The sequence below is a fragment of the Paenibacillus sp. BGI2013 genome (assembly GCF_002843485.1).
GTDB classification, from domain to species: Bacteria; Bacillota; Bacilli; order Paenibacillales; family Paenibacillaceae; genus Paenibacillus; species Paenibacillus amylolyticus.
On record NZ_PJFA01000001.1, the window covers coordinates 461,372 to 519,042 of the forward strand.

At 46.3% G+C, this 57,671-nt stretch carries 49 protein-coding genes, 1 tRNA gene and 1 riboswitch (2 of these 51 running past the window's edge); of the genes, 38 read left to right on the forward strand and 12 right to left on the reverse strand.

Annotated features, from left to right (window positions below; translation table 11 throughout):
- On the forward strand, nucleotides 1-293 hold the 3' portion of the coding sequence (locus CXK86_RS02080; protein ID WP_101313403.1) for a DUF309 domain-containing protein. Its footprint begins 190 nt before the window's first position; the window shows 293 of its 483 coding nt (coding positions 191-483); its start codon lies off the left edge, out of view; the stop codon is at nucleotides 291-293.
- A gap of 217 nt (nucleotides 294-510) precedes the next feature.
- On the opposite strand, the gene CXK86_RS02085 is transcribed toward CXK86_RS02080, so the two are convergent.
- Nucleotides 511-1,059, reverse strand: a complete 549-nt coding sequence (locus tag CXK86_RS02085) for a thioredoxin family protein (protein WP_047842389.1) — start codon at nucleotides 1,057-1,059, stop codon at nucleotides 511-513.
- A 221-nt stretch (nucleotides 1,060-1,280) separates the two neighbouring features.
- Between CXK86_RS02085 and CXK86_RS02090 the strand changes: the two genes are divergently transcribed.
- The 6 genes from CXK86_RS02090 to CXK86_RS02120 all read left to right on the forward strand — a co-directional run bounded on the left by CXK86_RS02090 (nucleotide 1,281) and on the right by CXK86_RS02120 (nucleotide 8,062).
- Nucleotides 1,281-2,978 carry an RsmB/NOP family class I SAM-dependent RNA methyltransferase gene (locus CXK86_RS02090; protein WP_101313404.1) on the forward strand — a complete coding sequence of 566 codons (1,698 nt, stop codon included), beginning with the start codon at nucleotides 1,281-1,283 and terminating at the stop codon, nucleotides 2,976-2,978.
- On the forward strand, nucleotides 2,975-3,721 hold the full coding sequence (locus CXK86_RS02095) for a pseudouridine synthase (RefSeq protein ID WP_101313405.1): 747 nt from the start codon (nucleotides 2,975-2,977) through the stop codon (nucleotides 3,719-3,721). Before CXK86_RS02090 ends, CXK86_RS02095 begins: the two co-directional genes overlap by 4 nt.
- Before the next feature lie 420 nt (nucleotides 3,722-4,141).
- Entirely contained in the window at nucleotides 4,142-4,945 is an 804-nt protein-coding gene (locus tag CXK86_RS02105; protein ID WP_101313407.1) for a Cof-type HAD-IIB family hydrolase, read from the forward strand.
- 97 nt (nucleotides 4,946-5,042) lie between these two features.
- Nucleotides 5,043-6,083, forward strand: coding sequence for a hypothetical protein (locus tag CXK86_RS02110; protein WP_101313408.1), 1,041 nt, complete (start codon nucleotides 5,043-5,045; stop codon nucleotides 6,081-6,083).
- Between the two features lie 106 nt (nucleotides 6,084-6,189).
- On the forward strand, nucleotides 6,190-6,738 hold the full coding sequence (locus CXK86_RS02115; protein ID WP_101313409.1) for a GNAT family N-acetyltransferase: 549 nt from the start codon (nucleotides 6,190-6,192) through the stop codon (nucleotides 6,736-6,738).
- Between the two features lie 193 nt (nucleotides 6,739-6,931).
- Nucleotides 6,932-8,062 (forward strand): glycosyltransferase family 4 protein, encoded by a 1,131-nt coding sequence (locus CXK86_RS02120; RefSeq protein WP_036609621.1) that lies wholly within the window; start codon nucleotides 6,932-6,934, stop codon nucleotides 8,060-8,062.
- 135 nt (nucleotides 8,063-8,197) lie between these two features.
- On the opposite strand, the gene CXK86_RS02125 is transcribed toward CXK86_RS02120, so the two are convergent.
- The gene (locus CXK86_RS02125; protein ID WP_036609619.1) at nucleotides 8,198-9,253 is read right to left on the reverse strand and encodes a YkvI family membrane protein; all 1,056 of its coding nucleotides are present in this window, start codon (nucleotides 9,251-9,253) and stop codon (nucleotides 8,198-8,200) included.
- 204 nt (nucleotides 9,254-9,457) lie between these two features.
- Between CXK86_RS02125 and CXK86_RS02130 the strand changes: the two genes are divergently transcribed.
- The 4 genes from CXK86_RS02130 (at nucleotide 9,458) to CXK86_RS02145 (ending at nucleotide 11,275) form a co-directional block, all read left to right on the forward strand.
- On the forward strand, nucleotides 9,458-10,039 hold the full coding sequence (locus tag CXK86_RS02130) for a xanthine phosphoribosyltransferase (RefSeq protein WP_036609617.1): 582 nt from the start codon (nucleotides 9,458-9,460) through the stop codon (nucleotides 10,037-10,039).
- Nucleotides 10,040-10,136: 97 nt separating this feature from the next.
- Nucleotides 10,137-10,466 carry a hypothetical protein gene (locus CXK86_RS02135; RefSeq protein ID WP_036609615.1) on the forward strand — a complete coding sequence of 110 codons (330 nt, stop codon included), beginning with the start codon at nucleotides 10,137-10,139 and terminating at the stop codon, nucleotides 10,464-10,466.
- A 119-nt stretch (nucleotides 10,467-10,585) separates the two neighbouring features.
- On the forward strand, nucleotides 10,586-10,804 hold the full coding sequence (locus CXK86_RS02140) for a hypothetical protein (protein ID WP_036609613.1): 219 nt from the start codon (nucleotides 10,586-10,588) through the stop codon (nucleotides 10,802-10,804).
- A 141-nt stretch (nucleotides 10,805-10,945) separates the two neighbouring features.
- Complete coding sequence (locus CXK86_RS02145) at nucleotides 10,946-11,275, forward strand: carboxymuconolactone decarboxylase family protein (protein WP_017689352.1); 330 nt, start codon at nucleotides 10,946-10,948, stop codon at nucleotides 11,273-11,275.
- A gap of 73 nt (nucleotides 11,276-11,348) precedes the next feature.
- On the opposite strand, the gene CXK86_RS02150 is transcribed toward CXK86_RS02145, so the two are convergent.
- Nucleotides 11,349-11,813 (reverse strand): C40 family peptidase, encoded by a 465-nt coding sequence (locus CXK86_RS02150; RefSeq protein WP_036609611.1) that lies wholly within the window; start codon nucleotides 11,811-11,813, stop codon nucleotides 11,349-11,351.
- 5 nt (nucleotides 11,814-11,818) lie between these two features.
- Nucleotides 11,819-11,950: riboswitch (cyclic di-AMP (ydaO/yuaA leader) on the reverse strand.
- Between the two features lie 418 nt (nucleotides 11,951-12,368).
- Between CXK86_RS02150 and pelA the strand changes: the two genes are divergently transcribed.
- Nucleotides 12,369-13,331: a pectate lyase gene (pelA, locus tag CXK86_RS02155; RefSeq protein WP_036670167.1), complete on the forward strand. Its 963-nt coding sequence runs from the start codon at nucleotides 12,369-12,371 to the stop codon at nucleotides 13,329-13,331.
- A 176-nt stretch (nucleotides 13,332-13,507) separates the two neighbouring features.
- A tRNA-Leu gene (locus tag CXK86_RS02160) sits at nucleotides 13,508-13,591 on the forward strand.
- Between the two features lie 145 nt (nucleotides 13,592-13,736).
- Here CXK86_RS02160 and xynC read toward each other — a convergent pair.
- Complete coding sequence (xynC, locus tag CXK86_RS02165; RefSeq protein ID WP_373888049.1) at nucleotides 13,737-15,431, reverse strand: glucuronoarabinoxylan endo-1,4-beta-xylanase XynC; 1,695 nt, start codon at nucleotides 15,429-15,431, stop codon at nucleotides 13,737-13,739.
- Nucleotides 15,432-15,882: 451 nt separating this feature from the next.
- On the opposite strand from xynC, the gene CXK86_RS02170 reads away from it, so the two are divergent.
- Nucleotides 15,883-16,677, forward strand: coding sequence for a divergent polysaccharide deacetylase family protein (locus CXK86_RS02170; RefSeq protein ID WP_373888052.1), 795 nt, complete (start codon nucleotides 15,883-15,885; stop codon nucleotides 16,675-16,677).
- On the opposite strand, the gene CXK86_RS02175 is transcribed toward CXK86_RS02170, so the two are convergent.
- Nucleotides 16,652-17,395: an N-acetylmuramoyl-L-alanine amidase family protein gene (locus CXK86_RS02175; RefSeq protein WP_101313411.1), complete on the reverse strand. Its 744-nt coding sequence runs from the start codon at nucleotides 17,393-17,395 to the stop codon at nucleotides 16,652-16,654. The genes CXK86_RS02170 and CXK86_RS02175 overlap by 26 nt on opposite strands.
- Before the next feature lie 194 nt (nucleotides 17,396-17,589).
- On the opposite strand from CXK86_RS02175, the gene CXK86_RS02180 reads away from it, so the two are divergent.
- Nucleotides 17,590-17,808 carry a YqzE family protein gene (locus CXK86_RS02180; RefSeq protein WP_036609606.1) on the forward strand — a complete coding sequence of 73 codons (219 nt, stop codon included), beginning with the start codon at nucleotides 17,590-17,592 and terminating at the stop codon, nucleotides 17,806-17,808.
- An 82-nt stretch (nucleotides 17,809-17,890) separates the two neighbouring features.
- Here the strand turns inward: CXK86_RS02180 and CXK86_RS02185 are convergent, their stop codons facing one another.
- The 3 genes from CXK86_RS02185 to CXK86_RS02195 all read right to left on the reverse strand — a co-directional run bounded on the left by CXK86_RS02185 (nucleotide 17,891) and on the right by CXK86_RS02195 (nucleotide 22,052).
- Nucleotides 17,891-18,874, reverse strand: a complete 984-nt coding sequence (locus tag CXK86_RS02185) for a hypothetical protein (RefSeq protein WP_180361713.1) — start codon at nucleotides 18,872-18,874, stop codon at nucleotides 17,891-17,893.
- A 211-nt stretch (nucleotides 18,875-19,085) separates the two neighbouring features.
- Nucleotides 19,086-20,285 carry a YqhG family protein gene (locus CXK86_RS02190; RefSeq protein WP_257467753.1) on the reverse strand — a complete coding sequence of 400 codons (1,200 nt, stop codon included), beginning with the start codon at nucleotides 20,283-20,285 and terminating at the stop codon, nucleotides 19,086-19,088.
- Nucleotides 20,286-20,288: 3 nt separating this feature from the next.
- The gene (locus CXK86_RS02195; protein ID WP_101313413.1) at nucleotides 20,289-22,052 is read right to left on the reverse strand and encodes a DEAD/DEAH box helicase; all 1,764 of its coding nucleotides are present in this window, start codon (nucleotides 22,050-22,052) and stop codon (nucleotides 20,289-20,291) included.
- 501 nt (nucleotides 22,053-22,553) lie between these two features.
- Between CXK86_RS02195 and CXK86_RS02200 the strand changes: the two genes are divergently transcribed.
- Nucleotides 22,554-25,193 carry an adenosylcobalamin-dependent ribonucleoside-diphosphate reductase gene (locus CXK86_RS02200; protein ID WP_076249884.1) on the forward strand — a complete coding sequence of 880 codons (2,640 nt, stop codon included), beginning with the start codon at nucleotides 22,554-22,556 and terminating at the stop codon, nucleotides 25,191-25,193.
- A gap of 82 nt (nucleotides 25,194-25,275) precedes the next feature.
- Here the strand turns inward: CXK86_RS02200 and catA are convergent, their stop codons facing one another.
- The gene (gene catA, locus CXK86_RS02205) at nucleotides 25,276-25,923 is read right to left on the reverse strand and encodes a type A chloramphenicol O-acetyltransferase (RefSeq protein ID WP_076249883.1); all 648 of its coding nucleotides are present in this window, start codon (nucleotides 25,921-25,923) and stop codon (nucleotides 25,276-25,278) included.
- Nucleotides 25,924-26,156: 233 nt separating this feature from the next.
- Between catA and CXK86_RS02215 the strand changes: the two genes are divergently transcribed.
- The 9 genes from CXK86_RS02215 to CXK86_RS02255 all read left to right on the forward strand — a co-directional run bounded on the left by CXK86_RS02215 (nucleotide 26,157) and on the right by CXK86_RS02255 (nucleotide 39,336).
- The gene (locus CXK86_RS02215; RefSeq protein WP_076249882.1) at nucleotides 26,157-26,717 is read left to right on the forward strand and encodes a flavin reductase family protein; all 561 of its coding nucleotides are present in this window, start codon (nucleotides 26,157-26,159) and stop codon (nucleotides 26,715-26,717) included.
- A gap of 574 nt (nucleotides 26,718-27,291) precedes the next feature.
- Nucleotides 27,292-29,385 carry an acyltransferase family protein gene (locus CXK86_RS02220; RefSeq protein WP_076249881.1) on the forward strand — a complete coding sequence of 698 codons (2,094 nt, stop codon included), beginning with the start codon at nucleotides 27,292-27,294 and terminating at the stop codon, nucleotides 29,383-29,385.
- Nucleotides 29,386-29,643: 258 nt separating this feature from the next.
- On the forward strand, nucleotides 29,644-30,957 hold the full coding sequence (locus CXK86_RS02225) for an extracellular solute-binding protein (protein ID WP_036609593.1): 1,314 nt from the start codon (nucleotides 29,644-29,646) through the stop codon (nucleotides 30,955-30,957).
- 101 nt (nucleotides 30,958-31,058) lie between these two features.
- The gene (locus CXK86_RS02230; protein WP_047842406.1) at nucleotides 31,059-31,940 is read left to right on the forward strand and encodes a carbohydrate ABC transporter permease; all 882 of its coding nucleotides are present in this window, start codon (nucleotides 31,059-31,061) and stop codon (nucleotides 31,938-31,940) included.
- A 36-nt stretch (nucleotides 31,941-31,976) separates the two neighbouring features.
- Nucleotides 31,977-32,831 (forward strand): carbohydrate ABC transporter permease, encoded by an 855-nt coding sequence (locus tag CXK86_RS02235; protein WP_165790059.1) that lies wholly within the window; start codon nucleotides 31,977-31,979, stop codon nucleotides 32,829-32,831.
- A 30-nt stretch (nucleotides 32,832-32,861) separates the two neighbouring features.
- Entirely contained in the window at nucleotides 32,862-34,643 is a 1,782-nt protein-coding gene (locus tag CXK86_RS02240; RefSeq protein ID WP_101313414.1) for a cache domain-containing sensor histidine kinase, read from the forward strand.
- Complete coding sequence (locus CXK86_RS02245; RefSeq protein WP_101313415.1) at nucleotides 34,640-36,226, forward strand: helix-turn-helix domain-containing protein; 1,587 nt, start codon at nucleotides 34,640-34,642, stop codon at nucleotides 36,224-36,226. Before CXK86_RS02240 ends, CXK86_RS02245 begins: the two co-directional genes overlap by 4 nt.
- An 87-nt stretch (nucleotides 36,227-36,313) precedes the next feature.
- Nucleotides 36,314-38,890, forward strand: a complete 2,577-nt coding sequence (locus CXK86_RS02250) for a beta-mannosidase (RefSeq protein WP_101313416.1) — start codon at nucleotides 36,314-36,316, stop codon at nucleotides 38,888-38,890.
- Between the two features lie 215 nt (nucleotides 38,891-39,105).
- Nucleotides 39,106-39,336, forward strand: coding sequence for a hypothetical protein (locus CXK86_RS02255; RefSeq protein ID WP_076208990.1), 231 nt, complete (start codon nucleotides 39,106-39,108; stop codon nucleotides 39,334-39,336).
- A gap of 117 nt (nucleotides 39,337-39,453) precedes the next feature.
- On the opposite strand, the gene CXK86_RS02260 is transcribed toward CXK86_RS02255, so the two are convergent.
- Nucleotides 39,454-40,569, reverse strand: coding sequence for an FAD-dependent monooxygenase (locus tag CXK86_RS02260; protein ID WP_101313417.1), 1,116 nt, complete (start codon nucleotides 40,567-40,569; stop codon nucleotides 39,454-39,456).
- 271 nt (nucleotides 40,570-40,840) lie between these two features.
- On the opposite strand from CXK86_RS02260, the gene CXK86_RS02265 reads away from it, so the two are divergent.
- Nucleotides 40,841-41,323 carry a MarR family winged helix-turn-helix transcriptional regulator gene (locus tag CXK86_RS02265; RefSeq protein ID WP_036609579.1) on the forward strand — a complete coding sequence of 161 codons (483 nt, stop codon included), beginning with the start codon at nucleotides 40,841-40,843 and terminating at the stop codon, nucleotides 41,321-41,323.
- 97 nt (nucleotides 41,324-41,420) lie between these two features.
- Here the strand turns inward: CXK86_RS02265 and CXK86_RS02270 are convergent, their stop codons facing one another.
- A complete protein-coding gene (locus CXK86_RS02270) occupies nucleotides 41,421-41,720 on the reverse strand; it encodes a hypothetical protein (RefSeq protein WP_047842412.1) in 300 nt (99 codons plus the stop codon).
- A gap of 404 nt (nucleotides 41,721-42,124) precedes the next feature.
- Here CXK86_RS02270 and CXK86_RS02275 point away from each other — a divergent pair, with 404 nt between their 5' ends.
- The 5 genes from CXK86_RS02275 (at nucleotide 42,125) to CXK86_RS02295 (ending at nucleotide 47,078) form a co-directional block, all read left to right on the forward strand.
- Entirely contained in the window at nucleotides 42,125-44,149 is a 2,025-nt protein-coding gene (locus tag CXK86_RS02275; protein ID WP_036609574.1) for a Na+/H+ antiporter, read from the forward strand.
- Nucleotides 44,150-44,261: 112 nt separating this feature from the next.
- Nucleotides 44,262-45,200, forward strand: a complete 939-nt coding sequence (locus tag CXK86_RS02280) for an aldo/keto reductase (RefSeq protein ID WP_101313418.1) — start codon at nucleotides 44,262-44,264, stop codon at nucleotides 45,198-45,200.
- 66 nt (nucleotides 45,201-45,266) lie between these two features.
- Nucleotides 45,267-46,055, forward strand: coding sequence for a polysaccharide deacetylase family protein (locus CXK86_RS02285; protein WP_076249873.1), 789 nt, complete (start codon nucleotides 45,267-45,269; stop codon nucleotides 46,053-46,055).
- A 214-nt stretch (nucleotides 46,056-46,269) separates the two neighbouring features.
- Nucleotides 46,270-46,476 carry a YwbE family protein gene (locus tag CXK86_RS02290; RefSeq protein WP_076249872.1) on the forward strand — a complete coding sequence of 69 codons (207 nt, stop codon included), beginning with the start codon at nucleotides 46,270-46,272 and terminating at the stop codon, nucleotides 46,474-46,476.
- A gap of 2 nt (nucleotides 46,477-46,478) precedes the next feature.
- Nucleotides 46,479-47,078, forward strand: a complete 600-nt coding sequence (locus CXK86_RS02295) for a DUF4269 domain-containing protein (RefSeq protein WP_083684245.1) — start codon at nucleotides 46,479-46,481, stop codon at nucleotides 47,076-47,078.
- 222 nt (nucleotides 47,079-47,300) lie between these two features.
- On the opposite strand, the gene CXK86_RS02300 is transcribed toward CXK86_RS02295, so the two are convergent.
- Nucleotides 47,301-48,743, reverse strand: coding sequence for a hypothetical protein (locus CXK86_RS02300; protein WP_076249871.1), 1,443 nt, complete (start codon nucleotides 48,741-48,743; stop codon nucleotides 47,301-47,303).
- Between the two features lie 399 nt (nucleotides 48,744-49,142).
- Here CXK86_RS02300 and CXK86_RS02305 point away from each other — a divergent pair, with 399 nt between their 5' ends.
- From CXK86_RS02305 to CXK86_RS02335, 7 genes are all read left to right on the forward strand, one after another.
- Nucleotides 49,143-50,942 (forward strand): sensor histidine kinase, encoded by a 1,800-nt coding sequence (locus CXK86_RS02305; RefSeq protein WP_076249870.1) that lies wholly within the window; start codon nucleotides 49,143-49,145, stop codon nucleotides 50,940-50,942.
- Nucleotides 50,917-52,530 (forward strand): response regulator transcription factor, encoded by a 1,614-nt coding sequence (locus CXK86_RS02310; protein WP_076249869.1) that lies wholly within the window; start codon nucleotides 50,917-50,919, stop codon nucleotides 52,528-52,530. The genes CXK86_RS02305 and CXK86_RS02310 overlap by 26 nt, the downstream gene beginning before the upstream one ends.
- A 180-nt stretch (nucleotides 52,531-52,710) precedes the next feature.
- A complete protein-coding gene (locus CXK86_RS02315; RefSeq protein ID WP_076208980.1) occupies nucleotides 52,711-53,697 on the forward strand; it encodes an ABC transporter permease in 987 nt (328 codons plus the stop codon).
- A gap of 17 nt (nucleotides 53,698-53,714) precedes the next feature.
- Nucleotides 53,715-54,623 (forward strand): carbohydrate ABC transporter permease, encoded by a 909-nt coding sequence (locus tag CXK86_RS02320; RefSeq protein WP_017689303.1) that lies wholly within the window; start codon nucleotides 53,715-53,717, stop codon nucleotides 54,621-54,623.
- A gap of 133 nt (nucleotides 54,624-54,756) precedes the next feature.
- On the forward strand, nucleotides 54,757-56,286 hold the full coding sequence (locus tag CXK86_RS02325) for an ABC transporter substrate-binding protein (RefSeq protein WP_036609560.1): 1,530 nt from the start codon (nucleotides 54,757-54,759) through the stop codon (nucleotides 56,284-56,286).
- Nucleotides 56,287-56,467: 181 nt separating this feature from the next.
- Entirely contained in the window at nucleotides 56,468-57,166 is a 699-nt protein-coding gene (locus tag CXK86_RS02330; protein ID WP_076249868.1) for a hypothetical protein, read from the forward strand.
- A gap of 300 nt (nucleotides 57,167-57,466) precedes the next feature.
- Nucleotides 57,467-57,671 carry the start of a sensor histidine kinase gene (locus CXK86_RS02335; RefSeq protein ID WP_036670219.1) on the forward strand. Its footprint extends 1,550 nt past the window's final position, so only the first 205 of its 1,755 coding nucleotides appear in the window; its start codon is at nucleotides 57,467-57,469; its stop codon lies beyond the right edge, outside the window.

Here is a 57,671-nt window from a genome sequence, read left to right on the forward strand (position 1 = left end):
TGATGTTACAGAGCTCACTTGATCTTCTGGAACCTTATCCTGCTACCACTCTGGGCATTGAGCTTGGGATTTTGGTACAGGAAGTAAAGGCAATCGTGAAGCAACTGTCTGAGCCTGACGCTCAGTCTGCGACTTATAGGGATTTGTCCATACGAATTGTTGATGAGGTCTTAGAACAAGAGATATCTAGAAGATCGCTTGAGCTAAAACCAAATATTCCGCAACGGCGGAGTCCTACCAGAGGGCGAATATACGAAGAGAAGATGAAGGCGATGGATCAGAGTAAAAGTTGAACCGTAATCACGCTAACATTCAAATGAGCATCCCATGGATATGAAGTTCCATGTATATGAAACACCCCGACGATTCCTGTAAAAGGAACGATCGGGGTGTTTTTGAATGTTGCGTCATATTCAGATGATTGCAGGTGGCATAGCCTGTCCTTCAACAGAACAGTGTCTGGTGATACAAGTGCCTGATTGTAGATACTTGTGGGAACGGATCTAGCAGTTAGCTTGCCGAAGGAGCGGCACTGCCTTTATATTTTTGGAAAAATTGTTTGTAATCATCCAGCGTGTAGCCCTGGTCACTACCATTCTCTTGCAGTCCGCCAACCATACGGTCTTTCTCGACACCAGCCTCATAATAGACGAGTGTAGGCGTGAACTCGATATTGTAATCGGTCCATCCTGCTTCGAATTCACGCAGATTGAACTGTGGAAGCTCAATACCTTCACTGTCAACCAGTGGCATCAACTGAGGTGTTGTGGCACGGCAGTGCGAGCAGTCGGAAGCAAAGAAATAAACAAAAAAGCTGTCTTTGTTATCGATTTTGGCTTTGAGATCAGTGGGTACAATAATTTGTTGATAGTTGGGATCACTAAGTAGCTCCCGTGTAGCTGGATTAAGCTTGGAAGCAGCGATGCCATAAGCATTTTCCACTGAATCCATCTGTTTCTTGGATTGCTGGTCTACGACAACCAGTGCTGCAATCATAATGATTAAAATACCCAGGAAAATAAGGATCGCAGCACTTTTCTTTTTCTTCTTGGATTTCATTGGACATCCCCCATCGATCATATCGAAATATAGTTTGGGCAAAAATAAAGGTTGGGATAATATGCATAAACACCCGAATTTTTGCTCAGGAATCAATCTACTTGCCATTATACTACATTACACGCTGTAGTGGAATAGATACGATATGATAGGAAAGCAAAGCTTGGATATGATAAAATAAAACGATATTGCAATCTTACCAAGACAGGATGAGTGGGAATATGGGTGTAAAGTTACCTTTGATATTTGCTGAGCGAATGAAAAGTTTGCTGGGTGATGAGTTTGAACAATTTATGAAATCTTATGAACAGTCTCCACATGCGGGGCTGAGAGTGAATACGCTAAAAATATCGATGGAACAATTCGATGAGATTGCTCCGTTTGATCTAAGACCTATTCCGTGGTGTGAGACAGGATTCTATGTACCTCATGGTGTTAAACCGGGGCTGCACCCTTATTATCATGCAGGCTTGTATTATATACAGGAACCAAGTGCAATGGCTCCAGTTGAATTATTGCAGGTGGAGCCTGGAGATCGTGTGCTAGATCTATGTGCTGCTCCGGGAGGAAAAACGACACAGATTGCTGCAAAGCTGCAAGGCAAGGGTGTACTTGTCACGAACGATATCCATGCTGAACGCACAAAAGCGCTGGCCAAGAACGTGGAATTGTACGGGGTGCGTAACGCGGTTGTTTTGAATGAGTCGCCAGAGCGGATCGCAAATGCATTTCCTCATTATTTTGACAAAGTATTAATTGATGCGCCTTGCTCAGGTGAAGGCATGTTCCGCAAGGATGAAGACATGGTGAAATCGTGGGAACATCATTCGGTGGAAAAATGTGTGCTCATGCAGCGGGATATCTTGGAGACTGCGGCACGGTTGCTGGCCCCGGGAGGAACCATTGTGTACTCGACATGTACCTTTGCGCCGGAGGAAAACGAAGCAATGATTGCGGAGTTCCTGAATGTAAACCGTGATTTCGTAGTAATGGACATTCCTGAAGAAAAAGGATTCGCTCCAGGACGTCCGGAATGGGTACGTAAGATGATGCCAGAGAAGGCAGAGGAGACGGAAGCTGTACTGGATCAAACGCGTGGCACCGCAAGATTGTGGCCTCACCTTTTGGAAGGAGAGGGGCATTATGTCGCTGTGTTGCTGCATCGTGCAGGGCAAGAAATAGAAACAGATCAACCTGGAGTAGTTAAAGAAGGAGCAATGGAGTATGGACAGGTCGTGGATGTGTCCAGGATTGAAGCAGAGGGGAACAAGGATCACTCTATTGCTGCTTCTTCAATTGCTATGACCAAGGCTGATCGTAAAAAGGAACGTTTATTGCGAATCGAATCCCGAGAGTCCCATGACAGACAGGCTGGTGGCGGCAAGAATTCGGGTAGACAGAGCAAAAAAGGTAAAGATCACGGTGGACGTAAATCGGAACGAGGTCAGGGACGCGGAGCTGATCCGGCAAGTATTGATCCGGTTGCGATATACAGTCAGTTTATGAAAGAACAATTGGAGATTGAGTTAACTGGAGAGACGGTATGTTACGGAGATCGGGTGTATCAATCATCAGTTGGTGCAGCTCGGTTGGAGGGACTGAAAGTCATTCGTCCAGGCTGGTTTATGGGCACGATTAAGAATGGGCGATTTGTTCCGTCCCACCCGCTTGCGTGTGCTTTGAATGCATCTGAAGCACGGCGAAGCGTAAATCTGTCATCCGCTGATGGCGAAGCCGTGAGATACCTCAAGGGTGAAACGTTAAATATTGAAGAAGAACGAGTGGTGCTCAAGGCGGATACGTTTGCCAAAGGGTATGTTCTTGTATGTGTAGATGGTTATGCCGCTGGCTGGGGAAAATGGCTGGATGGTGTACTGAAGAATGAATATCCGGCAGGTTGGAGGTGGACATCGGTATGAGTGGAAAAGGAAAACAAACGTTGCGTCTGGACAAAATATTAAGCCATATGGGTGTGGGAACACGAAGTGAACTTAAAAAGATGGTGAAACAAGGCAGAATCCATGTGGACGGCAAAGCGGTGAAAGACAGCGGGGTACAGGTGAACCCCGAGGTCAACGTCATTGAAGCCGATGGAGAGCGGATTGTGTATCGGGAGATGATCTATCTGATGCTGCATAAACCTCCGGGTGTCGTGTCTGCTACCGAGGACAACAGAGATAAGACGGTACTGGATCTGCTGCGCAAAGAGGATCGGGTGTTCAATCCTTTTCCTGTGGGACGACTGGATAAGGATACGGAGGGACTGCTCATTCTTACGAATGACGGTCCACTTGCCCATGATCTGTTATCTCCACGCAAGCATGTGCCCAAAACCTATGAAGCCCGTGTGCTGGGAAACGTGGATGAAGCGGATGTGCAACGTTTCAAGGCGGGAATTCAATTGGATGACGGGTACGAGACATTACCTGCTCAGCTGACTATACTCGGTCAGGAAGAGACGGAAGAAGGTACGATCTCGTCGATCTCGCTTATTATTCACGAAGGGAAGTTTCACCAAGTGAAACGTATGTTTCAGGCGGTAGGCAAGCGAGTGATTTATCTGAAACGCGTAGCTATGGGTGATCTGGAACTAGCTTCCGATCTTACTATCGGAAGCTATCGTGAACTAACCGCAGATGAGTTGAGCCTTCTGCGGAAGTAAAAGCTCCCGTCCTTTGCGAAGCGAGCAGGGAGTCGTGGAGGGAAGCAAAGCCCCGATACTAACCGCCGAAGGCGAAAAAGCTCCCGTCCTTTGCGAAGTGAAGCAGGGAGTCGTGGAGGGAAGCGGAGCCCCGATACTAACGCCGCAGGCGAGAAAGCTCCCGTCCTTTGCGAAGCGGAGCAGGGAGCCGGGCAGAGAGCGAAGCCCTGCCCGTAATGGTCCCGGTTAAGCTTGGGCGGGACCGCCGCTGACCAGCGGTGTGCTCGGCAACAAGCGTTCCTACGACAACCGTGACATAGCAAGACCCGACCTAACACCGGTGAGCAAGACGGGAGTCCAGAGGGCAGAGCCCTCTGGGGCCCTCCCTTGGAAGGGAGGGTTTGGGTGGGTGCGACTACTAACAGATGAGGATGAAGCCAGATGACTTATAAATTAATTGCACTTGATGTAGATGGAACACTACTGAGTGATCATCATGAACTTACCGAATGGACTCAGGAGACCTTGATCCAAGCTTCCCGTCAAGGAGCAGAGATTGTCCTGTGTTCAGGTAGAGGTCCTGCCAACACGATTCCTTTTATGGAGCAGATGGGACTGGATGGATATGTGATTACGCATAACGGCGCCGTTACCGCGCAAGTCGATACCCGTGAGGTAGTTCATCATTTTGCATTAGATGGACAAGGACTGGAGCCGATTATATCTTACTGTCGAACCAATGGAGTACATTTTGACATCAATACAGCATTTGGTCTGTATGTGGATCAACCGGAAGGTTTGGGGTTGCAGGTGCGTGAGATGTATTACAACTTTATGGCCGAGCCGCTGAAGTTACCCAAGTGGGTTGACATGACAGAACCGCTGGCGAAGTTCACTGCATTTGGTCCGATTGAACAGATGGATGCAGTACTTCAGGAATGGTCAACTTGGAATCTGCCTTATTATATGACACGGAGTGGTGACTTTTTTATTGATCTGATGCATCCCGAAGCGTCCAAAGGCGCTGCACTGAAAAGGCTTGCTGAATCGAAAGGAATCATGCCTTCGGAGATTATGGCGATTGGTAACTACTTCAATGATATTACGATGCTGACTTTTGCGGGAAAAGGCATTGCCATGGATAATTCACCGGACGAGGTGAAAGCTGCTGCGGACGAGGTTACACTCTCCAATAACGAGCAGGGTGTGGCACACGCAATCCAAAAATATGTGTTATCCGTCTAACCCTACATCTTATACTTAAAATGCACGCTTTCCTCATAATCTACCGTCCTCAGGGGCATCCTAAGAGAATAATGTTAGGAATGGAGGAGGACACGTGATGAATTATGATGTGGAATTGGTTGCAGACCTGCGGACATCAGGTGGAGAAGTACAGGACGTGATGGTCAATGGTCAATATGCAGGATCACTTTTCCTTGTGTACAGAGAAGGAGATCGTTTATCTGGTAGTCTTCAGATCGAGCAGGAGTCTCTGCCAGATGATACAGAGCAACGTATCGTGGAAAAAGTGCATGCCTATGTCCGATCTCTTGCAGATGCGTTGGAAGCTGCGTATTATGAAGTGCTGGTTAGTTGTGGCTCATTACATACGGTTCTGCATATGCCTGAGTCAGAGACAATGTGGCCTTCGAAAGAGATGAATCATGACGAAGGCAGCTATGACGATATAGGTAGCAGTGGAAGTAAGGTAATCCCTGTTTCACAAGCCGAATCGTTTACATATGAAGATCGGGATCAGGTTCTGGAGATGGAAATGGTAAGCGCAGGACGCAGCATATCGACGTATATATTCAATGATGTCGAAGGGCAGGAACTTGCAGAAGCTTCCTTAAAACAATATGGCGCTGATGTACAAGGTGAAATACACTGGTATGACGAGCCGGAAGAGAATCAATTGGAAGCTGCGGCAGAGTTACTAGTCAGAGAGCTGGATGAAGATATCATCGATACGATTACGATCCGCATGTGGCATCAGGGCAACGAACTCGAAACGTTAGAGTGGGTACATCGCGATTTCTCCGAGGAATTTGAGGATACCGATGAATCGGATCTGGATGAGCTTGAAGCTGCTGAAGAAACATGTTATGTCATGCTAAAGCGTAAGGATCGGGAGTTCCGGGTATATGAGCTGTTTCTTCAGGAACGAGGTGGATTGCCTGTGGGAACAGCAACAATAGACACTTCTCATTCCGATCTGACGGGATACATTGATTACGAGGTTCCTGGTACCAGCATTCAGCGAAAGAGCCTGGTCGAAGTGTTGATGCAGGAGTTGGACAAGGAAATGGAGTTTGACACCTTGCACCTGACGATGTTGTATCGAAATCAGATTATTGATGAAGCCAGAATAGATGGGTAAAGGGCAACCGCCTTTTACCTTTTTTTGTTCTCATTTTGACGAAAAATCCATTTCCCGGTATAGTACCATTAGTTTAAAAGAGATCAGGAAGCGGAGGAGAACAATGATGCACTCATTCAGGATCAGTAGCGAATATATTAACGATGGTTTTCAAGCGGTTCAGGCGAAGCCGGAAGATACGGAGGATGTGATGTCGCTGCTGGTGGAGACAGCCGAATGGTTACAGAGCCAAGGTTCTTCCCAATGGAACGCTTTGCTTAAAGGTGAAGATTCACATGATACGGCAGGGGCGATTCGCCGTGGGGATGTGTTTGTATTCAAAAAAGGAGCGGATGTAGCGGGGATGGTCATCCTTTTGGTTCAGCCAAGTCCTTGGGATATTCATCTTTGGGGTTCAAAAGCTCATGCCGAGGATGGCGCAATTTATCTGCATCGGTTAGCGATTCGAAGAAAATATGCTCAGAGCGGTCTGGGACGGTCCATTTTGCAATGGTCCAGCAGCCGCATACATTTTGAAGGCAAACATAATCTTCGGTTAGATTGCGGAGCGAGCAATGCTACGTTGAACGCCTTTTACGCGCGGAACGGGTATACTTTTTTGGGAGTGACCGATGGTTACAGTACATATGAGAAGCCCGTGGAGCCACTGAGCTGAGAATTCTGACTATCCTATGAATATGTTGACGACAACCGCAAGCGATGGACTGCTGAATTAAAGCTTTTGCTTCTGAGGGGAACGTTTCATGAATATGTTGTATATACGAGTTATCGTAATATAGATGTTCCGGCTTCCCTATGTCATAATGGATAGTAGAGCAGTACGTAAGTTAGAAAGGGGGAAACTAACGGTGAAATTGCTGCAGGCGCTTTTCTTTCCTCCGGAGCAGCCCGGAGGTGTATCCTCTATGATTCCGTATATGCAAGAGAGATTTACAACCCCGAGGTGGGAAATGGATCTGTTCTCGTTGCCAAAGCGAATTCGCAATAAGGGCAGAGAGGAAGTTCAGTTCGAAACGTTTGACTGGACTGAATATCAGGATAGTCCTGTTGTCCAAAAATATATTCAAACATATCGTGATTATCTTTGGTGGACCAAACTGCGAATTCAGAAGCCCTATGATCTGATCCATGCCCACCACCCAATTGCAGGACTTGCGATGAAAACAGTTTTCCCGGATACACCCCTCATTCAGACGATTCACTCCAGTTATGAACGAGAATTAATCCTTAATGGACGCATTGAAACGGATGGACCGGAGCATCGATTCCTGCTCGCGATATATGGTGAGCTGGAACACCAGGCAGAGCGCCTTTTGACGGTGTCGGATTCGTTCCGCCGTTATCTGGCTCCCTACGTGAAGGAACCTGATGTCATCGGTGTGATTCCCAATGGATTTGATGAGAAGCGCTTTAAGCCGATCCCTCATGATAATGCGATACCACAGCTGGTCACGGTATGTCGGCTTGTTCCGGCAAAAGGGTTGGATATTCTTTTCAAAGCTTGTGCGGAACTGAAGGGTCGAGGTCATGATTATGTGTTACATATTATTGGAGATGGACCGATTCGTCCTGACCTGGAAGAATTGGCGCAGCGACTGGGGATCTATAATGAGACCATCTTCTATGGTTACACACTGCACCCTGAGGAATTCATGCCATTCTTTGATATTTTTGTACTTCCTTCACGGGCAGAAGCATTTGGTTCCGTCTTTGCTGAAGCGGCGCTGAGTTGTCTTGCCCTTGTGGGTACGGATGTAGGTGGTATACCGGAACAGATCGAGAACGGTAGTAATGGGTTGCTTGTACCGGCAGAAGATCCTTCTGCATTAGCTGAAGCGCTTGAAAAGGTGATGCTGGACCCGGCTTATCGTTATGAACTTGCCCGTTCAGCGTGTGAAAAAGCCAAAACACATTACTCGCTCGGCAGATCAGTCAATGAGCTGAAAAAGATGTATCTTCAGTTTCCTAGCCAAGCCTAAAACGTAGAGCAAAAAGTGCGAGCCGCTGTGATAAACAGCGGCCTTTTGTCATGTTTAAGGAAAGAGTACCCGCGGTGAATTGTGGTTAGAAGGCAAACGGATGCTCATATTCATGAAATACATGGACCGTGAGATTTATATATTGTTGCGTTTACGAAAGGTGCCCCAGCGGTTCAGTACCAATTTGGCAGCCCAGATTAATGCCATAGTTCCAAAGATGGGGTAAAGGATGGACAGCAGGGAACTGAATCCAAACTGGCTGAGTGAGTAACACAATAGCATAATGGTTAATGTAATGAAACGGGGATGGACACGTATATGTTGTCTCAGTTGCAAGGTCATTCCATAGATATCGGCTACAAAGGTAGTGAATATTTCCATGAAAATAAGGGATACATATACAGATTGCACTGCCCATCCAAGTTGAAAGGCAATGCTGCCCATCGGGATTTCGAATTGGATGATGCCGGGCATCTGAGCTGACATGGCAAAATGAGCTGCCATCAGCATGAAACCAACGCCAATTCCACCCAATACTCCACCCCACTTCAGCACATTCCGACTACGAATCTGGTTACCTACAGGCACAAGAACAGCTTGAGCCAACACCAGATTGAATGAAGTATACAATAGTGGAGACAGCCACACTTGAATAGGGTTTGAGTCTGTCGTCAGTGTGATGAATCGGGAAGCACCTGGATGATGGATCGTACTGGTGATCATGAGCAGAGATAGCAGGAGCATCATGGGCACAACGATGCTATTCATTTGTAGGATGGCTTGAATGCCCCGACCGAGAAGCAGATATGTCCCTACAAGTGTGACGATCAGACCTGTCTGATAATGCAAACCCAGATGCTCGACAAAAACGGAGCCTGCTCCGGCAAGCATGACACTGTTCACGCCAATGAGAATGAGAAGGGTCACCCAGGTGATCCATTTGCCCGCCTTATGGCCGAATAAATGTTTGTTCAGATCCTCATAAGAGCGGGACCCGGTATCGTGAGCGATCAGCATCATTTTGGTACCTAACCAGACAAAGAGCATGGTGGATAAGCCTATGGTGATGGTGGCCCATTTGCCATACTGGGTAAAAAACTGCAAAATTTCCTGCCCTGTAGCGAAGCCGGCTCCAACAACCGTTCCAATGTATGTAAATGCGATCTGCAGCACCCGAAATGCCTGTTTCATGTGTTTCCCCTCTCAGGCCCCTGTATAGTTTGGACATGCGGGTACCATGGTACAAGGTATGCTTGACCCACGAAAGTCATGACAATCGATAATGAGCTTTGGCTTGAAATGCGTCCCAAGGACAGCGTCAAGGCAATTTCGCTTGAACTTATAGATAGATATATGATACTTTTACCTCATAGGATAGGCTTGGGAGGTCAAATCATGGAATTATTGAAACAACGAATTTTACAAGAAGGTGTGGTTATCTCGGATCAAGTATTAAAGCTGGATGGTCTGTTGAACCACCAGATTGATCCTGCATTAACGATGGAGATGGGACGTGAGTTCGCTGCCCGTTTTCGTGAAAGTGGAGTAACTCGGGTAATCACGGTAGAATCCTCAGGGATTCCGGTTGCGTTTGCCGCAGCCTATGAACTGGGGGTGCCACTTGTATTCGCCCGTCGCAAAAAAACACTTCTGGCTGATCCTGATGCTTACTGTGAACGTGTACCGTCCTTTACCAAAGGAATTGTAACTGACATTATGGTATCCCGCGAGTTCATTCATGAGAATGACCGCATTTTGTTCATTGATGATATCATTGCCAATGGAGATGCCGCTCGTGGCGTCATCAAAATTATCGAGCGTTCTGGCGCGGAACTCGTCGGATTCGGCGTTGTGGTCGAGAAAAGTTTCCAGGCAGGGGCACGCACGATTCGTGAACAGGGTATTCCGGTGGAAGCCTTGGTACGCATTCGTTCCCTGAACGATGGTACGGTACAATTTGACGATAACGAAATGTGACATTTTAAAGGAATAGGGCCTATTTTTTGAACTATGCCTTTGCATGACCGCCGATTTCATTTATAATGGGGTTATGTTAGGGAGAGGAGGCAACACCATGGGGAACCAACCGGCAACAGAACAATTTTTTAATGATAAGCTGGCGGAATCGAAAGTTCATTTTGAACGTGCCCTGGATTGTAAACATACGGAATTCGATGACCTTTATCCCTATATGATTGAACATCCTCAATTTTTCTGGTACAAACGCTATGTTGCCTGGTCAGAATTACTGACGATTGTAGGCTTGTGCGAAGAGTTGTCCTTCTCTTGGAAAGAACAATTTACACCGCATCAAGTGGAGTACCTTGAAGAACGTGTGATGTCCGCCAAAGTGCTTGATTTTTGGTTCGAGAAGAACGACAGCAAAGAGCACGCGCAGCGGTAACTTTCAGTCGGGACATAATTTCGAATGACATGACAGTCCAATACAGTCACGTGAGACCTAAATGACTTTTCATTTAGGTCTCTTTTTGTAAATAAATTTGAAATATAGGAGCCATGAAGATGATTAGTGATACAGAATTGGACGCCCTGCGTCTGTCAGGTGAGAAAGTTAGAGTCGTACGGGACGAGCTGGAATCGAACGACGTGAAAGGGATTGTGGTTGCCTGGGATGGCGAGCAGGTACTTATCCGTCGTCAGAATCGACGTGTCGTTAAGCTGGACCGAGGTTACAGCTATCAGCTGTTCAGCGAGCCGCGCCAGAGTCCACTTAGTGAGTAACAGCTTATAATTATGGCAGAGCCATGCGCGTTAAATGTTTGGAATTACCATGATTTCTTGGCATAAATGACTCACTCGGGAGAGAAGATAGGTACAGTGAGGAAGATCTGTAACTATAGCCGAGAGGGTGTGCTACAAGCCATGACATTGATGAATGATAAAGTTCATGCCTACAAGGATCAGATTGGAGCATTAAGCGATGTACTGCCAGGTGTGGTGAAGTCGTATCATGAGTTTACCGGAGAATGTTTCCAACCTGGCGTGATTGATGCGAAGACAAAACAGCTAATTGCGCTTGGCATTGGATTATTCGCCAACAATGAGGTATGTACTTTCTACCATGTAGAAGAAGCCCGGGCCAAGGGAGCAACAGATCAGGAGATTATGGAGACCGTTGCGGTGGCCGGAGCTGTTGGAGGAGGACATGCCCTGTCTCAGGGTGCGATGCGAGTGCAGAAGGCGCTGCATTAGTAAGCAATGCAACATTCATTTTTAAGTGCAAAAAAGGCATCCGGTTAATAACCGATGCCTTTTTGTATGTGAATCACATTTTACCTAACATTTTATCATACATAAACTGTCCAGTTACCCGACGTGCTGTTACATAACGATCATTGAAGTATGGATTCGATAACTTCGTGATGCTTACACCTTTACTGCTGGAGGCATGAGCGAATTGTCCGCCGCCGATATATACACCTGTATGTGAAATGCCTTTGCCTGTTGTATTAAAGAACACCAGATCACCTGTCCGAACATTGCTCTTGGATACGGGAGTACCTGCTTTGGCTTGCTGCTGCGAAGTACGTGGCAATTCAATGCTGTATTTGTTGAAAAGATATCTCATAAAACCAGAACAGTCGAAGCCGGCTACAGTTGTGCCACCCCATTTGTAAGGAATACCTGTCATGTTGTTCACTACGGAGTTGATACTGCTTGCCTCTGTGCTTGTTGCCCCGGATGTAAATAATACAGCTGCTCCAAAAATGGAGATAATCAGTTTTTTCAAAATCAATGTTCTCCCTTCGATGCCTACGGAGTTAGCTAAGGGTTCGGTAGAAGGTTCCCTATATTTCCTATGTATAAGAATAATTCACCCAAATTGGTTCCCCCGTTTTCAAACATGAAACTCGGCAATGAATAATTAAGTTTTTGTAACTATTTGAAACTATATTGCATAAATGCGTAATTGTCAAACCCATTTAAAACCCTTCGTAATACCTCAATGTTAGCGGAATTAAGGTTTTTATATGAAAGAAGGGATCAAGTTTGGATATCATTCATGACAAAAACGTCATTATTGGTTCGCTTAAGACGAATTTGGATAAATAAATAGGTTTGTCATGAGTTAAAAGAACTATCCCGTTATGTAGAATTAGAGAGATTATATTCATTAAGTTGCATATATTGACAAAAATCGATTTTTTGCATATTATCTGATTATCCAATCCACATATTGGATTAAAATTGATTTTATTATGCGATAAATACAAATAAAGGAGGTTTGGGGCGTATATCATACGTAAAGTAGAAGTGGAAGATTTATAAAAACGAACATAGGAGAGTGTTACATTTGAAAGCGAAGAAAATAATTACTTTTGTCCTGGCATGTACGATGGTGTTCTCAGTAGTTGGAATGGCAGTTCTCCCTGTAGGGACGGTATCTGCTGCAGATGCGTCGGGTACTACAGCGAGTATTTCTGATATTTTGAAGAACCAGCTGCCGGATGGAGGTTGGAGAAAAGATTATAAACAGACAAGTGGAGAGTGGGCAAAGTCCACGATAGACAACAAGGCTACATACTCAGAAATTAGAAGATTGGCGAAGGAATTTAAAAAGACGAATGATCCGCGTTACTCCACAGCTGCAATCAAAGGAATTAACTTTTTGATCAACATGCAGTATTCAAACGGCGGGTGGCCACAAGTTTACCAAAGCTCCGGATACCACAAGCACATCACTTACAATGATGATGCCATGATTAATGTAATGATCATGCTGGATGAAGTAGCAGCACGCAAAGGTGATTTCTCATTTATCGACAGCACACTTGCTAACCGCAGTAAAAATTCAGTTGCCAAAGGTGTGGAGGCGATTCTGAATACACAGGTCGTTTCAGGTGGTAAGCTGACAGCATGGGGACAACAACATGATTCCAGCTCTCTTAAACCAGCGAGCGCAAGAATCTACGAAGTGCCATCACTGACAGCTGGAGAGAGTGTAACGATTGTTAAATTTCTGAAAACCAGACCTGCTAACGCTAAAATTACCGCATCCATTAAAGGAGCGGAGGCTTGGTTTAACAAAGTGAAAATTACGGGTTACAAGTATGAAAGAGCTAATGGAGATAGTAAAATTATCGCTGATTCCAAAGCTGCACCAATTTGGGCACGCTTCTATGAGATCGGAACGGATAAACCAATCTTTATTGGTCGTGACGGGGTAGTTAAATACAAATTAAGTGATATTGATAAAGAAAGAAGAGGCGGTTATGCATGGTATGGCAACTGGCCTTCCAAGCTGTAATTTGTAGTATGCTTCCGTTTTAATGAACCAAACTATTAGCAGCAGTTAAAGGTAAAGCCCGAATCGACATGGACGTCTGATTCGGGCTTTATTGTTATTATTTTCAGTGTTGACATGATAGATTACGCATGATATATTATTTCTTGTCGCCGATATGGATGACGGAGATACAATATGCGGTCGTGGCGGAATTGGCAGACGCGCACGGTTCAGGTCCGTGTGGGCTAACCCCCGTGGAGGTTCGAGTCCTCTCGACCGCATCTAATAAAAAGACTCCTTAAGCTAACGCTTAAGGAGTCTTTTTTTGCATTTTTTGATATAACACTAACTTTAGTGATGAGTATTCAAGAGGTTAGTGCTTAGCTGCACGTACAGCAAATGTCTTCCATCAGCCATACGGAACGTTTATTGTGCTGCGGTAACATTAACGCTGTCAATATTCGGTCCTTCCGATCCGGTGGTAACCACTTTCAATGTATTGGTCCCCGTGTTCATGGGGACCTGTATTGTTTTTTCAACCCAAGTGGACCAGCTTCCCGTAGCCGGAAAGGGCTCGTTGCTAATAACTTTGGTTCCGTTCACAAAAATGTCGAGGTTCCGAGTGCCGCTTTCCAGCGCATAACGAAACTTTACGTTTTTGGTACCTGTTGTTGTGTTATTAATGCCGTTCCATTGAATGGCCGAACCAGTCATCGCATTGAAGTTAACATACCCGGAGCCAGTGTAACCGGGGTAGATTGTTTCAATGGCAGCTTCCGTAAGTGACGTTCCGGTCTCGGCTTCATACGTCGTGCCACTGCCTGTATTCCCGCCGCTATTTCCGCCAGTAACGTTGGCAACAAACGTTGTTACGCTCTGAGGCGGGAGCTGTGCCGTGAAGGCTCCATTGGATACGTTAAGCGAGGTTCCGCTTGCCAGGTTTCGACTGCTGTCCGTAATCCATGAGGACACAGTAGAGGCATTACCATTCTGCAGAACGAATTTTTGGCTTGTGGCTGAAGTTCCACGGTTAATTGCCACGACGACTACTTTGTTATCACCTTTATAGGCTGAGACAAATGTGTTTGTATCCGGATTTTTCGTTGCATCGACTCTTAGGAAGCCTGGACGCACGAATTTAGAGAAATGAGCCATATTATACCCGCGTTTGCTTATGGTACCGTCCTCTTTCATCGGACCATACTGTCTGCGGATGTACCACCACACGTAGGCTTGGAAATCACCTTCTACCATGGCATTGTGCATGTGATAGGAAACGTCTAATGCTTCAGGCCAGCGGTCTGCTGAGTTGTTGTCACTGTTTGGAACATACACCTCAGTCATCCACAGTTCTTTACCGGCTCCTTTTTGCTTAAAGAGAGGGTAGGCAAAATTCGAAATCTGGGTTCCATACGTATGTGCTCCCAGAATGTCCATGTTGGCAAGTGCCTGCGGATCATTCAGGATTGGGTCGGATATGTTCTTTAAGTACTGGAAGGATTCAGGCGCCATGACTTTGGTACCTTGAATTGACCCGGCATTTTCTTTCATGAATCGAAGGATCTCTTGTGGAGTCCACCAAGTCCAGTCATGAGCATAATCCGGTTCGTTTTGCACAGAAATGGCATATAGATCTACGCCGTTATTTTTCATGTAGGTTACAAAGTCGTTCAGATGTTGCGCATATGCGGTATATTTGTCGTATTTCAGACGTTTGGCATTTGTGTCCCCATTGCGGTTAAATGTTTCAACCATGCTGCTTGGAGGATTCCATGGGGATGCAAATACAATAGCACCCTTTTCGATAGCCCGTTTGGCTGTGGCAACTTCACGATACCAGTTATTGGAATCTGGATCAACGTAGATTCTGAGAATGGAGAAACCTAACTGATTCTGATCATTACCAAAAGCAGTTTCACGTTGAGCGGGAGTCAGATCACCAATCCAGGCAGGAAGGTTAATGCCCCCAAAGCCCTTGATTAGCTGTTTTTCCGAGGACAAATTAATGTTGGCATCGCTGGCTGCTGACACATTTGTCGGGGTTAACATCAAAGGCAGGGCTGTTAAACAGGCCAAAAGAACATTAATCGTCTTTTTTAGTTTGAATTTCACTACTTTCATCCTCCTCGATAATAGTAAGTTACATAGAGAAACCGCAACCAGGAATAACAAACAAGAATAGCGGATTGTCTGGCATTTATTTTATGTAAACCCTTTCAAAACCTCCTTCCATAAATCATAGGATAGAAATGAAGCATAGAACCTCTTTCATTTGTTGATTCTACTAAAAAATTCCTAAACTGAAAACCTGACAAATTACAGTATTTTTTCTAATTAATCTTTATTTTCCAACTGTTCAATGACAGTTATTGTCTGAATGCTAAGGAGAAAACTGGAATGATGGAGATCTTCACTTGAGATAGAGGTCTTCAATGGCGGGGATATGATCATTAAGGAAGGCTTTGGCTTACATAATCCTCCCTTCATTATCAAACAATGAGATCACAGAAGTTACGGGGAGGGAATCATGATGAAGGTACAGAGAAAGATTTATCGATTCATTGCAGGTATCATGGCATTTTTGATTGTGATTTACGCAGGCATATCGGCAGGAGGGCCTACAGCGGCAGCTTCAGAGTCCACATCGAATCACAAACGGTTAGCGATTATCATCGATGATGTTGGTAATGACATGAAGGGTACGGCAGAGATCCTGGCGATGCCAGTTAAACTAACGGTAGCGGTCATGCCTTTTTTGCCAACAACGAAGAAAGATGCGATGGCTGCACATGAAAAGGGGATGGATGTGATTGTGCACATGCCCATGGAACCCAAGAAAGGACGACCTGAATGGCTGGGCCCGGGTGCAATCACATCCAATCTAACAGATGAAGAAGTCCGCTCACGTGTGGAGAAAGCGATTGATGATGTGCCCCACGCCATTGGCATGAACAATCATATGGGTTCCAAAATTACTTCAGACAAACGCATCATGTCCATTGTGCTCGATGTATGCAAGGAGCGGGGCCTCTTCTTTGTAGACAGTCGTACGAACTTTCGCTCCGTGGTGGGGGAACTGGCCATATCCAAAAACATGCCACCTGTAGGTAATGACATTTTCTTGGATGATCAAAACTCCAAGCAACACATTCGCAAGCAACTTGATCTGGCTGCTCAGCGTGCGATCGACAAGGATATCTGTGTTGTCATTGGTCATGTCGGTCATTCGGGGATGAACACATCCGCAGTAATTCGTGAATCCGTCTCCCGTCTGCAAAATCAGGTCCAATTTGTAGGGATTGGTGATCTGGTTCGAGATGTGTGGCAATGGCAGTCTGCTCCTACACTACCGACAGATAATAAATAATGCCATTGGCAATGGACTGGGCGATTCGTTTTTGCTCAGCGGGGTCATTCATTCTGGCTCGATCTGCCGCATTGCTCAAAAATCCGGTTTCGACGATGACGGCAGGTTGCTTCACGTAATTCAATATATAAAAGGGCTTGCCCCATACAACCCCGTGCTCCGTTTCGTACAACTTGTTCATGGCATCCTGAATGGATTGGGCCAGCAAATAACTCCTGCCTTCTTTCTGGTGCAGTACCACCGGGCCGTGTGCTGTCGATCGGGGACTCCAGTTCGCATGAATGCTGACCACGATATCTGTACTTACTTCTTCGCTAAGGCTTTTACGTTGGGCAAGATCTCTGGTATGACGGGAGCGGCTGTTCAGCCAGCGGTTCTCATCACTAAGTGCATAATCACCAAGTCGATTGATGATAACGGCATAACCTTTGCTGCGAAGCAGGAGATAGACCTTTTGGCTAATGGCCAGGTTGATATCTTTTTCCAGCACACCTTGGGCTGATGTACCACCGTCAATACCCCCATGGCCTACGTCGAGCAGGATAACGGGTGCTGCAAAGGCATGATGACTTGAGCGATAAGCATCTCCATCGGTCACTGGCAGCATGGATGGACTGTTCTGGGACGGGGCTGCTTTTCCATAAGCGACATGGGGCAGCATGGGAAGACAATGGAAGCTAATGAGCAAGGCCACCGAAGCGATCAGCAGCTTATACATGGGAATACACACTCCTTCATGAAATAGGTATCGAATGCAGATTAATGGCTCAATGGATACCTTTGGCATTAGACTGTGCATTCTGAGAATTTTCATACTTCTTTCAATAAAAAAATGTTTAACCAGTACACATCCTGCACACAATAGAACTATCGTAAGCTCCGCGAATGTGCAGGAGCGAAGGAGGCAGAGGTATGGCCAAAAGTGATGAGTTGGTAAAATACATTACGCAGCGTGTTGTTCATTATATCGATACGCCGAAGGATGAGCGGAAAGGTCGCACCAAAAGGAAAGAGCCGTGGGCGATGAAGTGGTTTGGTATGATCCCTTTCGCTGTATCCCTGTGGGTGGGGAAAAAGGAAAAAGAATTCGATACACAGTCTCATAAACGAAGTTCTTCCGGTAAAGGGTGACTATCGCTTACCTATTTCACTAAAGCCAAAAGACGCAATCCCTTAATAAAATGGGAAGGCGTCTTATTTGTTGTTTTACAGGTTATCTGAATGTATCTTGAGAATTTGCTGATGATGAAGGATATACGATGTAAAAATGGCCATCTTGCTGCAATGTGCTTAAAGGAACAAAGCGTTGAATGGATGATTTTCCACCTAGCGCTACATATAGAATGGACTCTGCTTCCAGATCTGCATGCCATAGCTGGTAACCGCTAACGGGTAGAGGACCGCCGTATACAACGTTACGATCACCCGCTGAGAAAACAATCTCTTGATTCTCCCCGTGTTGTATCACATCTTGTGCCCGGTCGGCAGCAACAGGTTTGGAGGTAATCCACAACAGATTGTCAGCCGGATTGAACACGGGTCGGAGATGAAGTGGATCGACTGAGAAAGATGGCGTTGTGGATAAATCAGTTATGCTGGCAGAGTTCTGTTTGGAATCAGCCTCCAGCAGGTTCAGAAACTCTGACGGTAGTACATCTCCGTTCGTAGCATCGATATAAAGTGCAGGATGATTAGGTTGTTCCACTTTCCAATAAGCCAGCAGGGGAAGAGCATAACCAAGATGAAGCTCTCCTCCGGCAGCAAGTAATGCCTCAAGGTTCACATGTTGTCGATCCAAGGTTTGTCCAAGAAGTTCATTGTTGTATGGTGACTGTTCTCCATGACCATATTCACTAAGCATCAACTGACCCTGCTCTGTGGCCGTAATAATCATATATCCGATCGGTTTGCCTTCAAACTCAGCTTGTACGAGCCAGCTATGTAAACCCGGCCCCAGAGGGTAGAAGTCCAGGTCGGCGTTCTTCCAATGCACTTCGCCGTTAGCTGTACCAAGTGTAACAGCTTGTTGCTCTGCAAACCGTTGCACAGCAGCGGGAGCTAGCTTTTCATTCTGAATGGCATGATGTTTGGGACTATACTCAATTGATGATGCGGGGGATAGCGAAGATGTTTTTTGTTCCTCTGCATTGGCTATCGACCAAAAAGAGAATAGGGCAAGACAACTGAGCAAGCCCAAGGTTATACAGGTTGTTTTCCGAGCGTTGTTCCAACACGTATGAAAGAATCGTTTCAAATTTACACCTACTTTTTCATTTATCCGTTACCTGAGCGGGTCCTAATTTCATTCTAGGGGACAGGTTATGCAAAGGTTGCTGCAACCTGTCGGGCGGCTGATCATGAATAAACACTACTTTTGCCAGCATTTGCAGGAAAAGTAGTGTCTTCGTCTATCTTAAGTGAAACATGCCGCTGCTAATGGCAGTCACTTTCACTTTGGGTTCATATTGCCAGATCATCTCGGTCCGGCGTGTCTCATACTGCAGTTTCATAGCTTCGCGATCGATTACCGCCTGTTTTGCTTTCTCTTCTTCGGCATCTGTCTCGGAGTCGATCGGTACTGCGGCCTCTGCCGCCAGTTCTACATCTGCTCCAATGGGTTTAGCGTTAGTTATATCCACAACTTTTATCAGTGGTGCAGGTGGGGTGCGGTCAGAATGGACATTCTCATTCTCCGTGTCTGAGGTTATGTTACCTGGTAATTCTACCTCAGGCGTATCTTCCCGGAGTACCGCCTCATAGTAGGTGTCCAACACGTCCAGCTCCAGATCAAGCCGCTCTTGGGCTTTCTCTGCCCAGCTATAATCGAGTTCCAGCAAGCGGTTCGTCAAATGAGATTCCAAAGCAGCTCCGGCATCAAATAACGAAACTTTAGCTGTCTGTACATGCATGTTCTCCGCAAGCCTCGGACTGAGATCACGTCGGTTCAGCTTCGTGCCGAATTTTTCTATAATTTCACCCGAGCGAAGGGAGATGCCGAGAAAATGCAATTCCTCCCGTTTCAAATCACAGGCGAATTCCACCTTGAAACACACACCAAGCCAAGGCTCATATACGGCTGGCGCTGTAGCCCGCAATTGCCGTTTGGCAGCCTGTTCGAACAGGTTCACGAAGGCACCGCCTTCACGGGCAGCGCCGAAAATCTGCTGCAGTCTGCGACTGCCATACACCACTTCTTCACGCAATATTCGTCCTGGTCCCAGCTGTGGCAGTGATGGCGTAATACCGAAGTAACGGCCTAGAATAGTTTCTTTTGGTGATTCCCCTTGAGGACTGCCGTTGGTTACGCCATTCGTTCCATCAGGGTTAGGAACAGCAGGAGGTGATGCTTGCGCAGCTGTGGCTTCTGCTGCTTCAATGGCCTGCTGATAACTGTCAGGATCAAATATAAATGTAAAGGACATCGTCTCAGCGGGTGCTCCGGTTCGTTCCACAAACCCCCAATAATAGGGGCGATTGGTCAACGCTTTGTCCGCCTCAGGCGAGAGTTTGACTGTAACATGGGCAGGGGAACGCTCCATAATCTGACAATCCAGTGCTTCCAGATAGGTGAGAACATAAGCCTGCACTTCATGGGGAGACATGGTCATGAGTTAGCTACCTCCTTTGCGAAGATCTAACAACCCGGATACGGCAGGCCCTTCATCTGAAACCTCACGTTGAATAGAGTTCAACGATTGTCCAAGTGAATCCATTTTGCGGCGAATATCTTCATCAGTTTGTGATTCCAGCATGATTTTGTACAAACTTTTCTCAATAGACTCCTTCTTCTCCAGCCGTTCCAGAATGACATCCAGCCCGCCGATCACCATCTCAAACATATTGATCTTCTCATGCAGCAGATTCAGAATATGTTCCTCTATGGTTCCAGTCGTGGATAAATTGAAGATGTTCACGTCATTTTGCTGTCCCAGCCGGTGTACCCGACCGATCCGCTGCTCTACCCGCATAGGGTTCCAAGGCAGATCAAAGTTGATCATATGATGGCAAAATTGCAGATTGATGCCCTCACCACCTGCTTCGGTTGCAATCATGGCCTGCACACGCCCGCGGAAGAGATCCATCATCCAGTCTTTTTTGCCTCGATTCATGCCACCCCGATAGGGTACAGCCGTAAGCCCATTGTTGCGGAAATAGTTTAGCAGATACTCCTGCGTGGCCCGGTATTCGGTGAAGATAATTACTTTTTCATTCATGTTCCGAACCAGTTCCATCGTTTTCTCCGCTTTGGTATTCTCCTTGATCGCTTTAATATGGGCAACGAGTTCCCAAATCTTGTCCCGAAGGGGAGAGTCCAGCGGAAGTTTCTTCGACAGATTAACCAGCGTCACGAATACAGCATCTCGACTGCTGCACACTTCACGCTGCAATGTAACAAGGGAGAGCATGCTACTTAGGTTGCCGCCAGCTTCCTGGTACTGGTCTTTAACAAATGAAGTCACGCCATCATAAAGCGCTTGTTCTTCAGGCGATAGTTGCAGATTCACGTTGGAGACATTCCGTTTGGTAAATTGAACGGGGCCTTCGCCGCGGCGGTTACGAATCATGACTTTGGATAACTCGTTCTTAAGCTGTTCCTGATTTTTCGGAACCCGTTTGTCTACAACAAAGTTGGCCGCAAAGTCACCCTGACGACCCAGTTGACCGGGCTTCAGCAGGTTGATCAGATTGAACAACTCGCTCATATCGTTCTGCACAGGTGTAGCCGTGAGCAGCAGACAATACTTTTTGCGCAATTTCAGCATGAATTGATAGTTGGTTGTTTTCTTGTTTTTGAGCTTATGAGCCTCGTCAATAATAATCATGTCGTAATCAGTATTCAGCAGCATATCTTTATGCGGGTCACGTTTGGCTGTATCCATGGAAGCAACAACAACTTCATTCTGCCAGGAATAGGCCTTTTTCTGGGCAATAGCAGGGATGCCAAATTTTGAATTCAACTCCCGTACCCATTGCAGTACAAGAGAGGCAGGCACGAGAATGAGTACCTTGGATACGAGACCCCGAACCATATATTCTTTCAGAATGAGACCGGCTTCAATGGTTTTGCCCAGACCCACCTCATCGGCGAGAATGGCCCGGCCTGACATTTCAAATAATACTCTGCGAGCAGTGTCCATCTGGTGAGGGAGTGGGGTAAGGCCTTGTAGATGCTTGAGACATTGGATCTCGTCAAAATTGGGAATCAGGTTGGTCTCTTCGGCTTGAATGCCCAGTTGGAAGAGTCGATAATCCCCCCAAGGACCTCCTTTATCCAGTCGTGATTCTAATTGATTAATCCAAGTCCGATCAAATTCTAAAGGAACGGGCAGCTCGGCTACAGGTTGATTCGTGTGATGCGGGTTTTTCCGGTTCATGGTGTTTCCTCCCCTGCCATACGTGATGACGTTTTATTCGTAGGTAATAGTATGGACGAATGAGAGTCAGTTCATAACTATGTGGGTTCAAATAAGGAATATTTACACTTGTCACTCCGATGACAGAATAACCTTCCAATCGCTGTTATCCCCAGATTTTTTTGATTCCCTTGTCCAAAGGGGGAAAACCCGGGGATAGCGTATGCTTTCGATGCAGCTTTCTTTCAGAAAGCTTTTAGGCCAACGCTTCGCTTCTTCAGGTTATTTCTGTCCTCTCCGTTCTTGTGTAAAAAGTTTAGTTGAACCAATGTGAACTACAGTTTATTTACAAGAAGCTTGTCCGAGTATAGGGAGTATATGAAGATGGATTATGATAAAAGTCATATGGAAAATCAATATATGGTGTATTATACTGAATTTATATCACTATATGTGGTGTCTCATCATAATTTACTCATATAGTGAACATGGAGCTTTATACCGGGGAGGTTGAATGTAGCGATGAAATCGAACCAACGATCGTACCAATTAGAAGGACTTAGCGAAAAAATATTTCTGGACCGATACGCCTGGAAGGACGCTGATTCGAATCATGCCAAGGTCGGAGATGTGGTATTGGTATTAACGAAGGATGATCCGAAGTTCCCAACCAAGGAAGTGGGCGAAATCATAGAACGTCAGGGTCAGCTTGTACAGGTAAGAACTCGAAGCGGAGAGATGATCGAGACAAGTGTGGAGAAATTGACACTCAACATAGAAAAAACACCGGAAGAGATGTGGGACCGTCTTGCCAAAGCGATGGCTTCTGTCGAATCCACAGCTGATAAGCGGGCAACGTGGGAGTCCAAGTTCCGCTCTGTGTTGGAAGATTGGAAGTTAGTACCCGGAGGCCGAATTGCTGCAGGTGCGGGGGCAAGCGATGAGTTGACACTCTTCAATTGTTATGTCATTCCATCTCCGCAAGACAGTCGGGGTGGCATCATGAAGACTTTGACCGAGATGACGGAAATTATGGCACGTGGGGGAGGCGTAGGTATTAATTTGTCCTCTTTGCGTCCTCGCCGAGCGGTGGTGAAAGGTGTCAACGGATCATCTAGCGGTTCCGTATCCTGGGGTGGCTTGTTCAGTTATACGACTGGACTGATTGAACAGGGTGGAAGCCGCCGGGGTGCGCTCATGCTCATGATGAATGACTGGCATCCAGATGTGCTTGATTTTATTACCGTGAAACAAACGATGGGGCAGGTGACCAATGCCAATCTGTCTGTATGTGTGAGCAACGCATTTATGGAGGCTGTCAAGCAGGACGGAGATTGGGACTTGGTTTTCCCCGATACAAACGATCCGGACTACGACACCGAGTGGAACGGGGATATGCAGCAATGGAAAGCCGCAGGTCATTCGGTGGTGCACTATCGTACACTGAAGGCTCGCAAAATCTGGCATACCATTATTGAATCAGCCTGGAAATCGGCAGAGCCTGGTGTGGTATTCATGGAGTACTACAACCAGATGTCCAACAGCTGGTATTTCAATCCGATTATCTGTACTAATCCGTGCGGGGAACAAGGCCTGCCTGGCTGGGGTGTATGTAATCTGTCTGCCATTAATCTGTCCAAATTCTACGATGAAACAAATCATGATGTGGCATGGGATGAACTGGCGGAAACCACTCGTATCTCGACTAGATTTTTGGATAATGTCATCGATGCAACACCATATCATTTTGAGGAAAATAGACTGAATCAGCAGCGGGAACGCCGGGTTGGGCTTGGCACGATGGGACTGGCAGAGCTGATGATTAAGCTGCGTATTCGATACGGCAGTCCTGAATCTCTTGTTTTTCTGGATAAACTGTATGGATTCATGGCGAAGGAGGCCTATCTGGCATCGGCACAGATTGCAGCAGAGAAGGGAGCTTTCCCAGCTTTCGAAGCTGAACCGTATTTACAGAGTGGATTCATGAAAAACATGGTTGCGACGTACCCTGAAGTGGGAGAGGCCATCCGTAAACAGGGCATTCGAAATGTCACACTGATCACACAAGCGCCAACGGGAAGTACAGGTACGATGGTGGGCACATCAACAGGTATTGAGCCGTATTTCGCCTTCAAGTATTTCCGTCAAAGCCGTCTAGGTTATGATGAACAGTTCGTACCGATTGCACAAGACTGGCTGGATGAACATCCGGGTGAAGCTTTACCAGACTATTATGTGACGGCAATGGATTTGTCGGCTGAGAATCACATACGGGTGCAGGCTGCGATCCAGCAATGGGTGGATAGTTCGATCTCGAAGACGGCCAACTGTCCGGCTGATTTTACAGTGGAGGATACGGCTGAGCTGTACGAACTGGCCTTCGACCTTGGTTGCAAGGGAGTAACGATATACCGCGACGGCAGCAGGGATGTGCAGGTGTTGTCCACGTCGAAGAAGGAAGAGACCCAAGGTGAAGATCAGAACACGGCGGAAGCTGAAGAGAAGACAGTCGTATCTGCTATAGAAAACCCGAATAATGCTGAAGTACAGGCAAGTGATGGAACTTCCAATAGCCAGGTTGGTGTTAGAACGCATTCTTCTGATCAAGCCCCGTCCTCTTCTACAGTACTGGATAAACAATACAGAAGCCGTCCTCAAGTACTGCGCGGTGCGACATACAAAATCAATACGCCATTTGGTATGGCTTACATTACGATCAATGATCTGGAGGGAACCCCGGGTGAGATCTTCCTGAACGTGGGCAAAGCGGGATCGGATGTGTTTGCCATGGCTGAGGCACTCGGTCGAGTATGCTCTCTGTTCCTTCGATACGGAGATCATGGGCAAAAGGTTGAACTGTTGATCAAACATCTCAAGGGAATCGGTGGTTCGGGAGCGATTGGTTTCGGAGCCAATAGGGTTGAATCGATTGCTGATGCAGTCGCCAAAGCATTGGAAAGTCATGTACAGAGCGATGTGCAGGAGAACAAAACTGGAGCATTACAAGAACAGAGTCAAGTGGAGAGCACGTATCCAAAAGTGGAGGATCAGAAAACCTTTACCGAATCGAGAGATTTATGTCCTTCATGCGGCTCGGCATCCCTGATGAATGTGGAAGGATGCAGAACATGCAGCAACTGCGGGTACAGTAAGTGCAATTAAATATCTTTTGAAAAAAAGAGAAAAAGAAAGGCACTCCTGACTCCATCATGAAGTCAGGAATGCCTTTTTGTCATTTAGCTAACTAACACCAATCCTGGCATCGATCTGCAAGTGATTGCAATTCATTAAATACAACACCAGCATGGTAGCCGTCGCACACGGCGTGATGTAACTTAACGGATAAGGGAAGATATACTTTATCGTTCTGTTGTACATATTTCCCCATCGTGAAAATAGGCAACAAGTAGGTTCCCTCGTTGTAAATATTCAGATTAAATGCCGTAAAGTTCACCCAAGGAATACTGGAAACGGGAAAAGTATTTGGCGGTTCATTGGGTTTGGCAACAAATTGTTTGTGATCTTTGTAATTCTTCATATCTTCCAGATAACGAATGTGGAACGTCTCGAAATCTTCATGGAATGCTGTCCAGATCGTTGAGAAACTTTTGTTGTCCTCATGAAAAATTGTATAACTCGGAGACATTTCGTCCCAGTAGCCCAATTTCCCCTCGGCATCAAAACAGGTTCGAAATTCCCTGTGTGCATTGACAACCGTAGAGATCATATGAATAAGAGCCGGATAGAACTTCAATCCTTTAAGCTTCAGTTCGTTGATCAATAGAGTGATATCCAGATTAGCAGTTATGCTGTAGGTACATCTGACCTGATTCAAGTAGTGGTCAAAGTATGGCTTTCGATCCCACTGATCTAACACGATTGAATTAAACATAAGTTATAACCTCCTAAATTTGAATAATGTCTTTTATTTAGGAGGTATATTTGACTGATTTGACCATATCCTATCACATTCCCAGTATTGTATTTTTAGAAATTGATCCATCTCAGTATAACATGATACTGAATGTGTCGCTTATAGCGAAATCCTCTGCAAAACGCTTTTTCAACCTGTTTCTTTCCTTTATAATTAAAGTTGTGTTTATAACGAAGAAGAGAGGGGATTAGATGCGTCAGCCGATAGAAGAACCCATATTTTATTCTTATCCTGGAATGGTAGCGGTGGTGACTTCACGTCATGAGGGAGTCCAGAATGTGATGGCGTCCGGATGGCATACATACATCGGGTCATCACCAGGCGTATACGGCATCTCCCTTCGTAAGGAAACATACTCCTATGAACTCATTGAGAAGAGTGGCGTATTCGGTGTTCATTTCCTACCAGGTCATCGATCAGAGTGGATTCAAGCTGCAGGAACGTTCAGTGGAAGAGATACGGATAAATTCACAAGATTCGGCATTCCATATGAGGAAGGAATCAAGGTAAGTGTACCCATGTTGACAGATGCTTATTTTGCTTATGAATGCAAGGTTATGGATATTACGACATATGGTGACCATGAATGGATTGCAGGCGAAGTGTTGCAGCGATATCAGGATCAGAAGTACTTTCTGGAGAATGGAATGGTTGATCTGGAGAAGTTGCAAATCCCAATGTACACAGGGCGTTCAGCATACCGGATCATGGATGCGAGGACAGAAGAAAAGATTCACCCGTTCCACCTCTAGGGTCCTAGGCAAGAAGAAGCAATTATGAGCAAAACTTTCAATCCGGTCTGACATAGGTTTATAATGGATATTGGCTGCTGAGCAAGTCGGCAGCCTTTTGTTATGAATTCAATTGTTTCAATCGATGTGTGCGTGGGTATGCTGGTTTGCGCAAGTGAGACAGGTAATTTTAGCCACTCGATGAAAAGTACTATATTTAACGACAAAATTAGAGTATGATTTTACAGCTATATGAGCTGGCAGGAAAGGTTACATCGGTTTAATCGTTTGTAACTATTCCTGTAAAGTATGAGGCTTATTTCGGGCGTATAATGCTAAACGTGAACTCACGAATGAATATAAAGAATATTTTAATAATTAAACTTAATGGACAGGCAAATCGTCTTCTTTAAGATTATAGAATTCACACAGAATGTCGCATCATCGGATCGTGCTTCAAACAGAAGCTTTTCTTATGCTGTAAATGAAAGATGGAAGGTGCAATACGTATGTTAATGACAACCAGAACGATCAGGAGTTCCTTTATGCCCCCAACACCGATGTTGTTGACTCACAGTAACAAGGAGGGGCATGCATGTCACAATCGTTAAATCGTAAGAGACATATGAACGGACTTGACGGCTTGCGAGCCATCGCTGTACTTGCGGTAATCGCGTATCATCTAAATTTGGATTTTATCCCGGGCGGACTGCTCGGTGTAGGTATATTTTTTGTTCTCTCGGGATATTTAATTACAGATATTCTCGTGTCACAGTGGCAGGAACATGGACGCATTTCACTCGGTGATTTCTGGGTAAGACGGGTAAGGCGTTTGCTTCCAGGCATGCTGACCATGACAGCTGTGGTGATGATCTGGTTGGCTTGTACAGATCCATCCCGGCTTGCTGCGCTTCGTGGTGATATCGTTTCGGGTGTATTATACATAAGCAATTGGTGGTATATCTTTCACAACGTTTCCTATTTCGAAAGTTTTGGCCCTCCATCACCGTTTGGACATTTCTGGTCACTGGCTGTGGAAGAGCAATTTTATCTTATATGGCCTCTTCTACTGATCGCAGCAATCGTAGTGTTCAAAAGAAAGGGATGGCTGGTCGTTTTCATTGTCGTCGCAGCTGAATTATCTGCTGGCGCAATGGCCATCATGTATAATCCGGATTTGGACCCGAGCCGTGTATATTATGGAACAGACACGCGGGCATTTGCACTGCTTGCTGGTGCTGCTCTTGCCGTGGTGTGGCCTAGTCGCAAGCTATCGAACTCTCTGTCTGGCATGAACCGGCTTGTGCTCGATGTGTCGGGACTTGCTGCGCTCGCTTTGTTAATCTACATGATGCTGAACAGCAGTGAATATGATCCGTTTCTGTATCAAGGGGGCATGGTGCTTCAAGCTATCGCAACAACGTTGCTGGTAGCGGTGTTGGCTCACCCATCGTCTTTCCTGGCACGTATCATTGGCGCGAAGCCATTACGCTGGATCGGAGAGCGATCCTACGGATTATATCTGTGGCATTATCCAGTCATTATGTTAACCAATCCCGCGGTGGATACGGGAGGAGCACATCCTGTACGAATCATTTTACAGGTTGCTGCAACGGTTGTACTGGCCTCATTGTCCCTTAAATATATTGAAAATCCGATTCGGTACAATGGATTCCGTGATTCTTGGTCCCGAATATGGGGAAGAGGGCGGTCATCAATCGGTATACGTAACGTATGGTGGAAGCGGGCAGGTCTGTTGATGACGATTCTGCTGTTGTCCTATACGGTATCTCAGATGATGGTCTCACATGCAGCGAACTCTGACTCCCATTCGGTATCGATGTCCAACACATTAAATGGAGAGAATTCCGTAGCGGAGGAACAGGGACAGGATGTGTTGCCAGCTATTACAGCGACGTCAGGCTCTGGCGAAAAGAACGATGCTCATACCCATAAACCGGAAGCAGGAACGAAAGATGATCCGGGGAAAAATGAGAAGCCAACGGGAGAGTCTGCTCCAGATTCAAAACCTGACGACCAAGACAATTCAGTGAATCCTGGTAAGGACGGTCAGTCTGAAGATAAGCCGGCCGATGACTCCGTGACTAACGAGAATGATACACCGGATGACGCCGGAGCGAATCAATCCGATAATACGGATCATACGGATGATGCACCTGATTCATCTCAGGACAATGAAGAAACGGCTCCTCCTGCCCAGGATGGCAAGGTTCATTATACCGTCATTGGAGATTCGGTGATTTTGGATGCAAAACCGTATCTGGAGCAAAGTATATCGGGAGTGTATGTGGACGGACATGTCGGTCGTCAGATGTGGCAGGCAGGCGATGTATTGGAAGGTCTGAAACAAAACAACCAAATGGGCAGCAAAGTGGTGCTGGAGCTCGGGACGAATGGTTCCTTTAACTCCAAAAACTTGAATGCTGTGCTTGATTATCTGAAAGATGAGGATCAGGTATTTCTGGTTACTGTGCGCGTACCTCGTCCGTGGGAACGAACGGTGAACAGGGCATTGAATGAGGCTGCATCCAAATACAGCAATGTCTCCTTGATTGACTGGAACAGTGCAAGTGAGGGACATGACGAATATTTTGAAAAAGATGGCGTACATCTCACTACGCAAGGGTCCGAAGCTTTTGCAGAACTGGTGAAAAACAGTATCCAATAATACGCAATCCATATTTAATACGATTTAGCACTTATTCATTATATATAGCCTGGGGTGAAGCTACCAACGGCTGCAACAAGAAAGAGCTCTCATTGTGAGGGCTCTTTTTAGTTGTTATGAACAAATAAGTCAGCAAAGTAAATTCCAAACAGGGGAACCGATATTTTTCACCCCTGCATCCGTGGATCGTCACCTTACGGTATGATAGCGTTAACATTTACAATAAGTGTATTCAAATCGCCGAGGGGGATTATAGAGATGTTAAAAAAATGGCTTTCAGGTTTCCTGGCAATAACATTGTTCTCCATTATTCTTGCTGGCTGTGCTGGCGGGGACACTTCAGAAGGAGGCAGCGGCAATGACAAAGTAACCGTCACACTCTGGCACAACTGGACCGGACAGGATGCAAAGGCGGTTGCGATGCGCAAAATTATTGAAGATTTTCGCGCGGCGCATCCAGATATTGAAGTTGTGGATGAAGGCTTGCCAACAGATGGTCTCAAAACCCGGCTTCGTACGGTGGCAGCTGCCAACGAGATGCCAGACCTGTTCGTGATGTGGCCGGATGCCATGACTAAGGAATTTGTCAAAGGGGACCTGTTACAGCCCATTAATGCAGAGCTGGACGCAAAGCCGGAGTGGAAAGATAACTTTATCCCGAATGCATTGGACGGATACACCGTAGACGGGAATATCTACTCCGTGCCGATGAATCTGGCGCCGAGTTCCTTCATTTATTACAATGAAGCTCTTTTCAAGCAGTACAACGTAAAAGTGCCTGAGACATGGGCGGAACTGGAACAAGCGATTGCTACTTTTAATCAAAATAAAGTCATTCCCATGGCACTTGGCAACAAAGCCAACTGGGTAGCTCAATCAACGATATTCAGTACACTGGCTGATCGGATTACCGGTACGGACTGGTTCCTGAAAGCGGCAGCACAAGAGGGTGCTAGCTTTACCGATCCACAATTTATTGAAGCCTTGAACAAGATGCAGGAGCTTGGCAACACCAAAGCATTCCAAGATGGATTCAACAGTATCGATGAGACACAGATGATGCAGCTTTATTTCCAAGGTAAGGCAGCGATGGTCATGAACGGCGGATGGGCCTTGGCAAATCTGGTGAACAATGCACCTGAAGAGGTGTTGAACAACACACATATTACGATTCTTCCTCCAGTGGACGGAGGTCAGGGTGAACCAAGAACAACATCCGGTGTAGTAGGAACCGGATTGGGTGTAAGTAAAAAGCTGAGCGGTGCACAAAAAGAGGCAGCGATGGAGCTGTTCTACGCGCTGGCAGGACCTGATGGTCAGAAGGCCACATTGGATAGCAGCACATTGGTGAGTTACAAGATTGATCTGGACAAAACCAAAGCACATCCATTGTTCGTAGAATTATATGATCTGATGCAGGAAGTGAAGATCACGCCAGTATACGATTCCAAGCTGGGATCGGCAACGGTTGAGGTTATTAATAATGCATTGCAAGAGTTGCTTATGGGCGGCAAGGCCGAAGACATTGCGGCTAAAATTCAGGCGGCTCAAGCCAATGCAGTTAGTCAGTAACCATTCGTTAAAACCCCTTCCCGGCAGGGGAGGGGTTTTAAGTATGAATGAGACAGTCAGTTGCAAGTTGGTAAAGGAATTTATGGAAGGGAAGTGAACAGATGAACGCACTGCGAAGTCGGCGTTTTATTATGCTGGGGCTGGCCCCGGCAGTCATCATTTATGCATTGTTTGTATTTGTACCGGTCGTGTGGTCGGCATACTACGGTTTCTTCAACTGGTCCGGCATCGGCGCATCCAAATATATTGGTGTGGATAATTACGTAGAGATCTGGCATGATCCTGTGTTTTGGCGGGCACTGAAAAATAACGTTATTTTTGTGTTGGCATCGGTGTTTGGACAAATTCCGTTAGCGTTGATGTTGGCGGTCATATTACACAAAAGCAATCCATTACAGCGGTTTCTGCGCTCAGCCGTATTTCTGCCGATGGTGTTATCCACTGTCGTTATCGGTATGATCTGGCAGTATATCTATCATCCGCAGATCGGGATATTGAACTTTCTGCTGGACGCTCTGGGGCTGGAAAGTTGGAAGCTACAATGGCTTTCCGATGACAAGATTGCCATTTTCTCATTGGTACCGCCGCTGCTCTGGAGCTTTGTCGGGTTGTATCTGATTATCTTTATCTCGGCACTACAGAATATTCCAGGCGAGATTCATGATGCTGCCAAAATAGACGGTGCTTCAGGAATCCGGAAACTGGTATCGGTCTCTTTGCCCATAATCTGGGGTACGGTTCAGGTAGCGATCATTCTATGTATTTCGGGTAGTCTGAAATCATTCGATCTGGTCTACATCATGACCAAGGGTGGTCCCGCACATGCGACGGAACTGCTTGCAACGTATATGTACAATTCAACCTTTACAACATACCGATATGGTTTTGGTAGTGCGATCTCCACAACCATCGTACTGATCTCCCTGCTGCTGATCGGAACAAGCCAGTGGCTAACCAGTCGCAAACGAAAAGAGAATCAATAGAGAGGAGGAGCTATCATGCGCGTGACACCTGTATCCATGCCATCACCTCGAAGCAGCTCGGGCCATCCGATTCGTCGCTTACGTAGCGGAATTGTTTGGACGCTGCTAACGGTCTATGGTATTTTAACATTGTATCCGTTCTACTGGCTCGTGATTAGTGCATTCAAAACAAATGAAGATTTCTATAGCAGGCCCTTTGGTCTGCCGGAAAACTGGAATGTTGCCAATTTCAGCAATGCATGGGAAAGCTCCAGGCTAGGGACTGCTTTTGGCAATTCACTAATCGTATCGGTGGGTTCACTTATTCTGACGCTGTTTATTGCAGCGCTGGCTTCATTCATCCTGGCTCGTTTCCAGTTTCGCTGGAAAGGGTTGATCATGACCTTCTTTGTTGTTGGTATGCTTATTCCGATCCATAGTACGCTTGTCCCCTTATTTATTCTAATGAAACAGATGTCCTTACTAAATACGTACTGGGCCTTAATATTACCTTATACGGCTTTTGCATTGCCTACGGCCATTTTTGTGCTTACGGCTTATCTGACAAGTGTTCCACGTGATATTGAAGAGGCAGCTTTTATTGATGGAACAGGACTTTGGGGGCTGTTTACCCGAATCATGTTACCCATGTCTGTGCCTGCGTTGTCAACGGTTACGATCCTGAGTTTCTTGCATGCGTGGAATGACTTTTCATTTGCGCTTGTATTCATCAACAAAACCGGATTGAAAACGTTACCGCTGGCCATTGCGAACTTTGCGGATGGGTATCAAACCGATTACGGATTAACGCTTGCTGCCATGACCCTGTCGGTTATTCCAACCATTATCTTGTATCTCGTATTCCAGGAACAAGTTATGAAAGGCATGACAGCCGGAGCTGTCAAAGGATAAGCGAAAGCGCATCCAGAGGAGGAGAAACGTTTGGCACGCTGGCTCACATCTTCGTTACAAAGGAAGCTATCGGTCGTCGTGACGGCTTCAATGATTGTGCCATTGCTGGCGTTGGGTCTGTTCGCCTTTCTGATCTCTTCCCGCATTACAGAGCAAAAAACAAAACTGTCTGGCATGGATACGCTGAAACAGGTGGAAGCAAATCTTCGTTATATGCTGCAAGATGCCGAGAACCTATCGATTTTCCTGATTGGAGAACGGGACATCCAGCAGTATCTTAGCCACAATGAAGATCATGAGCTGGACCGGGTGGATATCCTGGGCAGGATGACCAATCTGGCGGCTTCCAAGAAATATATCGCCAACATCGCCATATATCCAAGCCGATTCGATGCCACATTGTCTACGGCTACCTGGTATGAATCCAATAATTCAAGCTTATCTTATCCACCAGTGCCGAGCGGAGAAGCAGTGAAAAAATGGACGGGGGTATATCCGGTCCAGAATTATGCGGGTATACAAAATGTGATCACATTGGTTAGGCCAATCCGTAGTATCCATGATTATCGACCCATCGGCTGGTTAGCCATTAGTCTGGATGAGAAGGCCATATCCAAGGGATGGGCCGCTCTGGGATTAGGCAGAGGGCAAGGCAGACTGGAGCTCATCGGCAGTTCTGGAGAGATTCTGTCTTCGATGGACAAATCCCGGCTTGGACTTAAGCTGGAAGGTGTCGAACCAGGGATTTCGACGTTAATTCAGGATGGCGGTAGCGGAACCACCACGTATGGCAGTGGTGACGATAAACGGACATTGCTCTATTATCCGGAAGAATTGACGGGGTGGACGTTGGTTGGAACAGTCCCATACGACCAGTACAAGTCCGAGAATCGGTACATTCTTATTCTAACCGGCTGCGCCGTTGCCATGTCTGCTGTGATCAGTGCTGGCTTGGTCTGGTTTACGGTGCGGCGTGTGACGAGGCCGCTTCGTGTGCTTACCCGGCATCTGTCCCGAATTGATCCGGAACGCCCGCTTCCTCTGTTTCGATCTGAAAGTGATGACGAGATTGGCAGGCTTGGGGAGAGTTACAATCTGCTCGGTGCACATATTCAGTTATTAAAGGAAGAGGTTATTCGAGGTGAAGCTCGCAAAAAAGAAGCGGATCTTCGGGTGCTTCAGGCGCAGATTAATCCGCACTTCCTATATAACACGCTCTCTTCAATTCATTGGATTGCCTTGATGTCTGAAGAGAAGCGGATTGCGGATATGGTTGAGGGCCTAAGTGATTTTCTACGTATCAGCTTGAACAATGGTCAGGATTACTGCCTTGTGGAACAGGAGATTGCTCATATTCGCCATTATGTGCGTGTGCAGTCGATTCGTTTCCCTGATCAATTTGTGTTGCATTATATCGTAGATCCAGCGCTTGAGAAGCGAATGATGCTGAAGCTATTGCTGCAACCGCTTGTTGAGAACGCCATGATTCATGGCATTCAGCCCAAAGCAGGCGTGGGTACCATCACCATAATGATTCGCAAGGACCCGGATAATGAACAGATAAATGTGCTGGTGCTGGATGATGGTGTCGGCATGGAGCCGGACAGACTGGAGCAATTAAGGATAAGCATTAGGGAATGGAAGGGAAAACAGCCGGAAAAACAGCTGAACAAAGGCGGTTATGGGCTCTGCAATGTGAATGAGAGACTGCTGCTCCATTATGGAGCGGATGCACAGCTTGAAGTAGACAGCAGGGTTGGGGGAGGTACTCGGATTTCGTTTTCCATTCCAATCTTGGAGGGTTTACCATGAGACTATTAATTGTTGATGATGAAGTGATTATCCGTACAGGGCTTGCCAGCGTTATCGCGTGGCATGAACTCGGAATTGAGCTTCTTCAACCTGCTGCCTCGGCAGAGGAGGCGTTAACACGCATGGCTGAGGAACGTCCGAATATCCTGATGACGGATATTCGGATGACAGGCAGATCGGGGTTGGAACTGGCAGAAGAGGGACTACGATTGTTACCTGAGCTGGAGGTCATTATTTTGTCTGGATACGATGACTTTTCTTATGCCCAACAGGCCATTCGCCAAGGCGTTACAGATTATCTGCTCAAAACAAGTAAACCGGAAGAGATCATCAAAACCGTATTACAGGCCAAACAGCGCATCACGGAACGTTGGGCAGAGAAGTCCAGAGAGGGACAGCTTATGCGGGAGAATCGAGAGCGGTTATTTGCCGGGTGGATCATTGACGGTGACACCGCTTCGGGTCATTTTCCTTCATTCTTGCGATCTGATGCTGGAAAAGAGGCAGGGGTTGTTGGCCTTGATGATGAACAGATTCTCAGACAAGTCATTATTCTTCGAGCAGAGGGTTGGGATCGATCCTCGGATGCGCTATTACGATTTGCGGTGCAGAATACCCTGGAGGATATGTTACCTGGTGCGATTGCTCATGTAGAGAAACAGCAAATTATCTGTGTAGTTTCATGGCCGCCTGTAGAACATGAAACTACGTTCAGGCTGGAGAGTGCATTACGTCGGGTGGAACAATTACTGAAGTGCACCCTGCGAGCAGCGGTAGGTCTGCCTATGCGTGGATATGCAGATCTGCACGAAAGCTATAGAACTGCTTCAGCTGCCTTCCGATATCGGGGTTTGATGGATGATAAAGTATGGCATTATGAGCACGTTCAGGATCGCCGAGGTGGTAAAACTGTACTTACGCACGAAGAGGAGACCAGACTTGGTACAATATTGCTGGATAATGATTCAGTCACGTTAACGACATGGACGCGGGAACTTGTGGCTAATCTGATTACAGAACCGGAGGTCACACCAGAATCGTTCAATGCTTGTTTGCACTCGGCTGTCATTGCAGGTCATCGCTGGCTGACTCGCACAATGCGAGCCACAGGGCGTGAAGAACCCGCAAGGCTCGAGCCCTGGTTGCCGGAACCGGATGCCGAAGCTGGTGACCTCGGGGATATGCTGTTCCATCATCTGTATGGTCTGATGCATGTCTATCATAGCCGAATGGGTCAGGGACAGGCTGCCCATGTGCAGAAGGCTATCGGTTATATTGAATCTTCATTGGCGCAGGATATTAATCTGCAGCAGGTAGCTGGACATGTTCATTTGCATCCGGGTCACCTCAGTGAGCTGTTTAAAAAAGAAATGGGTGTGACCTTCGGAGATTTTGTCACCGATATGCGTATACGAAGAGCGATGGATATGCTGGCGGTGTCTCCAGCGAAGGTCAGTGAAGTCGCTGCAATCAGCGGCTACGAGGACGTGAAATATTTTAGCAGACTGTTCAAAAAACATACGGGCAAGACCCCGAGTGAGTATCGCGAAGAGGCGTTGTTGTTCAAGCCTTCGGGTAGTTAGAAATGAGCAGATTAGGAAACATGTCTTGCCTTATTGCAAACGTTTTCGATATGGTATTCAGGGTTATTGGAGAGTGAGGGCATACGGATGAAGACCTATAGTTCAAGTCAGGATTTATCGGGACAATGGATGATACAGCATTTTGAAGTTGGAGAGAAGCGGGCAATGGATGTGGCAGCTGCTGCACTGGATGACCGTTTCTGGATCGGGGCTGAAGTGCCTGGCGATGTACATGCTGCATTGGTTGAGCGCAGTATCATTGATCCGCCCTATTACGGACATAATGATGCCAAAAGTCGCTGGATTGAACAAAAGGAATGGTGGTACCGCACAACCTTCAATCTGGTAAGAGATGCAGAGACGGAGGAGCACTTTGAATTGGTGTTCGAAGGATTGGATACGTTTGCAACGATATATGTCAACGGCCATGAAGTCGGGAAAACGGCCAATATGCTTATGTCACATGCATTTGATGTAACGTCTCTGGTACGCAGCGGTTGGAATGCGATTGCTGTCAAGTTTGATCCGCTTCACCTGCATCACCAGGACAAAGAAACCTTTGACTGGTCCTCGTATACGAAGGAACGGCCATGGTTGCGCAAAGCAGCGATGAACTTTGGCTGGGACTGGGGTCCACGCATGGTTACGGTGGGGATCTGGGGTACGGTAAGGCTGGAAAAACGAACAATCGCCAAGCTGGAAAATATGTATGCTCGCACGGAATCAGTCAGTTCAGAGTTGGCAGTCTTACATGTCACAGCGGATGTGAAGTCGGTCTTGTCTTACCGTAACAGACAGAAACGTGAGCAGGCTGTGGTTGCGACCTGTAATGTTCGTCTGTTGGATCGCAGTGGACACGAGGTGGCAGGTGTCACTGAACTACCCGTAGAGGGTGGTATAGCAGATACCACATTAAACGTTACGTCACCTCAGTTATGGTGGACTCATGATCTGGGTGAGCCGTATCTGTATACGCTGGAGGTTACATTATTCGCCGATGGCGTTGAGGTGGATCGTTATAGCGAGCCTTATGGGTTACGAACGATTGAGCTGGCTCTTCACAATGAACGGGGTGAAGATGCATTTACTTTTATTCTGAACGGAGTCAAAGTATATGCCAAGGGTGCCAACTGGATCCCGGCTGATCATCTGATTGGCGCCATCCCCAACTCTCGGTATCGTGAGCTTGTCGAGCTGTCGGTGGAAGGGCATATGAACATGCTGCGTGTCTGGGCTGGTGGTATATATGAGAAGGATGTCTTCTACGATGAGTGTGATCGGCAAGGGGTGTTGGTGTGGCAGGATTTTGCATTCGCGAATGCACTGTTCCCGGATTTCAATCGTGATTTCATGGATAATGTACGGCAAGAGGTAGAAAACAATGTCTTACGTCTGCGTAACCGTGCCTCGCTTGCCCTCTGGTGTGGGAATAATGAAATAGATTGGCTCTATGATATGAAGTCTGCAAGTGGAGATATTACCAGCCCGTTCTACGGTGAACAGATCTATCATGAGCTAATCCCTGAAGTGCTAGAGCGATTGGATCTGTCTCGTCCGTACTGGCCTTCTTCGCCGTTCGGCGACAGCAACGGTCAGGATGCGAATGACCCGGATGTGGGGGATCGCCACAACTGGCAGGTATGGCATGGTTCGGTCTATCCAAGGAAGCATGGAGAGCCACCGCTGCTGGACTACAGCATTGAAGGTGTAACGTTCAAAAATTATAAAAAGGATCATGCGTTGTTCAGCAGTGAATTTGGTATGCATGCCTCGGCCAATCGTTACACACTGGAGAAAAATATGCCCGCAGGTCAGTTTTACTGGGGCAGTCCGGAGATGGCCTATCGTAACAAAGATACCAATCATCAAAAAGGTATTTTGCTGATGGAGGGTTACACAGGGATTCCGCAAGATATAGAAGAGTATATGAACTACTCCATGCTTACTCAAGCAGAAGGGTTACGATATGGAATTGAACATTTCCGGCGCATCAATCACCGCAACAGCGGAGCGCTTGTATGGCAATTGAACGATAGTTGGCCAGGAACAAGCTGGTCCATGATTGATTATGAACTGCTGCCGAAGGCATCCTTTTATTATGGGAAAATATTCCTTCATCCTGTCCTGTTGTCACTGGAGCATGAGCCGGGTGAGCCGCTTGCGTTGTGGGTTGTGAACGATACACGTGACGTCTTGAAAGGGGAGCTTCGACTCAATGTCTATGCATTGGATGGAGAGAAGATCTACTCCAGCTCACGTGCTGTTGAAGTAACATCCCAATCCTCACGGTGTATTGTTGAATTAACTGAAGTAGAGGTGTTACAGGGTAGACGCGCGGAGGAAGTAATGGTTGAGTTGGTATCCGAAGGATTTGCGGCACCGAGTAATCGTTACTTCTTGCGCGATCCTAAGGATGTGACGTTGCCAGAGTCGCAATTGAGCGTACATGTGAACGAGGAGGAGCAGTCTGTTACGGTTACGGCCAGTGGTGGGATTGCACGATTGGTGAAGCTGGAGCTTCCCCTTGGGCGTGTCCGATTCAGTGACAATTATTTCGATCTGCTCCCCGGTGAGAGCCGAACAGTGAGACTACTTCACCCAGAGCAAACGTCTCTGCCACTGACAGAACTTCGAGTTAGTGCCATGAACGGCAGAGAAGGATAAAATAATAATCACAGACTTCGAATCTTATTCGAGGTTCAAGGTGGTAATCCTGATCAGGGATGCCACCTTTTTTACTTTTGCAGCAGGGTGAGTTCATGTCGTTGTGTCAGGTAATTTAGTCCTTATTCCACAAGCGAAACTTCCAATCGGGTTCACATCTTGAATCATTAAGGTTAGAATGATATAGAGAAATCGTTTTCAAAGGAGGTGGATTCATGTCATTTGTCTTTTACCCGGAGATGGTTATATTCATTCTGATGTTGATCCTGCTGATTATTGGTATCGTATATATCGTTCGTAAAAGCAAACAAGTATTGCGCCGCTTAAGCAATCTGGAGAAAGCAGTATATGAAAAAGATAACATCTCATCCTATCCGAAGGACGTTGATACTGTACAAGAAGGAGCACCCAGAGAAGACACGTTTGCTCCACGCAAACGAAAATGAAGAAGGATACGGAATTACATAAAAAAGATAAACCAACAAACCAAACAGCCGATTCTTCTCTATGAGGAAGTGATCGGCTGTTTGGGCATATAGGCATTTTATCTGTATTAACTGGGTTTAGAGAAAGGATTCATACCGCTGTTGGAAAGAGGATTCCATCTCCACTTGTCGTGCCAGTTGCTGCTGTACCTTTGCACCGCGAATCGTCTGAAGTTCCTGAAGTTGTGCAGTGGAACTGAATTGATCTGCAGCCATTTGGACAAGTAATTCGGAGAGCACATCCGCATCTTCGAGCGCGGCATTAAGTCCAAACGCACCGGTTGGTGTCATGGTATGAGCGGCATCACCGATGAGTACAACATTGTCCTGTGCCCACGACGGGCAATAGCTGCTTTCGACAGATAACAGAACAAAATCACTCCAGCTCTGAATGTTGGCAGCTACAGAATCAGATAGGCAAGGAAAAGCAGATACAAGTTTATCTACAAAAGGAGCAATCGGCTGCTCTCGCAGCTTGGAGTAAGCTCCTTCGGGAATGTTCCATCCAATCTGAACATAACCGCCGAACTGTGAGAACAGTGCGAGCTGTTGACCATCCATGCTGGCCATTCGAACAGCGGGTTCCCAACCTACGGGTGCCGGAATGCGTGCCCAGAGCAGATCATACCCATGCTTACGAATCTCCGGGGTCATACCGGAATGTTTGCGTACAGCAGAGTATCTGCCATCAGCACCCACAATTACAGATGCTTCAATGGAGGCAGGAACACCCTTCTGCCGAATGTTAATACCCACGACCTGGCCGTTCTTGTCTCGTAACAAACCGGTCATAATCGTATTGAATAGTACTTGTTCGTTTGAATTGTGCTGCTGAGCATGCGACACGATGGCTTCCAGGAGATGATCTTGGGGTACATGAATACCAACATGAGATTCTCCATTGCCCGGTGATACCGTATGAATAATCTGCCCATTTTCCCAATACTGAATCTGTTCCAAGAGCAGCGCTCCTCGTTCCTGAATGAGGGAATAGAGGGCGTATTTATTCAAAATGGCTTCGCCATCCACATTAAGCAACTCCCCGCGAAACGACTTGTGCAGGTGGGGCTGCCGCTCAATGAGCATCGTGGAGATTCCTTTTTGGTTCAGTAAATAAGAAAGCAAAGCACCGCCAGGTCCCGCGCCGACGATGCAAACGTCCGTTTTGAGTTGTGATTGTGTATACTGATTCATGTGCATAAGTCCCTTGCATTATAATGGTGACGCTTTATTTACTTTATAACAACAGATTTATTAAAATTATTAAGTAACTAAAAGTAACTTTAAAGATATAGGTTATTATAAACAAACCCGTTGCCATAATGCAATAGGCGAAACCCAAAATAAAACAAGAGTCTTGCAGTCAACGATAGGGTGTCGGATACAAGCGCATTTTTCACAAACATCATAGTGTAAATATGTTACAATATAAGGTAGGTTATGATGAAAGGCAGGAGGAACGTTTATGAGCCCGGATACGGAGCGAAACTCTCAATTGGCAAACGTAGATCAATTGTTGGAGGCCTTCTTCAGATATAAAAATAAAGTATTGGATCAGCAGCAGAAGACCGAAACCAACTGTAAACTGAATCCGACAAAAAGTCATATATTGGGCATGATTTTACGTGAAAAACGCTGCATGGCGGTTGATGTGGCCAGACAACTCAGTTTGTCTTCCGGCGCAACCACCATTGTACTGAATCAACTGGAGACGGAAGGGTTGATCCAGCGGGTGCGCAGTGAAGAAGACCGGAGAATTGTGTGGCTGTCCTTAACGGATGAAGGCGCGCAGCTTGCCAAGACACTTAATGCGAATCGCGGCCGAATGACGTGGGAATTGTTGCAAGCACTTTCCGAAGAGGAGCAACAGCAGATGTTTGGCATGCTGAAGAAAATTGAACTGAAACTGCTGGAGAACATGAAGTCGTTTGAGCAGATCCACCGGTAGTCCATAATATGACTTGATCCTTGAAGACGTCAGTCCTCATGAGTTCGTCCCTAATTGCGGGGGGATGAACCTTGAAGACTGGCGTTTTTGAGTTGGTTTACAAATGAAAGCGAACCACATGATCTGTCATGCCTTCTTGGATCAGAATTTCTTTTTGCTTGCTGCCCATCAGGTCAAAGTGGGGAAAGGGCTGGCGCCGATGAATGTATCGCGGGTCCAACCCATGATCGTTGCACCAACGTTCGAGACGTTCCAGATCTGCACAGCCAACTTTGGTGACACTGGTGATACCGGGAAATCGGTTGTCAATCCAGAAATGAGTGAGGTACGCAATCTCACCCCGAGCCACTTGTTCCTTCCAAGCAGCAAGCTCTTGTCGTTTAATTCCAAATGCCATAGATGCAAGTTCCTTTCCAAACGGGTATTGTCCTGACCATATTGTAACATCTTATATACAGAATCCATCAGAATTCTTCAATCTATATAAGTTGCACTAAAGATTATTTGCACTGACACTACGATGACAGAATAACCTTCCAATCGCTGTTATCCCCAGATTTTTTGATTCCCTTTTCCGAAGGGGAAAATCCGGGGATAAAGGCGAACGCTTCGCTTTTTCAGGTTTTTTCTGTCCTCTCCGTTGTTGTCTAAATGATTAGTTCCAATTATATAAACTAGTCTGAGGCCAGTTGAATGGGTATATGAATATGACAACATTTTTATAATAAAGGTTGGATTATGTTAAAATAAACCTATACAACAAAGGTTTCACCACTTCTATAGCGGAAAGGGATTGTCATCATGGAAATATTTATTGCCGTACTTGTGTTACTGGTACTGATTGGTTTATCCAATATTTTAAACCGGTTTGTACCCTTTATTCCCATTCCGCTCATTCAAATCGTGCTTGGTGTAGCTATAGCTTTGCTTCCCGCAGGTGTTCACCTGCCGTTGAATCCGGAATTGTTCTTTGTACTGTTCATCGCTCCTTTGTTATACAACGATGGTAAGCGAACGCCAAGGAATGAATTATGGAATCTGCGTGCACCGATACTTCTGCTTGCACTAGGGCTTGTATTCGTGACGGTGGTCGTGGCGGGATATGCCATTCACTGGCTGATTCCTTCGATTCCGTTACCTGCTGCTTTTGCTCTTGCAGCCATACTGTCCCCGACAGATGCTGTGGCCGTTGGCGCCATGGCGGGCCGGGTACATTTGCCCAAAGGCATACATAGGCTTCTTGAAGGTGAAGCATTAATGAATGATGCATCTGGCCTCGTGGCCTTCAAATTCGCAATTGCAGCCACAGTTACAGGTGTATTTTCCCTGGCGAATGCAACCTTCAGTTTTATTCTGATTGCGATTGGCGGACTTCTTGTCGGGGCATTGTTATCTTTTCTGTTAATCAGGCTAGGGGTATGGATCCGTAGACTGGGCATGGAAGATGTGACCATTCACATGCTGCTGCAAATCCTGACGCCATTTATCATCTATCTGGTGAGTGAAGAAATTGGGGTATCAGGTATTCTTGCGGTAGTGGCAGGCGGTATTATCCACGCCATTGAGCGTGACCGTGCTGAATCGGTTCAGTTGAAAATGCAGGTGGTATCTGCGAGCACATGGTCAGTCATTTTATTTATACTAAATGGTCTGGTGTTTGTTATTCTGGGTGTACAGGTCCCGGATGTGTTGAGTACCATATTTGAAAATGTTTCGTTTAATAATCTGCAGGTGTTGGGATATGTGGGCTTGATCTCGGTGCTACTGCTGGTTCTGCGTTTTCTCTGGATCTATCTGTTCTGGCAAGGGAATGAATTGCTGCGTACCAAATCCTCTATTGGCCGGCCCAGATTCAAGGATATTACGATCATTTCCCTCTCTGGGGTGCGGGGGGCTGTAACATTGGCGGGTGCGTTCTCCATTCCTTATGTGCTTCAGGATGGATCACCTTTCCCTGAACGGGATCTGATTATTTTCCTCGCGGCAGGGGTTATCCTCTTCTCCCTGATTGCGGCGAGCGTGTTTCTTCCAGTTCTGGCCAAGGACGATGGGAAATCCACAGAAGAAACACCGCAGAAGTCAGAACGAAAAGCACATGACATTATGCTGAATGCGGCAATACGAGCTGTCAAATCCGAAATGAACGATGAGAACAAAGCTGCGGCACTCGCGGTTGTCTCCGACTTGTCCAAGTACATCAGACAGGCCGCAGGTCAGCTTACCGCCGATAAACGCAAAGATATTCAGAAACAAGAAACGGCGATTAACCTGATTGCCACCCGGGCGGAGCGTAAAGAAGTTGAAGTAATGTTAGACGAAAATGCAATTGCTTCTGATGCGGCCTTCAAATGTGACAGCTGGCTGGATCGCAAGGAAATGATGCTGGCGAATCGTGCAAACACTCAGTTCATGACCTCGATCAGCGAGATCGGGCGTGTGTTAGGACATCTCTTCACCAACCGGTCCCAGAAGCCGAATCAACCATTTATGCTTGAAAATGCAGAACTGTTCCGTCAGGTGAAGTTGCGCACCTCTGAAGCGGCAATTAAGGCTATTCGTGCCCATATGAACGATGGGAATCGAGTTGTCGCACTGTCGGTCATTGCCAAGTATGAGCGTGTAATTGCCAAATTGCGCACCTGGAACCAAGGTAAAACGGAAGATCCATTTAATCAGGAGAAATTGGAGTTGCAGATGGTGGCGATTCAGGAACAGCGTAATACAGTGCAACAACTGTATGAAAACGGTGAAATCACCCGTGATGTGGCTGCGAAACTGCGCCGGTTTATTAACGATGTGGAAGCGACTGCGTTGAAAAACACTTAATCCGATAAACCCGATATTTTAAATATGCTAAATGGTTTGATATAATATGTAACAAGAAACACGCATCATTACAGAAATGTACTTATATCGATCAGTGAAGGAGAGATGAGACATGGCAGAACAACAAATTCGGTTGGGCAAGACGGATCTGATCGTGAATCCCATTGGACTGGGTGCGAATGCAGTAGGCGGACATAATATCTATCCGGACATGCTGAATGATGAGACGGGTAAGGAAGTGGTTCGTACAGCTTTGAAACAAGGTATTAACTTTCTGGATACGGCATACATCTATGGACCGGAGCATTCCGAACGACTGATTGGTGAAGTACTGAAGGAAACTGGTCAGCGGCAGAATACCATCATTGCAACCAAGGCAGCTCATAAATTTGTGGATGGCAAGATTGTCATAGATAACTCACCTGCTTTTCTGAAAACAGCCGTGGATGAGGCGTTGAAACGTCTGCAAACCGATTACATTGATCTGTTCTACATCCACTTTCCGGATGAACATACGCCTAAGGATGAAGCGGTAGATACGTTAAAACAATTAAAAGATGCTGGCAAAATTCGTGCCATTGGCGTATCTAATTTCTCCATTGATCAGTTGCGTGAAGCCAACAAGGACGGGCATGTAGACGTACTGCAATCTGAATATAATCTGTTCAAAAGAGATGCGGAGAAAGAGCTGTTGCCGTATACGGCTGAGCATAACATTTCTTTTGTTCCTTACTTCCCTCTGGCAGCGGGACTGCTGGGCGGGAAATATAATCGTGATACAACCTTTCAGGATGGACGGGCAAAGAACCCGCTGTTCACAGGTGAAGCTTTCATTGAAAATCTCGATAAAGTTGAGCAACTGCGCAGCATAGCACAATCCAAGGATGTTGAGGTCGCTCATCTGGTTCTGGCCTGGTACCTGACTCAGCCTTCTATTGATGCATTGATTCCGGGTGCCAAGCGACCAGAGCAGGTCACTAACAATCTGCAAACATTAAATGTGGAATTAACTGCTGAGGAAATTGCAGTCGTGGATCAGATCTTTCGTTAATGAGTTCGGGTGAATCGGGAAATGCTAACAGGGAGTTTACGTATGAAGACAAAGTGAGGACACCACATGAACCTGAAGGCAGCCCGAGTCATCGGAATGTTCACGCTAATTATTTTGCTGGGTAGCAGTTCTGCCTATGCGAAGCCTGTACAGAAGAACCGTCAGTATTATGAGGAACGAGGAGAGATTGTGTGGGAAGTTCCCACACAGGATAAACTCATCGCCCTTACCTTTGATGATGGACCAGATCCGATTCAGACTCCGCAGATCCTGGCTTTGTTACAGCAGTATCATGCTAAAGGAACTTTTTTTGTACTTGGCAAATGGGCAGATAAATTTCCTAAACTGATTAAGCAGGAACAGCTCGAAGGGCATGAAATCGCCAACCATACGTATGCGCACACGTATGCAGTTCGATCAACACGTGCGGAAAAGTACATGAAGGATATGAACGAAACAGAAAGTTCCATTATTAAAGCTGGCGCGGAGCGTCCCCTGTTGTTCAGACCACCGGGCGGCTATTACAATGACATGGTCATCCAGGCTGCCAAACAAAAAGGGTATACCATTGTACTCTGGTCTTGGCATCAGGATACACGGGACTGGGCTTCTCCAGGTGTATCGGCTATCGTTAACAAAGTGTTGAAGAACGCACGTAATGGGGATATTGTACTTTTTCACGATAAGGTGGAAGGCAAGTCGCATACGGTAGCAGCACTCAAAACGATCCTGCCGAAACTGCAGCAGCAGGGGTACCAATTCGTTACGGTGTCTGAGCTACTTGCTGTAAAGGCACGCGAAGCCGCGAAGGATGGGACTTCACCTTCTTCTTCGTTGAAGAACGTAAAGCCCTGAACATGGTAATCCAATTAGAAACCGTAGGTCTCAGATGAAGAGACCTGCGGTTTCTTTATCTTGGTCTTCATATCAACCATGGAATCAGGCGTAGGAGGTTATTGCCGTGTCCCTTTTGTTTTGAAACCAAAACGTCTACAATAGATGGAGCTTTGTGTTTAAGGGTTATATAGTATACAAGATATGAATTACGACATAGAGGAGAGTGAACATAATGAATGGACAACAACGCGTAAATATTAAGCCAGGTCTGGAAGTGGACATTGTGCTGAAGCAGGATCAAGCTACAGGTAAGCTGACACGTGGCATTGTGAAGGATCTGTTAACCAAGTCACCTACGCATCCACACGGAATCAAAGTACGACTGACGAGTGGTCATGTGGGACGTGTGAAACAGGTCATTACAGGAGGCTCGAACTAACTGTGGCCCAAGACGGGGAGATGAGTAATACGGCAGAAGTAATGGCACATCTGGCTTCGGGTAATACACGTCAGCAGGACGCCTATCATGTGTTACAGAGCAGTGGATTGCTCGATATATTAGCTGACTATCACCCATATCCAGCAGGAACGGTGCCAATTGATATTGATATTCCGGGCAGTGATCTGGATCTGCTGTGTTATGCAGAGGATCTGGATGTGTTTGAAGCCGAGGTATACAATCGAATCGGAGCCGTTACTGAATTTCAATGTGTACGTGGTGGGGATCTTCCAGACCAACGTCCTTATATGACTTGTAATTTGCAAGTGGGACATTGGCCTGTGGAGATTTTTGCCCAATCCGTTCCAGTTTACAGGCAGAATGCATACCTACATATGATCGTAGAGTGGAGATTGTTGCAACTGTGGGGAGACGCGGGACACCGTGAGATCCGCAGACTAAAACAGGCAGGGTGGAAGACGGAGCCTGCTTTTGCTTCTGTACTTGGACTACAGGGAGATCCATATGTGGACATGCTGCATCTGGCAGAGATGAAACGTGAAGATCTCTGGAACTGGGCGCGTTCGCGCACGTCTTTTTAAAATGTCTATTTGAGATGAACTAATCATTTACACGATAACGGAGAGGACAGAAAGAACCTGAAAAAGCGAAGCGGTCGCCTAAAAGCTTTCTGAAAGAAAGCTGCATCGGAAGCATACGCTATTACCGGATTTCCCCTTGAGAAAGGGGATCAAAAAAATCTGGGAATAACAGCGATTGGAAGGTGCTTCTGTCATCGTAGTGTCAGTGGAAATAACCTTTGGTCAGATCAGAAAGATGGCTACAATTGTTGTTACCGTGAGTCCCAGCAGTACAGGCTTCAGGTTGCGTCTTGCAAGTTCAAAAGGATTGACTCCGCAGATTGCAGCAGCAGGAATCAATGCCCATGGAATCAAGGTTCCACCACCTACCCATATGGCTGCAACCTGACCTAATGCTGTCAGTACAGGTGCGGAATCTGCCGAACCTGCAAACATGGATGCAATCGAGCCAACCAGGGATATCCCCGAGAACCCCGAACCATCCATTCCGGTCACTGCTCCGGTTACCGTCATTGTAATCGCGCCCACCGTATCATTTAATGGCACCAGCCCAGCAAGTGCGACCCCGAGATCATTCACAATCCCGTGTGAACCTTCAGGAAGAGGGTTGATGAACAACTCCGTAATCGCAGCATCTCCCAGATAAAAAAATGCGGCTATGGGAATAACCGGTCCAAACACCTTGAAACCAAACTGAAATCCTTCTATTAAATAATTGGTCGTTTCCTCTGGTCCCGCATGTCGGTGTGCGGCAAGGGTAACGGCGATCAGTATAACCACAGCGGTTCCGCCAATCAGAGCTGTTGCGTCGCCGCCTTGCAATTTCAATACAAACATCAGAATCACATCAACTGCGAATAACAGAGGGATAAGCAGAGCGAATGCTTTTTGCAAACGGAGTGACATGGCTTGACGTTCAACAGGCTGATCAGTGGGTAGGGAGGTGGACACAGCCTCTGATGAAGAAGAAGGTTCCGTGCTCACGGTACCTGATGTAACGTTTGGGGAATGAACAGGTGAACCTGATTTCATCTCTTTGCGCAGCATCCAGAAGGCTGTAAGTGTAGATACGGTGCCCATGACAATGACCAAAGGAATGCTGGCCGTCATGACGGAAGTGACTGGTATACCCGCCGCATCAGCTGTAAGTTTAGGAGCCCCCTGAATAATGTAATCTCCCGACAGTGCAATCCCATGTCCAAACAGGTTCATCGCAATAGCAGCTCCAATCGGAGGAAGACCTACACGCACGGCTACAGGAAGCAGTACTGCACCAACGAGTGCTACGGCCGGGGATGGCCAGAAAAATAGCGATACTACCATCATGATCAATCCGATACCCCAATACGCGACCTGAGGAGAACGGATAAACCGGGTGACGGGTGTTACCATGACCTCATTAATGCCGGTTCTGATCAGAACACGGCTCATTGCCACAATAATTGAGATGATAAAGATTGTACTCAGCAATTCTTTTGTTGCATAGATAAAACTGCTGAAGATCCCAGCAACTGACCCGCTTAAGGTTTCGGTTGCCAGAAGTCCAATGGTCATAATACCCGCAACACAGATGATGGTGGTGTCCCTGCGCCGGATCATAACTGCGATGATCAAGACGATAAATGCCAGATAGACATAGTGTAACGCAGTGAGTTGAATATTCATCGAACAGGCCTCCCTACATCCTGGTGACTAACCCGAGGAGTGATATATCGTATGCATGTCAAGATCGGGCGTTCGTGGAGTCCGGGGCTTGCCGCAGCATTTATTTTTAGGGTGAAGCTTCTGAGTAATAATGAAGGATTTTTTTTACAACTGGAGAATTTATTACTACATGAAGCTTGTTACTCTTGAAATTGGAGCGGATGGAAGTCACCAGAATTGATATGTGAAGGTCACGGGACCCCATAGACAGTGGCAAGCAGGGGTGATTACAATAAACATGCCATCATAAGGAAGAAAATAGAAAAAAACTATGTTGAAATAAAGTGTGTGTTCAATAAGTCTGGTTTCAGTACAGCGGACTTTTTGAACTACCTCTAAAAGGGCGGGAATCCATAATCCATGAGCTTTATCCGTTCACTTCGTTTTAAATTTATAGTGGGTCTTACATTGATCATGCTGCCATTATTCATGCTGCTTTATTACAACAACGTCTACGCCATGAAAGTTGTACGTGACAAAGTATCCCTCACCAATATGAATCATCTCGCCAAGAGTGTGGAGCAGAATGAACGTGTGTTACAGGAGACGAATCGGTATTTATATAGTCTGGGCGAGCGGGACCCGGATATTATCTCTCTGTTTTTTCTGAAATACGGCAGCGGTGATTATATCATTGCAAAGCAACGGATTATGAACAAATTCATGACAGATATCGGTTTTTATAATCTAATCGATTCTTTTTTTCTATATGATGCCGTGAATGATGATCTGCTGCTCGCCACTTCAGGCAATTATGATGTCAAAAAGTCGGTTGTGCAGGAGAGTATGCCAGTCCAGATGCAGCAATTGGAAGGGGATATCCAGAAGCCGGAATGGAGCATCGTGCGTGGCGGGACGTGGAATGCGCTGGTGAAAACGGTGCGAATCAACCAGCAGTTCTATGCAGGTGCACTTGTTGATATGAATGCACTGAATCATACACAACAATTCACTGAATCCGGAGATCGGGGAGGTGCAGTCATTGTTGGAACAGACGGTGGGGCACTATCGGATTCCACATTGAATACTGCACAGATTCAGCTGGCTGCAGCGCATCTTCCCGGCCTGAAGAATCCGTATCAGGTGATCTCTGAAGTTGTGAACAAGGGAGAAGCACGTCAATATTTGATGTTGGGTACTGCCTCGGCCATGTCCCAGATGAATTATATCGTGCTGCTGCCTGAGGAAGACATGATGCGTAACCTCCCGTTTTTCCAGCAGATCATTCGTCTGCTTCCCATTGGTGCGGCAGTAATTCTGGTTACCGCACTGATCTTTTTGCGGCATCTGTTATTCCGCCCGATGAATGCGTTAATCCGAGGCATGAGAAGGGTGAGCCGTGGAGATCTCGATGTGAAGCTGGACCCGCCATCTTCGTCGGAGCTTGAATTTATGACACGAAGTTTCAATCAAATGACCAGTGAGATCAGGCATCTGAAGATTGATGTGTATGAGGAACAGTTGCGGACGCGGGAGGCAGAGTTCAAACAACTGCAGATGCAGATCAATCCTCACTTTTACCTGAATTCACTCAATATTATTCATAGTCTGGCTTCCTTGCAAAAACATGAGTTGGTGCAGCAGATGGCTGGTCATCTGGCCGATTATTTTCGATTCAGTCTGCGTGCAGGCAAACGTGTTATTCGTCTGGATGAAGAGCTCGAGCACATTCGTCATTACTTAGAAATTCAAAAGCTGAGGTTTCCAAGCAGATTCGATTTTGAACTGGATGTTGAGCCGAATCTGGGACATTATGTGATTCCGCCATTAACCATTCAGCCTTTTGTGGAGAATGCCATTATTCATGGATTTCAGCGCCGGACACAAGCATTTGTCATTCGGATCGTGGCGCGCCTCGGTGAGAAGTCATCCGGTCAGGTCGATGGGACGGTGCTTCAACTGATGATTGTGGACAATGGTGTTGGATTTGAAGAGGAATTGTTGGGGCGTCTGCAACATGGACAATACGCTGAAGATCCGAGTGGACAGCATATCGGTATATGGAACGTGGCTCATCGGCTTTTAGTGAAGTATGGTGATCAAGCCAGTTTGCAGTTTGGCAATGAGGTGGATCATGGCGCCAAAGTCATCATTGATTTACCCGCTCAGACCGAAGAGGAAGAAGGGGGAGCCTATGCGGAACCTGTTGATCGTGGATGATGAAGTGTATGCATTACAAGCGATGGTGGAAGGGGTCGATTGGCAAGCAGCAGGCATTGACCAGGTATACAGTGCTGGTGATGCCGAAGAGGCAAGAAAGATTTTAAAGGCTAATGCTATTGATATCATGATCTGTGATATCGAGATGCCTGGTGAAACAGGGCTTGACCTGCAAAGTTGGGTGTTAAAACATGATCCAGGTATAATGACCATTTTCCTGACAGGGCATGCTTTATTCGATTATGCTCAGACAGCCATTAAGCTAAACAGCTTTGATTATGTGTTGAAGCCGGCTCCAGCGGATCAATTGATTAAGGTAGTAACCCAGGCGGTGGAGAAGATCAAGGATGGAGAGCAGCGTACCCGTACCAACGAAGTTTATGAGACCGTATACAAACGCTGGAAAACCCATAAACCGCTACTGACGGAACGCTTCTGGAAAGATGCCATCTCTCAGCGTATCACGTTAACCGAACAACGGTTGCAAGAGCTCGCAGAACTGTATGGTGCCGAGATTGATCCGCATGCTCGTGTGTTACCTATTGTGATCTCAGTAGAGGAATGGGTGCGTGATTTTGATTTGCGTGACGAAGAGGTATTGGAATATGCCCTTCGTAATGCAGCCAAAGAGATGCTGCTTGGCGACAAGCCCGGTGAGGTGTTTCAGGATCAAAGTGGATTAAATATTGTGCTTGCTTATGAGCAAGATGGCATCATTCCAAGTGCGAGCGAAGTGGCACAACGTTGTCAGGGATATATTCAGGAATGTGGTACGTATTTCTACTGTCGGTTGTCCTGTTATGTTGGTGCCCCGGTTGCTGTAACTGAGTTGCAAGGCATGTTAAATGAACTGATGGATATGGAACGGCGCAATATTAAGGAGCTTGAAGAAGTTTTTGTCTATGATGAGCGGGGAAGAGATCAGGAAGATCGCTTTTTGCCTATTCCATGGTTTTCGGAATTATCTATTCTTTTTGAGACAGGTAAAGTAGGAGATTTGCGAGAACGTGTGGATGAGATTTTTGAGTTGCTTGCTGCCCAGGAGGGTTTGTCTCCTGAAATGCTGCATCTCTACTATCATGCCATGCTGCATGTGGTCTATCCGCTGCTTCATCAGAAAAACGTGTCAATACGCAGTCTTTATCCGGGTGAACGGGAGCCGGAAGAGAGTATGGTGACAAGGTCGTTGCCGCAGTTGAAACAGTGGACGGCTGATCTGATTGATCGTGTTATCCCGGTATTGTACCCGGACGATCACAGCCCCATGACCATTGTGGATCAGTTGTGCGTTTATATTGAAACTCATATTGGTGAAGAACTTATGCGAGAGGAGCTTGCAGCTTTTGCCGGATTCAATCCCGCTTATCTATCACGTCTGTTTCGGAAAGAGAAGGGGATGTCCCTATCTGAGTTTATCCTGCAGGGCAGAGTAGCCAAAGCGAAGACATTGTTGTCCCAGTCCACCGTCAAAGTGACGGATATCGCTGGCAAGGTGGGGTACTACAATTACTCGCATTTCACCAAAATGTTCAAAAAGTGCACGGGTATAACGCCACAGGAGTTTCGAAAACAGTCACGTACCGTATAGTTCAGGGCGCAGCATGCTGCGTCTTTTGTTTTTTCTGGATCTAAAGTCATAATTTGATAAGTCAACAGGTCACCACAGCAGATAGAGGTCTTACTCGCCCCGCCGTATACTTGAACCACAGGAGCCGCAACGGAGCTTCATCCTGAGGAAGAATTCAAGAGGAGTGAGGGAGAACAAGTTATGAAGACACAACCCCAGGCGGGTAAGGGAGTACGGATATCGGAAATACCGGGAGAAACAGTCCGAAAGCGCAAGTCTGTGTGGCACAATCTTGGCAAATTCAAGGTGCTGTATCTCATGTTCTTGCCAGGTGTCCTGTTTCTGCTGGTGAACAACTATATGCCGATGTTCGGCGTTCTGATCGCATTCAAAAATGTAAACTATGCTGATGGTATTTGGGGTAGCCCATGGAGTGGGTGGGACAATTTCAAATATTTGTTCTCAACCAGTGATGCATGGGAAATTACCCGAAATACACTCGCGTATAACACCGTGTTTATTGCACTGAATCTCTTTGTAGGTGTCGGGCTTGCTATTCTGCTCAATGAAGTGAAGAACAAGGCAATGTCCAAGTTATATCAATCACTTATGTTATTACCGTATTTCCTGTCCATGATTGTGGTCAGTTATCTGGTACTGGCTTTCCTGGGCAAGGATTCAGGTTTCATGAACTCAACGATTCTACAGATGTTCGGCGGTCAGCCGATCGATTGGTATTCAGAGCCGAAGTATTGGCCGTATATTTTGCCACTGGTGAACACATGGAAGAATATTGGATATTATGCCGTCATTTATCTGGCAGCTGTCGTGGGTATCGATGAAGAATATTATGAAGCAGCTGTGCTTGATGGAGCAACAAAATGGCATCAGATACGTTTCATCACCATTCCGTTTCTCGTCCCATTAATCGTCATTATGACGTTATTGCAAATTGGCCGTATATTCTATGCAGACTTCAGTCTGTTCTATCAGGTTCCATTGGAATCGGGAGCGCTGTTCCCTGTAACGAATGTACTGGATACCTACGTATATCGTACGTTCCTTATCGGTGGAGATATCGGGATGTCATCAGCAGCCGGTCTATACCAAGCAATCGTTGGATTTGTGCTGGTTCTTGTATCCAATACCATCGTAAGGCGAATAGATAAAGATAATGCATTATTTTGAGAGGAGGCAAGTCAGCTGTGAAATCACGTGATCCACTAGCCGTATCGAAGCGTTCCGCATCCGTTATTCATGCGATGTTTCTATTCTATGCCATTGCCTGTATCGTGCCGATCCTGCTTGTCTTCGCCATCTCATTTTCGGACGAGACAACAGTCATTGCCAATGGATATAAGCTTATTCCAGAGAAGTTCAGCCTGACGGCTTATGAGTTTCTGTTCAGAGATATGGATCAGATCATTCACTCGTATGGTATATCCTTTATCGTTACCGTTGTAGGTACCATTACAAGTGTTGCGCTGACCGCATTGTATGCGTATCCGCTCTCACGGAGAGATCTGCCTTACCGGGGCTGGTTCGCCTTTTTCATCTTCTTCACGATGTTGTTCAACGGGGGTCTGGTACCTTGGTACCTGGTCTATGTCAACGTATTGGATCTAAAAAACTCCCTACTGGCACTCATTATGCCGCTACTGCTATCTCCATTCTTTGTACTGGTCATGCGTACATTCTTCGCGAACTCCATTCCGGTGTCTATTCTGGAATCGGCTCGGATTGATGGTGCGGGAGAATTGAGAACGTTTGCACGTATCGTGCTTCCGCTCTCTCTTCCCGTAATGGCAACCGTTGCGTTGTTCAGTACATTGAATTACTGGAATGACTGGTACCTTAGCATGATTTTTATATCAGATAACCGGACGATCAGCCTTCAGTACCTTATGTACCGGACGCTGCTCGATATTCAATATTTAACAACCAACTCCAACGTCTCTTCACAGATTTCGTCGCAGGGTGGATTGCTCAATCTGCCTAACAAAACTCTGCAAATGGCGATGGCTGTAGTCGGTATTGGTCCAATTGTACTGGCATATCCGTTCTTCCAGCGTTATTTCATCAAAGGTCTTACGGTTGGCGCTGTGAAGGGATAACTCTGAACCGGTTAGCGGAGTGGGCAAGGTAAATGAAGATGGACTGAAAGGGCATATACAGAAGTAGTTATCGGTTTATTTGTGAATTGGGGAATTCGGTTGAATGTTTCAACACATGACAGGAGGGGTTCAATTGGTTAGATCATTAAAGGTATGGTCACGCATGATGGCAACGGTTATGGCGCTGAGCCTGGTGCTGGCAGCTTGCTCATCAGACAAGGGTGGAACAACAACACCTGGCGCAGAAGGCGGAGGAGCAAGTGAAGGTGGGGGCAAACCCTATGAAGTGACACTGTTCTACCCAGGGACACCACAGAAGGATGTCGCTCTGGTGGAAGCCGAGATTAACAAAAAGATGGAACCAAAGATCGGAGCCACGCTTAAGATCAATGCGATTGACTGGGGACAGTGGGATAACAAGCTGAATCTCATGATTTCTTCAGGTGAAAAATCAGACATTATCTTCACAGCAGCTTGGCAGAACTACACGGTGAATGTAGCTAAAGGCGCATTCTTGCCCTTGAATGATCTGCTTGATGCACATGGTCAGGATATTAAGAAAAACCTGGACCCTGCCTTTCTGGAAGGTTCCCAGGTGGACGGCGTGAATTACGGCGTTCCTACGAATAAGGAACTTGCTGCCACACGTGGTGTGTTGGTACGTAAAGATCTGGCTGACAAGTATAAACTGGACCTGACAGCTGTAAAGACATGGGCTGATCTGGAGCCACTTCTCAAAACAATCAAGGAAAACGAGCCAGCCATCACACCATTCTATATGTCCAATACCAATGGTAACGGGCTGTTGGAGAATCTGGATTGGGATTATCTCGGTGATGCTTCCGTACCTGGAGTTATCTCCAAAACAGCAGGCGGAACAACGGTGCTGAATGAAGTGGAGACCCCAGAATTCAAAGAAGCGGCTGAACTCGCTCGCAAGTGGTATCAAGCGGGATATATCAACAGTGATGCTGCTACGTCCAATGTGTTCCCGAAAGACCAGGCGAAGGCTGGAAAAGCGTTTCTCTGGACGGATGGCATGAAGCCAGGCAAGGATAAAGAAGAAGAAGGGTATGTGGGTTTCCCACTCACTCAGATTGAGATGACACAGCCGACAATCACGACGGGTGATGCATCTGGAGCGATGCTCGCGATCTCCCGTTCTTCCGAGCAACCCGAGAAAGCGATGCAGGTCATTAACCTGCTGCATTCCGACAAGGAAATTAACAACTTGCTGAACTTCGGAATTGAAGGTACACATTATGTGAAAAAAGACGGACAGGATAATATCATTGCTCTCCCTGATGGCGTAGATGCCAACAGTCGTACCTATAACCCAGGTGCCCAATGGCAGCTTGGTAACCAGTTCCTGAACTTCCTCTGGGATAATGAAGATCCACAGAAATGGGAGAAGTTCAAAGAATTTAACGCCAAAGGTGTCAAGTCTCCAGCACTGGGCTTTACATTCAACAGCCAATCTGTCAAAAATGAAATTGCTGCGGTCAACAACGTGAACAAACAGTTCAAGCCGGGTATGACATCGGGCGCCGTTGATCCAAATGAGATGATTCCGAAATATCTGGAGAAATTGAAAGCAGCAGGAATTGATAAAATTATTGCAGCCAAACAGGAACAACTCGATGCATTCTTGTCTAAGCAATAAATGATCGTCAGCCATGACAGAGAGACCTGTGTTACTACAAGCTCTTGTCAGCGGTGAAAATGGAGGACGTTTTCGGTAAACAACCGAAGGCGTTCTTTTTATGTTGTTTTTTTGATTTGGATTGTTAATCATAAATAGGAAAAATATGATATAATAAGGTGGTTGATTAGGGGGTGTTCGTGTGTCGAGAACCAGATTTGTGTTCTCAGGGGCTTTATTGCTTTTTGCTATTATCTTTACATGTAACCATCATCTTGGTTTTTCTGTTGGAGATACCATGCTGTCAGCAATAGGTATATCACCGTATACTACATCTTACTTGAGTGGAGTTCATATCACACTTTTCATCGGATTGGGGATATTCGCGTGTGGATTCTACCTTACTCGCAAAGAAATCGGGAAATCATTCCCCGCTCTTGCAAAAGGGTTATGGATCGTAGTTATCGCTATCGTTCTCAGTTATTCGTACATGACGGATAAATTCATGTATGTAGCCAAGTGGGGAGCTTCAGGCATTAATGCGGTATCCTATGTACAGAATGCAAGTTCTTGTACCTTTAACGTGCTGAAAACGGGTGAGACCCGAGCAACCTGTGATCTGACACTCAAAAATTACGGCAGAGATTCCGTATCCGCCGTGTTATTGCCTGATCTCGCACGCAGTTATAAGTTTAAGGACGATCCACTATTGGAAGCCTTGCAGTCTGTCCAATTAAGGCCCGTACATGTTGAGATTGAACGCCATGGAACGTTTACAGGTAAGTTGGAGTTTTACGGGAAAGCGGAATCCCCTCTGTTCGTCAATGGGAAACTTATGGATATTGTGCTGGATGTAGGCGTGGACGGAGCGAATACGGTATTTGATTATGATATTCCATAGTTGATATTTTCATAGAAAAAAAGAATAATTACATAAACAGAAGTGGAATAAAGTTTGAGTTGAATAGAACGATTAAAGATATATACTGAAATTAGATAGAGAGCTGGCTAATCGCTGGCTCTTTTTGTGCGTGGAAGTTGCATTTAGTGCAGAAATATTGGTTTTATCTCCTTCCCCCTTGAATTGGTAACGCTTACGCTAGATAATGAATCGGTTTGTCTCAAAAAAAATAGTTTGTCTTTAGCGCTTACATCATTACAATTAATGTCACGACAAATTAAGACAAGGTGAGATGAAAAGATGTCATATCGGACAAACCTGTTTTCCAAAATGGTCATTCTTATTCTGATTATGCTGATTCCGGTAGTGCTTTTGTACTGGTACTCCAATCACAAAACAACAGCTGTTCTCAGAGATGAGTTGAATCGATCAAATAGTAACCAGCTTGAATTTTTCCAAAATCAAGTGAACACACACATCGAACTGTTATCCTCATGGCCGAATC

Coding starts and splice junctions, on each gene's coding strand:
- CXK86_RS02245 (WP_101313415.1), top strand. CDS start 34,640: ATGAGACTATTAATTGTTGATGATGAAGTGATTATCCGTACAGGGCTT.
- CXK86_RS02235 (WP_165790059.1), top strand. CDS start 31,977: ATGCCATCACCTCGAAGCAGCTCGGGCCATCCGATTCGTCGCTTACGT.
- CXK86_RS02145 (WP_017689352.1), top strand. CDS start 10,946: ATGACATTGATGAATGATAAAGTTCATGCCTACAAGGATCAGATTGGA.
- CXK86_RS02085 (WP_047842389.1), bottom strand. CDS start 1,059: ATGAAATCCAAGAAGAAAAAGAAAAGTGCTGCGATCCTTATTTTCCTG.
- CXK86_RS02180 (WP_036609606.1), top strand. CDS start 17,590: ATGGCCAAAAGTGATGAGTTGGTAAAATACATTACGCAGCGTGTTGTT.
- CXK86_RS02290 (WP_076249872.1), top strand. CDS start 46,270: ATGAATGGACAACAACGCGTAAATATTAAGCCAGGTCTGGAAGTGGAC.
- CXK86_RS02215 (WP_076249882.1), top strand. CDS start 26,157: ATGCGTCAGCCGATAGAAGAACCCATATTTTATTCTTATCCTGGAATG.
- CXK86_RS02175 (WP_101313411.1), bottom strand. CDS start 17,395: ATGTATAAGCTGCTGATCGCTTCGGTGGCCTTGCTCATTAGCTTCCAT.
- CXK86_RS02275 (WP_036609574.1), top strand. CDS start 42,125: ATGGAAATATTTATTGCCGTACTTGTGTTACTGGTACTGATTGGTTTA.
- CXK86_RS02220 (WP_076249881.1), top strand. CDS start 27,292: ATGTCACAATCGTTAAATCGTAAGAGACATATGAACGGACTTGACGGC.
- CXK86_RS02255 (WP_076208990.1), top strand. CDS start 39,106: ATGTCATTTGTCTTTTACCCGGAGATGGTTATATTCATTCTGATGTTG.
- CXK86_RS02130 (WP_036609617.1), top strand. CDS start 9,458: ATGGAATTATTGAAACAACGAATTTTACAAGAAGGTGTGGTTATCTCG.
- xynC (WP_373888049.1), bottom strand. CDS start 15,431: ATGAAAGTAGTGAAATTCAAACTAAAAAAGACGATTAATGTTCTTTTG.
- CXK86_RS02125 (WP_036609619.1), bottom strand. CDS start 9,253: ATGAAACAGGCATTTCGGGTGCTGCAGATCGCATTTACATACATTGGA.
- CXK86_RS02110 (WP_101313408.1), top strand. CDS start 5,043: ATGAATTATGATGTGGAATTGGTTGCAGACCTGCGGACATCAGGTGGA.
- CXK86_RS02285 (WP_076249873.1), top strand. CDS start 45,267: ATGAACCTGAAGGCAGCCCGAGTCATCGGAATGTTCACGCTAATTATT.
- CXK86_RS02105 (WP_101313407.1), top strand. CDS start 4,142: ATGACTTATAAATTAATTGCACTTGATGTAGATGGAACACTACTGAGT.
- CXK86_RS02195 (WP_101313413.1), bottom strand. CDS start 22,052: ATGAACCGGAAAAACCCGCATCACACGAATCAACCTGTAGCCGAGCTG.
- CXK86_RS02090 (WP_101313404.1), top strand. CDS start 1,281: ATGGGTGTAAAGTTACCTTTGATATTTGCTGAGCGAATGAAAAGTTTG.
- CXK86_RS02140 (WP_036609613.1), top strand. CDS start 10,586: ATGATTAGTGATACAGAATTGGACGCCCTGCGTCTGTCAGGTGAGAAA.
- catA (WP_076249883.1), bottom strand. CDS start 25,923: ATGTTTAATTCAATCGTGTTAGATCAGTGGGATCGAAAGCCATACTTT.
- CXK86_RS02230 (WP_047842406.1), top strand. CDS start 31,059: ATGAACGCACTGCGAAGTCGGCGTTTTATTATGCTGGGGCTGGCCCCG.
- CXK86_RS02170 (WP_373888052.1), top strand. CDS start 15,883: ATGGCATTTTTGATTGTGATTTACGCAGGCATATCGGCAGGAGGGCCT.
- CXK86_RS02315 (WP_076208980.1), top strand. CDS start 52,711: ATGAAGACACAACCCCAGGCGGGTAAGGGAGTACGGATATCGGAAATA.
- CXK86_RS02310 (WP_076249869.1), top strand. CDS start 50,917: ATGCGGAACCTGTTGATCGTGGATGATGAAGTGTATGCATTACAAGCG.
- CXK86_RS02190 (WP_257467753.1), bottom strand. CDS start 20,285: ATGACCATGTCTCCCCATGAAGTGCAGGCTTATGTTCTCACCTATCTG.
- CXK86_RS02225 (WP_036609593.1), top strand. CDS start 29,644: ATGTTAAAAAAATGGCTTTCAGGTTTCCTGGCAATAACATTGTTCTCC.
- CXK86_RS02135 (WP_036609615.1), top strand. CDS start 10,137: ATGGGGAACCAACCGGCAACAGAACAATTTTTTAATGATAAGCTGGCG.
- CXK86_RS02270 (WP_047842412.1), bottom strand. CDS start 41,720: ATGGCATTTGGAATTAAACGACAAGAGCTTGCTGCTTGGAAGGAACAA.
- CXK86_RS02305 (WP_076249870.1), top strand. CDS start 49,143: ATGAGCTTTATCCGTTCACTTCGTTTTAAATTTATAGTGGGTCTTACA.
- CXK86_RS02280 (WP_101313418.1), top strand. CDS start 44,262: ATGGCAGAACAACAAATTCGGTTGGGCAAGACGGATCTGATCGTGAAT.
- CXK86_RS02095 (WP_101313405.1), top strand. CDS start 2,975: ATGAGTGGAAAAGGAAAACAAACGTTGCGTCTGGACAAAATATTAAGC.
- CXK86_RS02300 (WP_076249871.1), bottom strand. CDS start 48,743: ATGAATATTCAACTCACTGCGTTACACTATGTCTATCTGGCATTTATC.
- CXK86_RS02250 (WP_101313416.1), top strand. CDS start 36,314: ATGAAGACCTATAGTTCAAGTCAGGATTTATCGGGACAATGGATGATA.
- CXK86_RS02260 (WP_101313417.1), bottom strand. CDS start 40,569: ATGAATCAGTATACACAATCACAACTCAAAACGGACGTTTGCATCGTC.
- CXK86_RS02115 (WP_101313409.1), top strand. CDS start 6,190: ATGCACTCATTCAGGATCAGTAGCGAATATATTAACGATGGTTTTCAA.
- CXK86_RS02265 (WP_036609579.1), top strand. CDS start 40,841: ATGAGCCCGGATACGGAGCGAAACTCTCAATTGGCAAACGTAGATCAA.
- CXK86_RS02200 (WP_076249884.1), top strand. CDS start 22,554: ATGAAATCGAACCAACGATCGTACCAATTAGAAGGACTTAGCGAAAAA.